We start from the raw sequence: 57,671 nt of genomic DNA on the forward strand, positions 1-57,671 counted from the left end.
CGGGAAAGAGCATTAAGTATTTCGATCCGGAACTGAACGAATCGTATACTCCGTACGTAATCGAAACGTCGATCGGTGTTGACCGTATGTTCCTCAGTATTATGTCGGCTGCTTATTGCGAAGAGCAACTGGAAAATGGTGAAAGCCGCGTTGTATTGAAATTGCCTGCTGCATTGGCACCGGTGAAACTGGCTGTAATGCCGTTGGTAAAGAAAGACGGACTGCCTGAAAAGGCTCGTGAGATCATTGACAATCTTAAGTTCCACTTCCATTGCCAGTATGATGAAAAAGACAGTATCGGTAAACGTTACCGTCGTCAGGACGCCATCGGTACTCCGTACTGTGTGACTGTTGACCATCAGACATTGGAAGACAACTGTGTGACACTACGTAACCGCGACACTATGGAGCAGGAACGTGTGGCAATCTCTGAATTGAATAATATCATTGCCGACCGGGTAAGTATTACCTCGTTGTTGAAAACAATCCAATAACCCTTTAGCGAATGAACAAAAAAATCTATTTATTGCCGTTGCTGTTACTAGCTCTTATCTTTGTTTCCTGTGAGGAGACGAAAGAAGCTACGAAGTTTGATAACTGGCGGGCACGTAACGAAGGATATATCGATTCTTTGAAGACGGTATTTGATGAAAAAACCGATCCGGAACTGAAAGCTTTTGAGCCGGAGATAAATCCGAAGTTACGGATTTATTATAAAAAGAAGATCTCGAATGATACAGGTGCTATTCCCCTTTATACAGATTCTGTGAATGTGTTTTATCGTGGAAGTTTTATTTTTGGCGAAACATTTGACCAGAACTTTACGGGAGCTGATCCGGGGCCTTTTGATTCACCTACTAAATTTGTTATCCAAACATTTATTACGGTTGGTGGTGTCTCCGGTTGGGCTGAGATATTGCAACGTATGCGTGTCGGAGAAAGATGGCTTGTTTATATTCCGTGGGAGTTGGCTTACGGAGCAAGTGGAACTGACGATATTCCAGGCTATTCAACGCTGATCTTTGATATGCAATTGGAAGAAATATTGGATGAATAAGAATATGTAATAGAATCTCCCTGATTATTAATGCAATGGAAGAATAATCAGGGAGGATTTTGTATGTTAAGGTTTAGTATGCAGTGGTTTTACTTTACTAAATAGTTGATTTTATCGGGGTTGCCACTCCACTAATGGATAACTCCATCCATTAAACATTTTGGTACTTGGTATTCCAACTACTTCATGGATGATATAACCTTCTATATTTATAGAGTGTGATTTAGAATCCATATTTTGAACATCTATCCGGATTTCTTGGTTATACTTTACTTTTGCTAAATTGCGTTTACACACATTTAAATCTATTGAGATATTTCTTTCTTCTTTTTCTGCAACTTTCCATTTCTTTTTACCTTTCCATTCTAATTTTAAAACTAAAAATAAATTACTCCATGATTTATATGGTGGGAGGTTCTCTTTAATAATAACGGATTTAAGTTCATGTACATATTTGTATTTGGATTTACCTTCTGGAATCTTGAATTCATATTGATATGATGTTCCAATCTTTCCATATTTTGTTTCATATACAGTTCTTGTTGTTACTTCTGATTCCTCTTGGTTAACTCCTACTTGCCCATATAGAACAGGAACGGGTAGAATTTTCTCCTTAATTGATTTTACGTACATATTTCCTTTTTCAAATGCAATTACGGTATCATTTATTTGCATTTCCATTTTATGGTTGAATAGTGCTTGAAATGCTCTAGGCATTTCTGTCATGATTTCATCTTCGCAAAATTCAAGGTCTTTATATAGCGGATATTTAATACCCGAGGCACGAATCCATTCTGTTTGTTCTTCATAAGTCATGTAAGATAGTGTATCAAGGGTGTTATAAAACTCTTTTGCACTATTGAATACAATTCTGGAATCTTCTTCTTTTTGCGGATTTACTTGATTAGTCACCGTTTGATCCAATTCTGTTTCATCACATGATGAAAGTAGAATTATTGACAATAGCAAAAATAATTTAGATATGGTTTTCATATATAAAAAGATTTATGCTCTTTGAGAGAAAGAGCTTGTTATTATTTAAAAATAAAATCTCAGATTTCATTTGTTGTAAATTCTCCGGTATATGCTTTGCCATCCAGTATTAATTCAATATTATAGTTTGATTCACTTTGATTGTTGCCTAAATCGATAGAGATACTACAATCGTTTGTTGAAACATTGTAATGAATGGCTTCTCCCGTATCTAAATTCATAATTGTGACAACTGCAGTTTTATTTGTTTCTCTGAAAATAAGATCAACCGTATTTCCGCAGATAAAAGCTTCTGCGGGACAAGGTGGGGGCAGAGAACGTTGATGGTGCTGAGTTTCTACTTTCATTTTAATTTTCTTTCTTGAGGCCATTGTTTCTGCATTTATATAGCCAACACTAATGAATAAGAATAGGGTAATTAGACAGGTTAACTTTTTCATGATAAATAAATTTATGTTTCTGCAAAGATAGTCCAATACCCAAGTGATGATACTGATGTGAGATAACAATTGAAGGATTTATGATTGCTGATAATCAGTTGTTTATGAATTTTGATATAACAAGGAGGAGGAGCCGTGTGATAAAAGTTCATAAAACTCCTTCTGAAGGAGAGCTTTCATTAAAGATTATAGAAAAGGTTTGGGGACTGATTTGTTTTTTTATGCGATACTTTCTTTGGGTGAGTGCCTGGTTACTTTCAACTCTCATACAAAATTTGATTGTAGAGGTAGATAGACGCAAATATTGTAGAATGCAATAGAAGAGGTCTTCTTGTGTTAGTTTTGGATATTGTTCTCGTAACTCCTGAATTGCTTCGATGAAAACTTCGTTTATCTCTTTCTGTATGGAATTAATTTCTTTCTGTTTTTCTTCTCTTTCTTTTTTAAATTTGGCTGTTTCTATTGCATGTAATTTTTTATATGATGTGGAAGTATGAAATAGTCGTGTACATATTTGAAGTGTTCTTTTCCATAATTCAACTTGTTGCTGCTTTAGTTCTTCTTTTTTTAATTCTTTATTCCTTTCCGCAATATATGTATTACTATCAATTAGCGTTTTGATTTTCTCTTTTAATTCATCTTTTTCTATTTGGTTATTTCTTAATTCACATTGTATTTTAATGTATACTTTTTTTCTTTTATTATCTTTATAAAGAAAGATAAATGTGATACACGCAATGAGTAATAATGTAGTTACAATAAGAAAAGCTGTATGCTTTTGCCGTTTTATAACTTCGGCCTGTTGTAATGTCTCTGTCGCATGTTGCTTTAGTATGTGACTGATTTCCGCACTATGGTTTAAATCTTGTATAGAATCATATAGAATGAGAGACGTGTCATTGTATAGAATTGCATCATTTAATTCTCCTTGTTCTTTTTTTATTTCATATAGAGCTTGGTATGCCGATGCCTGTGTATTTAAGTCTGAACTTTTTTTAGCTAAATTGATATAATAAAAAGCAGAATCCAATTGATTCAGATTGTGTAATATTTCTCCTTTCCAAAAATACATAGCAGATAGATCGCTACTGCGTGGAGCATATTGAATAGAGCGTACTATATAACTATATGCCGCTTCATAGAGGTTTTTATTGTCATAAATCCGGGAAATATCACAAAATAAGATAGACTGCCATGTAGAGTCATTGGTACTTGATGCAATGGTGAGAGCTGTTTGGTAATATTTAAGAGCTTTCTCAAACTGTTCTTGAATAGCATATATGCTTGCCATTCCTCGAAGTGGGTATAGGATATTCTTGCTATTGTATTGTTTATAAATGTAGTATGCGTCTTTATATACTTCTAAGGCTTTGTCATAAAAATCTTGGTTTTTATAGCATGTACCCAAATTATCGTATATCAAAGTTAATAATGTGTCATGATCTGATGTTGCTTTTTCTGCAATGAGATAAGAGTTAATGGCTTTTGCATAATCATTATTGTTTTGATAAAATCGTCCTAAATAAAAGTATGCTTTTGCTTTATTGTTATCTTTTGATAAGTGATCATAATGATTTATAGCAATCAAAATTAATGAATCGTTGATTAATTGATGGCCGGCTTTATCCTGTGCTTGTGCTAATAATAATGCGTATTTTGCGTTTTCTGAAACAGATAAATCTGTTTGATTTATTGTTTTTAATAATTTAAACGCACTATCGGGTTGATATTCCATAATGGAATCTGCTAGAAAGATGGTTCTGTTTATTTGCTGATGCCGTGAACAAGAATAAATGATAGTGAATCCTAAAAATAACAGTATTATATTTAGTAAATATTGTCTCATCTTTATATTTTTGCTTATTCGGAAGGTAAAGGTAACAAATTTTGTAAAAATAATAATTGATATTACTTTTAAAATTTTGATAGAATGGAATATATCAACGATTTAATCCGACGGAAAGACCGCCTTTTATCGGAAGACGAAGCAATGAGTTTACTTGAAAATGGAGAATACGGAGTGTTATCTATTTCTTCAACTGAAGAAGGTGTTTATGGCATTCCCATTAATTATGTATGGGATAAACAACAGTCTATCTATTTTCATTGTGCTCCCGAAGGGCATAAGCTTTGTATACTTCAAAACTGTAATCAGGCATCGTTTTGCGTGGTAGGACGCACGCGCGTTGTTTCCAATCAATTTAGTACCGAGTATGAAAGTATTGTGATTAACGGGACTATGATTTGTCAGTTAGAAGAAACTGAGAAGCGAAAGGCATTGGAACTTCTGCTTGATAAATATTCTCCAGAAGATAAAAAGGTGGGGTTGAAGTATATAGAAAAGTCTTTTCATCGTACCCACGTCTTGAAACTTGTTATTAAAGTAATATCCGGTAAGTGTAAGAAAATAAATCAGCACTGTCAGGATTATTAAGAAGCCCCTACCTTATCTCTCCTTTATTTATCTTTTGTTTTTTAGCATGGGTTGTTTTTCTTTCGCAAATGTAATCTGGATTACATTCTTTTTAAATGGAAATCCCTTTCTTTGCATAAATACATAGCATAATACATACTATGAAGGTAAAAGAATATATCCAATGGTTACTCCCTTCGCGTAAGTGGAGAGTACTTGCGATCATTATAACAGGTGTGATTGTAGGTGGAGGGGCTCTGACCCTTTATATGCTTCGGGCACATACCTATCTGACCGATGATCCGGCTGCCTGTGTCAACTGTCATATCATGGGACCTTATTATGCAACCTGGTTCCATAGTTCGCATAGCAGGAATGCTACGTGCAATGACTGTCATGTTCCCTACGAAAATCCTGTGAAGAAATGGGTGTTCAAGGGAATGGATGGCATGCGTCACGTTGCTGTATTTCTGACACGGGGCGAGAAGGATGTGCTTCGTGCCAATAAAGAGAGTGCGGAGGTGATTATGAACAATTGCATTCAAAAGCGAGTTTAATGGCAATGAAGCGGTAGATGTGCTTGAACAGCGCCCTGAGATGGTGGTGCTATGGGGCGGTTGGCTATTTCGAAAGTACTGGCTCAGCACGGCTACACGGCTGACGTTCCGATGCCTGATATTTCGACAAAGGAAAAAGCACAGGAATACATCGGTCTGGATATGGAGAAAGAGCGTAAGGCGAAAGACAAAATAGTACCTGAGTGGTTGGAGAAAGCGAAGGGCAACGGTCGTCTGGCTAAACTGTAGACTATGTGGCAGAAACCTTGGGGATATAAAGAGGGGTTTGCTATCTGTGGCGGGCTCTTTCTTACAGGCACTTTCCTGCAAATAACGATAGGAAAATGTGAGCTTTCCATTCTTTCATACGATTTTATATATGTATTTTTTTCCTTATATTTTGTGTTTTATTGAGGTAAAATGCAAAATGTAAGGATTCTTTTTTATAAAGTATATATTAATTATGGAATATATCAATGATCTAATCAGGCGGAAAGATCGCCTTTTACCGGGAAGCTATGATGTTGCTTGAGAATGGGGAATGCGGGGTACTTTCCATGGTCTCACCCGAAGAAGATGTTTCATAACTCACCACAGAATTACACAGATTTGCACAAAACGATTTTTAATCTGCTGACAACCAATAATATTTATCTGTGTAAATCCCGTGTAATATGTGGTGAATACAAGTATTGACACATCCCCCTTTGATTTTCCGGATTGCCTGTTCTTTCCATAAAAGTCCGGTATTTAGCCTCTTGTGGCGTGGTATACAGATGCTTGCTCAATTCTTCATGTATCAATTAAGGTATTGGGAATTGTAGCGTTAGGTTGGTGGAAGGAAGAGGAAGTGCTTTAAACCGATGGAAGGGAGTATAATGACCCTTTCATCGTTTTTTTGTGAACGTTCTTGTTCCGTTCAACTGTCAGGCGGTGGGATCATCTACGATATCATCGTCCCCTTCTCCGACAGCGGCATCTTTGCCACCTTATTCTACCCAGAAGATATTGTCACTGAAGAGGGTGCAGGGCATTGTGGCGCTGCCTTCTTTGCGATGGGTTTCGGAGATAAAATGCACACGTACGCTATTCCTCCTAAATCACTATTTCCCAAAAGAGATCTGTTAAATCCGACATAATCAGGGTCCTGATAGACGATACCATGCGGGGAAAGATATGCTGGAAAGTCAACTTCGAATAAGCCAAAGCCTTTTTCTGCCAGTTCTTTTTCTTTTGCGTAAACAGTATGAAACCTTCTGATAAAACATAAAATATGAAAAGTATTTCATAAATACAATCTTTACAATTGGGATTCAATCTTTTTCTTAAACATCTCTCTATTCCCACTTTGATCAGATCGCCAATCAACCTCACTGAACATCCAGATATCATTAATCTCTGCCAAGTGGATCAGTTCATCCAGAATTTTTCTACGTTTTTCTACCGTACCGTATTTCAGCCGTAACTGTACGTACATCAATGGCATCCGGTCCTTTTGTACCCGGGCCAATAACAGTGAGTCATGCGCTACACTCTGTTCAGCCAGATCGAACAATTTATTATATTGATTGATACAAACTTCTGAAAGATAACCATTCCGATGGGCTTCAGGCTCTCCATCCATAGAAAGTCGGAGTTTCGACTTCTTCAGTTCACTTTCCATCAACGAAATATATTGTTTGATATACTTCCCTGAAATACCATAATATCCCTGTAAAAAATCATCCATCACCTTTTCTACGTCACAATCCGGATTCCAAAGTAATTTACTGAGCAAATAGCCTCTAAGTTCCGCAAATTCTCCTCCTTTTTCTCGGTTCCCTTGGCAAAATATACCTGTAGCATGGTTTTTTGTATAAAACTGGATGTTGCTTTGCATCACATCAAAGTTAGGAAAAGGAGACACTAAGTTCTGAAACTGAATCACATAATCCCAGACAATAATATCCTTGCATATTTTTCCCCACGACTCCATATCTTTTCTGAAAGAGATATGAAGGGGAGAAGTACCGATAGGTTCGTTTATCCCGTCACGAGCCGTTTCTATAGCACACAGCTGTATGGCCACGTTGGATGCAGGCTTCGTATATTTCGGTGCTTTACGCGAATAAATATAAGCCAACGTCGCGATCTTTTTATCGGGGAATTGTGCAGCCACTTTATTTACATAATTCAGAATAGACCCACTGGGACTACCGTCATATTTGTCTAAAGCCATACAATGACTGCATGTGCAATTTCCATTTCCATCCATTTGGCTCACGCTCCAATAGTAAGCCAATGAATCGGCCCACAATGGCAATCCGGTCATAGGTTTTACCATATCTTTTTTTAATTGTTCTACGGACAACGACAGCACATCTGGATTTGTCAGGCAAAGTTGTGTTCCCCCTTCCGGACCTGCAGGTGGAATTCTCTTTCCATTTATTTCCGAGAAATATTCGGGATGTGATTTATATAAAGACGGAGGAACCATCGTGTAAAGTGAGTGACACCAGTATCCCCATCCGGCATTAGCTCCTCCTTTGACTGCAAAACGATTGGGTTGCACCTGCCCCTGCTTTAGCGCATTACCATTTAACTTCAACACCCCTGCCAAATACGAATCAAACAAATCATAATAATATACTTCCCTCCATTTGACGGGCGGCGTATAAGCCAGTTTACCGTTCTGAAGGGTAACCGATCCTTTGAAAGGGATGTAAAAAGCATCAGAAGCGTACCATCTGCAATTCAGATATTCTTCTAAAAAAGAATAAACGCCATACAAGACACCACGCGCATTTCCTCCTGAAATAGAGAACAAGTTGTCTTTTATTTCAATAATGTAACCATCCTCTCCGGGGTGCTCTCCGGAAGAGAACGAATCAGGTAGGATAGCCGACGTTTTTGTACCAAAAATCAATTGATTGGCCTTGCATACATCGTTTCTTTTGAATACACACATTGCTCCGGTCGTCCGATGCAAGTAATCCTCTAGCTCTTTAGCAGCATAGTCTACCACCCGAGAAGTATTAAGTGACGTATAAATTATATAGGTGTTTTTTTTCTGAATAGTCACTTTCGAAAAGCAACAGTAAAAGCCGTTGAAGGTCATTAAAATCATCAATAAGATATGTCTCATAATCATGCGTTTAATTATTTTAGAAGGTGTGACTGTGGAAACCTTTACCAAGACACACCTTTCTTTGTTAGTACAATGTAGAGCTTCCATAGTCCCGCATTGCATCGCGTATCCCTACTTAATCATTTTACATATAACTGTCCATTCTTTTTGAGTCTTTCCGTCCGCTGCTGTCACGACGTATTTACATTCGTTCGAGAAGTTTCCGAATTTCCCCAGTATCGGTGCATTGCCAATCGGACTTATAGTAGCAGCAGTCGAAATTGTGGCCATTCCTACTATGTTGTCCAAGCTCACCTGAGCACGTATGCTTTCAGTAAACATACTCGGATTACCTGCTTCGGGAACTGTGATGGTACAATAGATGACATCGCCTTCTATTTTACAATCTGTGGCCAAACTCACCACTCCTAATTGAGTGTTATTAGGATTCGTCTCATTCAACGGGCGCTCCCAACGATATTCAAATTGAAAATTTTTAAGATCGGTATCGTCAAAAGATTCTAATTCATCCAATCCGCCGGTCAAACAAGAGGAGTTTAAAACAATCATCAGCAATACGCTTATGATTTGTGCCATTTGTCTAATATATGTTTTCATATTATTTACCATTGTGGATTTTGATTAATATTGGGGTTAGATATTGTTTCAGATTCCGGAATCGGGAAGTACATGCGTTTGGGCCAAGAAAAAATCTTATCACTACCAGTGCTACTTCCGTGTCTGTCGTCTGTTACTTCAAAGGTTCCGTCTTCGCCATCAATAATAATCGCAGAAGTACGTTTGTTAAATTCAGGAACCTTAGTTGCATTCTCCGCTTTCGCCCAACGAATGACGCTGAAATAGCGGTCACCTTCTAAAACAAGTTCTACACGACGTTCCACTTTATAATTCTTCCAGAATACGTCTGCCGTGACATCCTCTGGCAACGCGGGCAATCCTCCGTGTTGAACACGTGTCTGATTCATGAACTGTACCGCTTCCTTTATCTGCCCTTTCCGTCCCAAAGCCTCAGCGTAATTCAAGCTGGCTTCACCCAGACGCAGCAAAATGTATCTGAAATTATACAAAATTTGATATCCGGGGAGAGTATTGTCCAATTCATAAATGTATTTGCGCCACATGTATCCGCTCTGTGTCATAAAACCGTGATTCTGTGTATTCTCCCAAAAACAGTTCCCCAGCGTATTCATCTCAATAGGTGAAGTGAAATACAACGTACTGTCACGACAGATTGTAGCATCCATACGTTTATCCCTATTACTGTACATAATGGAAGCACGCTTTACGGGTGCATTTATCCAACGGGCCGTTTCCGTATAAGGCTTTGCCGTACCGTCTCCATCCACATCAATGGCTAAATAGGCCTCAGATAGGTCATGTGAGGGCCAATTGCTACACCATGCATCTATCTTTTCATTAAAATTCGAACCTTTCGTGTTACGCCCCGGTGCCATAGTCCCGGCGACGTACATAGGGAGCAAATTATCACAATATTGCTTTTTATCGCCTAATGTGAAATAAAATTGAATTTCTTTTGATTCCACAGGATAAGTATAGCTTCCAAACATCTTTCGATATTCAGGATCGATAGTCCAATTTGCAGCCTCTTCGCCCTCAAACAACTGTTTCCCGGCAGCAATCACTTCATCATATAATCCTCCGTCCAAAGCCACTCTGGTCAGCAAAGTGAGAGCCGCTCCTTTTGTAAAACGTTCCTTATTCGCCTTAGTAGGTAAATCCGGGATTGCCTTTTTCAGCTCTTCTACCATAAAACGGTAAGTTTCTTCTTCAGATGTACGAGGTAACTTCATTTCGTCATTCGGAGTCATTAGCTTGTCTACCAACATGACTCCTCCCCATCTGCGTGCCATCCAACTATACACCATTACGCGCAAACAACGTGCTTCCGCAATATATTGCTTACAGTATTTCTCTTCGATATTCGAATTATCCGTTAGATTCTCGATAATCAAAGATGCCTTTCTGATGTAGCTATAGCGGTTATAGTTCCCAACAACGTCATTTATGTTGGTAGGAGAAATACCTTCGGAAGCCACTGTATTATTATCTTTTGTCCAGATATTATCCGTCCAAGCTTCTGTACGCAAGCACTCTGTATTGTTATCACCTGAACAATATAAGTCTTTTAAAACACTCCAATATGTTTCTTTTAGGACATTTTCAGCCAACCCCCGATCTTTCCAGACCACAAGTTCATTATAAGTGTCCAACGGTTCCGTGTCAAGTACATCACACGATGCAAACAGGCTGGTAAAAGCAATAATGAAATAAATATATTTTTTCATAACGCATTAGAAAGTTAAGTTAATACCAAATTGAATGATTTTCTGTACCGGATATCCTACTTGTCCCATAGCATCATCATCTCTACCATCTTCCGGATCAATATGATATTTCTTGGTCGGTGAGAAAGTCAATAAGTTATTTCCACTGACGTAGATTTCAAATTGTGAAAGAAAATCCAGCTTTTTCAATAGACTATATTTTAAGTCATAGCCTATTTTCAAGTTCTTCAAACGAAAATAAGAAGCATCGAGCAACCAATAAGTCGAGTTCAGATTATTGTTGCCTCCATTTTCTTGTGCATTGTCTGTATAACGCGGATAGAGTATTTCCCCGTTATTGCCCGGATACCAAAATTGATTACTCCCCACCAAACCGATCTGATTGGAATTAAACTTCCGGTTGAAGGATTCCAGCAACATATCTCGTGCTCCTGTACCTTGGAACAATACATCCAATGAAAATCCTTTATAGCTCGCTCCTAACGAAATGCCATAAGTAGTATGCGGAAAACGCGGAGATCCCTCTCTAACCTGATCGTTACTGTCGATTTTACCATCACCATTCATGTCTTTATAAGCGATATCACCAGCTCTGAGCTGACTGGAAGCTGTTGGACGCGGATTATTCAGAATTTCATCCATGTTTTGATACAATCCGTTCGATACGTAGAGCAAGTCAAAATAAGACTTTTGGTGAGTCAAACGGCGCAATGGGTTCTTCAAGTCGGCTTCTATCTCATCATACTTCTTTTCCCAAAGTTCATCATACTGGGAAAGGTTAAATCCTACGTTGTAGGAGAAGTCACGCCCAATCTTGTCACTCCAGTTCATGTTCAACTCATAACCGGCTCGACGATGTGCCGAATTTGTCTTAATTTTAGGAAGCCCGGTACCCAAAGGAGTCGTGTATTGATCTTGAGGACTGGCCAGATAACCTGTCGTACGATAATAAAAATAATCAAATCCCAAGGTCAGCCGGCGTTTGAAAAACTCAGCATCTACACCAATGTTGATCGTATTACGAGTATACCACGTTAAGTCCTGGCTCACTAATCCACCTTCATAGAGCGTAGAGTTCCACAAATTTCCCTCATAGAAGTCATGTCCCTTTTTATATACGGCCAAATATGCGAAGTCATCAACATTGTCCAATCCTATCTTACCCCAAGAGAAGCGTAATTTAAATCCATCTAACCAACCTTGTTCCAGAATAGGAGTCATGAACGGTTCTTTATCCACATTCCATCCGGCTTCAATGGATGGGAAAAATCCCCAACGTTTGTTTTTAGGAAACTTGTCTGATCCATCATAACGGAAACTGAATCCCAACAAATAACGCATCTTATAATCATATTTTACGCGTCCTACCAATCCCATACGACCATGTTCATTGGCAGTACCGGAGTTTTCGGCAGTAGAACTGGGACCACCATTGATTTGCTCGATAACGCCTGTCTCATATTCCTTACGAGATGCCCCCAAGTTATTACTGTCATACTGCCATGAATTAAATACGGCTGTTGCTCCTATGGTATGTGCTTCGGCAAAAGTGCGGTTATAATCAATCCTGAATTCCGTTGTGATTTCATTCGACCGGTCAACCTTTTCACTTAAACGCGGTTTTCCCAAATCGATGGGGTCATTATTCCAGTCCCATACTGGTCCTACACCGGATTCGTTTGCGTACCAATCCTTACCATAGTTGTCGTACAAATTATAGCGTACCAATGCGCCTACCGATAATCCTTTCACTTTAGGCACATCCCATGTAACTGCCAAATTATAATTGCTATAGCGGGTGTCAGTCTTTCTATAGCCGGCACTCGGATCTATCTCTACATAAGGGTTTTCCTGTCCGCCGGTAGGGTTGCCATCAACATTAAAACAACGGCCTAAAGCATTTAACCGCGCCACATGTGTCCAGATGGTATACAACCCATGAGGAGGATATTTCACCTTATTTTGGCTAAATGAAACATCTCCATCCAGTCTCAAACCTATACCTTCAAAATAATGGTCAACGTGCATTCTCACGTTTAAACGATCGTTTTTAGAAATATTCGTATTATAAATACCTCCCAACGTATAGTAACGGGCCGACATATAATAATGAGTAGTTTTGTTACCGCCATTGATTGAAACATTATGCGTTTGTGAAGGAGCAAATTTACGAAAGAGCAATTCATTCCAATCTGTATTACCGGTGGTAGTATTAAAAATCCCGTTTTTTATAGAGTCTAAACGCCCCACGGGCCAATACAAACTTCCATCATTGTCCAACTTCATGTACGAAGGTTTATTCCCCCTGTATATGGCAGCCCTATCCCAAGCCTCAGCTACTTCCCAGTTCTCCAGAAAATCAATGGACTCTGTAGGGCTACTCATGGCATACGATCCGTTATAAGTGATCTTGACTTTACCGTCCGATCCTTTCTTTGTAGTCACCATAACGATACCGTTACCGGCTCGGGCACCGTATACAGCAGAAGCTGCTGCATCTTTCAAAATAGAAAAAGACTCAATATCACTGGGAGACAATACACTAAACTCGGCTTTTGAGCTAGGAATCCCGTCAATGACATACAAAGGATCGCCGCCACCACGGATAGAGATAGTAGGCAATGCACCGGGCTCTCCACCGGCACTTTGGATAAATACTCCGGAAGCACGTCCTTCCAACGAACTGATAAGGTTCGTATTAGGTAAATTGGTTAATTTATCGCCTTTAACGGTAGAAATGGCACTCGTCAATCTTTTCACTGAACTTTTTCCATATCCAACCACAACGACTTCATCAATCTGTTCCGCAGCTTCATTTAAAATTACTTTGATTGTATTCCGGCTTCCTACCTTAACAGTCTCCGTCACATATCCCAAATAGGAAATCTCCAATACTGGAGCATTTCCATTGAGATCTATGGTAAATCTTCCTTCTAAGTTTGTGATAACTCCGTTACTAGTGCCCTTTTGCAAAATAGTTGCACCTACGAGTGGCTGATTATTTGTGTCTAATACCACACCAGATACCTTGCGCGATTGCTGTGTTGTTTGCAAATCGGCCACCTCGTTCTTTATCTCATTTTTTGCTTCAAGGTCTGCCATAGGCAATGACAAGACCGCTGTGCACAAAAATCCTCTAAAAATATATTTAGAAAAGGATTTAAATAGTAGATTACAATAAATTTTTAACATTTTGCTTCATAATATTAGGTTATTATTTTTCAATTAAAAATCACTTAAAAATGCATCTTTTCTTCCATAGGCTAACTTTTTGAAATTAATAATTAAGTGTTATATCACAATAGGAAGTGTAGCTTAGCTTATCCAAATCCTAGTTCTGACGATTCAAACTATTATCCGACATGCCATTATTTGAATATCAGTTGCAAACTTAGATTAAATATCATGTTTGAATATCATGTATTTCAATCATCTATTCCATGTTTTTTAATCAAAAACAGTCTTTTTATGGAATTAAAGTCACATTTCACCGATTTTTTAAGTATAGTTTTAAATATATTAAGTATCAGAAAAGAAAGAGTTACGTAAACTGTCCTATTCCTAAATTTTCATCCCTATTTTAGGAGAGGAGAATAAAAAAAGTATCAAAAATAAAGTGTCAATCATTAAAATTTCTAACTTTGCTAATACCTAAATAAGTTATACCTTAATATAGAAGTACGATATATATACTATATGATAATGAAAGTCATCAAAACACAATTACCACTTATACTCATTTTCATAATAGCCAATAATTTATTTGCTATTAATCCTATTAACACTAATTTCCATACGTTAACAACATCAGACGGGCTGGCAGACAATACGATATACTGCATCTATAAAGATAAAAAAGGCTTCATGTGGTTTGGCACCAACAACGGCCTAAGCAAGTATGATAATTATCAATTCAAGAACTATACCATTGGAAACAAGTTTTCTATTCCGGTCACTAAAATAGAAAAATCACAAGCAGAAGATTTGTATCTGTTAACAAACGATTGGTTGACCTATTTTAATTGCCGGAATGAAAGTTTTGTCCAATTCCATCCTTCTATTAAAGATCAACATTGCCAGATTACGGATTTCACATTATCAACCGATTCATCTCTTTGGGCTTGCGACAAACGCTCCTTACTTAAATTAAAGACGATCTTAAAAAGAGAAAAAAAAGATATACAAATACAATACATCCACACTTTTCCACTCGAGGACTCTGAAAGATTCATGAAGCTATGTCTGTCTGAGAATAGAAAAGCCCTTTATCTCGTCACCAATCACGGTCGTATTTTTCAATTCGACACCAATTCAAAAAAAATTGTGAACTACGCGCAGCTTCCTATCTTAAAGGCCGAATTCGGCGCATCCTCTATGTCTTACCAAAACGGAAAAGTTTGGATAAGCTCCATGGTATACGGGATTTTCATTTGCGATCCATCCTTACAACAAATAGACAATTTAGTAAATCAGCCAAACGCGAAGATATTGTCACACAATGACGTTTATAATATTACCGCCATTTCCCACGATCTGTATCTGGCAGTCACTTGGTATGGATATACGACCATACATACAAGCTCTAAGAATCCTAAAACTTGGACTACGGACATATATACCCACATGCCTGCATGGGATACTCAGGATATAGAAACACGGATGATATCCTCTTATTTCGATCCTAACGGAATATTATGGATAGGGACACATGGCGGTGGTATCATTATCTCCGACAGAAGATGGGACATCATAAAGAGATACCAACAGAATTGTGATAACGAAACCAATAGTATTATCACAGATTCATCTGATAGAATTTATTTGGCGACCTATCATAAGGGCATCATGCGCAGCACAAAATCATTCTGTCCGTCAGATTCTACACTCCAATTCGTCACTATACCTATTCCTCAATTAGAACCAACTTATTTTTGTGCCGTAAGAGACAAAAACGGCTTGCTATGGTTCGGCAATAAAAATGGTAGATTACTTTGTTATAATACCTCTAACGATACATATACTATTCACCCTTTAAAGACACATACACCTATCTATAGTTTACTATTTGATTCACAAGGCCGATTCTGGGTCGGCACAGGTGAAGGGCTACTATTATTTAATCAGGATACCTATGCTACAGAATTAGTTCCGCTGAACCAAACCATCAATCAGATACTCGATATAGACGAAGACAAGGACGGGAATATTTGGGTTGCAACTAGTCTTGGAGTCGTAAAAATCCGCAAAAAAGAAACTAAATGGGATATACAAAAATATGAATTTATCACTGCTACCAATACGGCACAAGCTATACTGGTAGCCACAGATGGGCAAATATATGTAGGATTTAAGAATGGGTTAGGGATCATTCAACCAAATCAACACGCATCAAACCAGTTTCTTACGACAAACGAAGGATTGAGCAGTAACTGGATCAATTGTTTTGTCGAAGACCAATATGGGAATATTTGGATCGGAAGTAATTCGGGAATTACACGTTATGATCCGTTTCAACAACTTTATTATAATTATGACATCTCGAAAAGTAATAAATCTGTTTCACTATTTAAAGACTTTATCTTCTGGGGAGGAAGTAAGCATCTGGTATATTTTTCTCCCCAACAAGCGATAGCCACACTGGATGCATTCTGTAAAAGTCCCGTTTTCATTACCAATATAGAAGTAGATAACCAGCCTGTCAAAATAGGAAAAGCCATCAATGGGCAAGTAATTTTAAAAGAGGCAATAACGTATACCGACCAAATAACCTTGTCACATACCAACCGAAATTTTTCTTTATCTTTCACCAATTTGGCTTACTCCAACAACAGACTAGAATACAATTATCGTCTCTACCCTTATCAGACCCAATGGATAGCATGTAGTGACAAGGAAAGAATTTCGTATGCCAATTTATCGTCGGGAATTTATACGTTTCAGGTAAAAAGCATAAACGAAAAGAGCTCCGATAAAATAACGGCTCTACAAATAGTAATACTTCCACACTGGTCTGAAACATGGATATTCCGCTCTTCTATCCTTCTTTTCTGTATTGCCATAGCTTATTACTTTATTCGGAAATTCAAGAAACAACAGCAAAGGAAAGAACATATGATTCACTTACAACATGAACTGTTTGTTGCCAATATGATGCGAGAACAAGAACAAAAAAGTAAAATAGAAAAAGAGACTTTTTTTACCCAGGTCGCTCATGAATTAAGAACGCCACTGACTCTGATTCTTGCTCCTTTAACCGAAGTCATACAGAATATAAAGCCAGCAGAAGCTATTTATGCAAAATTGGTACTTATCTACAAAAGCGCACAATCATTGCATACATTGGTAAGCCATCTGCTTCAAGTCCAAAAAATAGGTGCACAAATGGTTAAGCTTAAATTGGCAGAGGTAAATATCCTAGAGTTAATAAAAAGAACCGCTACTCCATTTCAAGAATTGGCTCAAACGCAAAATATTCACTTTAGCTTAAATTTATGTTATGAACAGACCACACTATACATCGATGAAAACAAAATAGAATCTGCCATCCGAAATTTGCTGTCAAATGCATTTAAGTATACTCCGGAACAAGGAACAATTATGTTATCGGTTTATCATGAAGAAAAAGACGAAAAGGCATATTGCGCCATACAAGTGTCTGACAACGGTGCTGGTATTTCTCTACAGGATCAAGAACATATATTTGAGCCATTCACCACTGGAAATAATAAGCCGAACTTATCTACAGCAGTTGGGATCGGACTCTATATTGTCAAACATACGATATCCCTCCACCATGGAATGGTGTGTCTGGACAGTAAAGAAAATGAAGGTAGCAAATTTATTTTATACATCCCAGAAGGTAACACACATTTTATAAATGATGAATCTGAAACAGATACTCGTCCGAGCGTTCCTACCACGTACAAGACAATAATACCACCGACACCTAAGAAAAGTGTTTCAATGACTACTTTGTCCGTACTTGTTGTTGAAGACAATGAAGATATAAACAATTATATTACTAGCTTATTGGATGACAAATACCGTATTTACCAAGCTTCAAATGGAGAAGAAGGCATAAAAATAGCTAAAGAAATTCTACCGAGTCTCATCATCTCAGACATTATGATGCCTATCAAAGACGGATTTGAATTTAGTCAGGAAATACGATCCAACTTAAGTACCGCCCATATCCCTATCATTTTCTTAACAGCCAAAGCAGAAGATATCGACATCATTCATGCAACCCACATCGGCATAGACGATTACCTAACAAAACCGTTCAATTCTGAAATTCTCAAAGCCAAAGTCGACAATTTAATATCACAGAGAAAACAATTAAAAAAGATATACTCCAAACTATTGACATTAAAAGTTCCTTTAGCTGAAGAAGAACAGGATCCCCATAACCAATTCATGCAACAAGTTATCAACATTATAGAGGCTAACCTGACAAATGAATCATTTAACGTGAAGTACCTTGCCAGTTCTTTGAATATGAGTCAACCCACTCTATATAGAAGAATCAAAGAGAACAGCCAACAGTCTATTATAGAGTTGATACGAAACGTACGTATCAGTAAAGCCGCCTCACTTCTATTATTAAAAAAATACTCGGTACAAGAGATCGCCGAAATGGTGGGATACAATGACTATGATACGTTCAGAAAATGTTTTATCAAGCAGTTTAACATTTCTCCATCAAAGTATATCAAAGAGTCACAAAACAATATCCAGTAGTAAAATCATTTTCATAATCGACAAAGAACATAAGCTCCCGATAAAACACCTATATTTATTCGAATTACTATAGTCTTTTATAGTTGTGCTATAGTGATTCTGTTTTTATAGTATACTGTTCGTTAGAGTTCTGTGGATCATAATTGAGAAGGCTAAAATAAGCATGTTACCTAAACGGACACCACATCCCATTTTGTCATGAACAACTCCGCATGAAGAGTTCATCCTTTTACAAATATCCATCTTCGGACAAAGGAGATATGCGTCACATCATTCGGGGGAAAAACATGATGAGTACAGATTGGGTTATGCTCTCAAAAAGTGACTGGTAATCTATACCAGCCAGATGATCTTCGATGTTACGGTAATGTACCCGCAATGCAATGATAAATTTGGTAGAGTGCCAATCATCAAACTCTGATTTTATCACCTCCTGTGCCTTGTTATAGCCACAACGCTTATAGGCGATACCAGATTGTTCCTTCTGTCCCTTCAGATAAGCGACACAAGACACTTCATCTGGGAATTGTTGCATGGAATTCAAGATATTCATAATGGCTCAATTTGAATTTGTAGTGTAAATATATTAAAAACCAGAAGAATGCAGAGGTGTATGGACGTAAAATTTCATCTGCGTAATGTTAAATTTTTAACGGACAGAATACGGATAATCATTTATTATAATAAAGAGAGAGACGAAGGTTATTAGTCTATGGACTCAGCTTGGATTAAGTGAACAAAAGTAATTTAAGAGTTTCTTTTTTACCTATTTAATATGTTGTTTTCTTTGGCAAATGTAATCTGGATTACATCTTTTATAAATGAAAATCCTTTTCTTTGCATAAAACATAGCGTGTATACTATGAAAATAAGAGAATATATCCAGTGGTTACTTCCTTCCCATAAATGGAAAGTACTTGCAATCATATTTTTAGGGATGGTTGTAGGTGGAGGAGCTTTTTTTCTTTATATGCTTCGGGCACATACCTATCTGACCGATGATCCTTCGGCCTGTGTCAACTGTCACATCATGGGACCTTATTATGCAACCTGGTTCCATAGTTCGCATAGCAGGAATGCTACGTGCAATGACTGTCATGTTCCCCACGAAAATCCTGTGAAAAAATGGGTGTTCAAGGGAATGGATGGCATGCGTCACGTTGCTGTATTTCTGACACGGGGCGAGAAGGATGTGCTTCGGGCCAATAAAGAGAGTGCGGAGGTGATTATGAACAATTGCATTCGTTGCCATACACAACTGAATACGGAATTTGTAAATACGGGACGAATAGATTATATGATGTCTCAGGTAGGTGAAGGGAAAGCTTGTTGGGACTGTCATCGGGACGTACCGCATGGCGGAAGCAACAGTGCTGCCTCCACTCCTGACGCATTAGTACCTTATCCGGATTCTCCCACACCGGAGTGGTTGAGAAAGATGATAGAATAAATAAAAAATCAAGACAACAAATTATGGAAAAGAAACTGAAATCATGGCAGGGATGGCTGTTGTTCTGCGGAGCGATGGCAGTCGTTTTTGTACTCGGGCTTGTAGTCTCTTCACTGATGGAGCGCAGGGCGGAAACGGTAAGTGTTTTCAATAACAAACGGGTGGAGATTACCGGAATAGAAGCCCGGAACGAAGTGTTTGGAGAAAATTATCCCCGGCAGTACGAGACGTGGAAAGAAACGGCAAAAACCGATTTCAAAAGCGAGTTTAATGGCAATGAAGCGGTAGATGTGCTTGAACAGCGCCCTGAGATGGTGGTGCTATGGGCCGGATATGCATTTTCAAAGGATTACTCGACTCCACGGGGGCACATGCATGCCATTGAGGACATTACTCATTCACTTCGTACCGGTGCGCCGATGGATGATAAAAGTGGTCCGCAGCCTTCTACCTGCTGGACTTGTAAGAGTCCGGATGTGCCTCGCATGATGGAGGCGATTGGAGTGGACTCGTTTTATAACAACAAGTGGGGAGCTTTCGGCAGTGAGATTGTCAATCCGATAGGTTGTGCAGACTGTCATGAACCGACAAATATGAAATTGCATATCAGCCGTCCGGCTTTACGGGAGGCTTTTGCCCGCCAGGGAAAAGATATAGACAAAGCGACTCCACAGGAGATGCGTTCGCTGGTATGTGCGCAATGTCATGTAGAGTACTATTTTAAGGGGGATGGTAAATATCTGACTTTCCCTTGGGATAAGGGATTCTCGGTAGAAGATATGGAAGCCTACTATGATGAGGCCGACTTCGCTGATTATACACATGCGTTGAGCAAAGCCCGTATACTGAAAGCGCAGCATCCGGATTATGAAATTTCTCAGATGGGGATTCATGCCCAACGCGGAGTATCGTGTGCCGATTGTCATATGCCCTACAAAAGTGAGGGAGGCATGAAGTTCAGCGATCACCATATTCAAAGTCCGTTGGCTATGATCGACCGGACTTGCCAGGTGTGTCATAGGGAGAGTGAAGAGACTTTAAGAAATAATGTATATGATCGCCAGCGTAAAGCGAACGAAATTCGCGGCCGTTTGGAGCAGGAATTGGCTAAGGCACATATTGAGGCTAAATTTGCATGGGACAAGGGTGCGACAGATGTCCAAATGGCAGAGGCGTTAAAGTTGATTCGCCAGGCTCAGTGGAGATGGGATTTCGGAGTAGCTTCGCATGGAGGCGCATTCCATGCTCCGCAAGAGATACAACGTATTCTGGGGCATGGGCTTGACAAGGCTTTGCAGGCCCGGTTGGCTATTTCGAAAGTACTGGCTCAGCACGGCTACACGGCTGACGTTCCGATGCCTGATATTTCGACAAAGGAAAAAGCACAGGAATACATCGGTCTGGATATGGAGAAGGAGCGTAAGGCGAAAGACAAATTCCTGAAAACAATAGTACCTGAGTGGTTGGAGAAAGCGAGGGCCAACGGTCGTCTGGCTAAACTGTAGACTATGTGGCAGAAACCTTGGGGATATAAAGAGGGGTTCGCTATCTGTGGCGGGCTCTTTCTTACAGGCACTTTCCTGCAAATAACGATAGGAAAATGTGAGCTTTCCATTCTTTCATACCCTATGAATGTGTGCGTGGGAGTATTGTATCTTGTTATCTTGTTACTGATCTACGCCTTTTCGCAAAAGAGTTATTTCATCCGGTGGATGGGAAGCTGCCAGGCTGCCGTTTCATCTATGGTATCAGTCGCGATGCTGACTGTAGTGATGGGGCTGATTCGCCAAGTGAAGTCCGATGTACCTCTGTTAGGTGCTGAGAGCTGGCTGGGGTTTTCGCAGATGTTGTCGGCATGTTCGTTTGTGCTGTTGTTCCTTTGGATGATCACTTTGTTGGGACTGACCACAATTCGGAGGATACACCATTTCCGCTGGTGTGATTTTCCTTTTGTATTGAATCACTTGGGACTGTTCCTTGCACTGACCGGTGCTATCTTGGGCAATGCCGATATGGAGCGTTTGCGGATGACTACAAAAACAGGACAGGCAGAATGGCGCGCGTTGGACGAGAACCAGAAAATGCGGGAGTTACCTCTGGCAATAGAACTCCAGGACTTTACGATTGATGAATACCCCCCGAAGTTGATGCTGATAAATAATGAAACAGGTGAGGCATTACCGTCAAAGAAACCGGAAAACCTGTTGATTGAAGATAATTTTCATACCGGACGATTGCTTGATTGGGAAATTGGTATCGAGAAGAAAATACCTCTGGCTGCCAGTGTAGTGACTCAGGATACGTTGAATTTTGTAGAATTTCATTCAATGGGGGCTACTTATGCTGTTTATCTGAAAGCTGTGAATAATAAGACAGGACAGCAGCGTGAAGGATGGGTGAGTTGCGGGAGTTTTATGTTTCCTTATAAAGCTATCCGGCTTGACGATCAGACCAGTCTGGTGATGCCGGAACGTGAACCCCGTCGTTTTGCATCCGAAGTCAAGGTTTATACGGAATCGGGACGCCGTGATTCGGCTACGATTGAGGTGAATAAACCTTTTGAGTTGGAAGGGTGGAAAATATATCAATTGAGTTATGACGAGTCGAAAGGGCGTTGGAGTGATATCAGCGTATTCGAACTGGTTCGTGATCCATGGTTGCCGGTCGTTTATACCGGTATCTGGATGATGATAGCGGGAGCTGTCTGCCTGTTTGCCTTGTCACAGAAAAGAAAGGAGGACAACACATGAGTTGGGATCAATTTGTGATTTTTGCCATTGTAGCACTTTTATGCTGGGTAATCGGTGCGGTTGCCGCCTGGAGAGGAAAGCGGCAATGGATGGTCTATACGGCTACATTAGCGGGATTGGCTGTCTTTTTTGCCTTCATTCTCGGGATGTGGATCTCTCTGGAACGGCCTCCGATGCGTACGATGGGTGAAACCCGTTTGTGGTACTCTTTCTTTTTACCTTTGGCAGGTATCATAACGTATAGCCGCTGGCGATATAAATGGATTTTGAGTTTCAGTTTTATTCTTTCGCTGGTGTTCGTCTGTATCAATCTGTTTAAGCCTGAGATACACAATAAAACTTTAATGCCTGCTCTGCAGAGTCCTTGGTTTGCACCGCATGTTATTGTTTATATGTTTGCTTACGCTATGTTGGGAGCGGCGGCTGTCATGGCTGTTTATCTGCTTTGGATCAAAAAGAAAACTCCGGAAGAACGTGAGATGGAACTGTGTGACAATCTGGTCAATGTGGGACTGGCATTTATGACGCTGGGAATGTTGTTTGGTGCATTGTGGGCAAAAGAAGCTTGGGGACACTATTGGAGTTGGGATCCCAAAGAAACGTGGGCAGCTGCTACGTGGCTCGGTTACCTTTGCTATATACATTTTCGGATGAACCGGAGGCAAAAAGTGCGTACGGCGCTTGTCGGACTTCTCATTTGCTTCGTATTACTACAGATGTGCTGGTATGGCATTAATTATCTGCCATCGGCACAGGGGACCAGCGTACATACGTATAATCTGAATTGATAAATCGTTAACTACTAATTTAGAACCGAGTTATGAGAATCACAAATCTATTTTGGACAGTTGTGCTTTTAGCCCCACTGTCTGTCTTTGCACAGCAACAGAAAGAGAATCTGTTTACAATTGATGCACAGATACGTACCCGTGGTGAATACCGTAATGGAGTATTGAATCCTCGTCCGGAAGGAGAAGGCCCCACTTTCTTTGTTAACGAGCGTGCCCGGCTTTCTTTGGGGTATCAGCGTGACAGGTTACAGATGAGACTTTCTGCACAGCACGTAGGAGTGTGGGGGCAGGATCCTCAGATTGATAAGAATGGAAGGTTTATTTTGCATGAAGCGTGGGCTCGCCTTGACTTCTCAAAAGGATTATTTGCGCAGTTGGGAAGGCAACCGTTGTCGTATGATGATGAGCGTCTGCTTGGCGGACTGGACTGGAATGTGGCCGGGCGATTTCACGATGCATTAAAATTGGGATATGAAAGTAAATTGCATAAGTTGCATTTGATATTGGCTTTCAATCAGAATGATGAAAACCGTTCATACGGAGGCACTTATTATGCTTCCGGAGCGCAACCTTATAAAACGATGCAAACGGTTTGGTATAACGGTCATTGGGCTAAAGATTTCACTGTTTCGCTGCTTTTTATGAATACCGGATTTGAAACGGGTACGGAGGGAAATGGTAAAACAGCCAATATGCAGACAATGGGCACTTATTTGGTATACACGCCCGGAGCGTGGCTGTTCAATGGCAGCGCTTATTATCAGTTCGGAAAGAATAAGGCTGACAAGAAAGTATCTGCTTATATGTTTAGCCTGAAAGCCGGTTATAAAATTGATCCGAAGTGGAGCGTAAGCCTAGGTACGGACTATCTTAGCGGCGATCCCGATAGTAAAAAAGTGAGTACTTTTGACCCGTTATATGGAACGCATCATAAATTTTACGGAGGTATGGACTATTTCTATGCATCGGCTTACAATAAGGGGTTATGGGATAAGATTTTGAGCGTAGACTTTAAACCGACTAAGAAATTGAGTTTCTCGTTGAATTATCATCACTTCTCTACTACATATGACGTTATGGCCACAGATGGTAAGGAAGGACGCTGCCTGGGGTCGGAATTGGATATGCAGGTAGATTATACTTTGATGAAAGACGTAAAACTGACTGCCGGTTATTCTACTATGCTTGGAACTAAGTATATGGATATAGTAAAGGGAGGCAACCATAAAAGTTGGCAAGACTGGGGCTGGTTGACACTGAATATCAATCCACGCATTTTATTTACTAAGTGGTAAGATTGGTACGGGAGAAAATGCTATCTTTGCTCAAAAGACAAGCATCGTGGTAAAAGTAGAGTTTACAGACGAATATCAAAAGATTTTGTGGCAGATATCTTTGTTTAAGGATATGGATAACAGTTTGCAACGTCGGCTGCCACAAGAGCTGGAACTTTCGGTGTACGAGGTTGCCAGAAAAGAGATCGTATTGAAGCAGGATACCTATTGCAATCATTTATATGTGCTACTGAAAGGGGAACTGGAGGTTAATATTGTCGATGTGGCGGGAAACCTGGTAAAAGTAGAAGATATTCGTGCTCCCCGTGCTTTTGCCACTCCTCATTTGTTTGGTGATAAGAATCTTTTACCTGCTACGTTTACTGCCAGTGAAGATTCTGTATTGTTGATGGCTACCCGTACTTCCGTTTTTAAATTGATTAGTTCTGTACCCGATTTGTTGCATCGCTTCTTGTGTGTGACGGGTAATTGCAACAAATGTACGGTTACCCGTCTGCGCATCCTGTCTTATAAGATGCTGCGCAGCCGTTTGGTCTATTATTTTATGGAGCATAAGATTTCTCCGGATACAGCCTTGCTGGAGCACAATCAGGTTCAATTGGCAGAATATCTGGGAGTGACGCGTCCGGCACTCTCGAAGGAGATAAATAAGATGATGAAAGAGGGGCTGATTTCGATCAATAAGAAAGTAGTGACGTTGGAAGATATGGCGGCACTCAAAGAATATATCTGAAACGGTATCTGCTACAGATACCGTTTCAGTGCTTTACTCCAGATTCTATACCCCTCTTCTGTCAGGTGTAATCCGTCCGTAGTCAGTTCTTTTCGCATCACGTTGCTGTTTTTCTCCGTAAATAATGGAAAGAGGTGGATAAAAGGTATTTTCTTTTCTTTGGCAAGTGCTTCAAGTTTGCGGTTAATTTCGGGTATCAGGTCAGTTTTCCCGGTCATCGTTTTATATCGTCCGAACGATTCGTTGATAGGCAGAAGACTCTGTATATAGAGTTTGGTGCGTGGTGATTCGGTTTGGATTTTCTCAATGACTTTGGTTATCAAACTGACTACACTATCGGTGCTCAGGTCGTGTGACACATCGTTGATTCCGGCCATTAGGAAAAGTTTTTGAGGAGTCCCCGGTAAGATCTGAAAAAGACGTTGACAGATTCCCAATGCTTCGTCACCGATGATCCCCCGATTTCTTATGTTTTTTTTATTTAGGCGCTTGCTCCAATTCCCACCGTTTTCCGTGAGACTGTTGCCCACCATCACAATATCTTTGGGGCTGATGGGTGTTTCTGTTTCAAATTGCAGGAAGCGTTTGTAATAATGATCTGTATATACCTGTGCGGGAGGACAGATAGAGGCGGCTACTGCATTGGCTACCAACGAACGGAGACGGACTATGCTATGCCGGTCTTCCGGATGAACAGCGTTAACCAGCAGAATGACGGCCGTGTCGTTGTCCGGATCGATGATGATGGAAGTTCCTGTATATCCTGTATGGCCAAAGGTATTCGGACTGAAAAGATCACCCTTGTTTGAGGCATAAGGAGAGAAAATATCCCACCCCGGAGTACGGCCAAATGCGGTTAGCTCACGGGGAACTGTACACATGGTTTTTACTCCCAGCGGGCTGAGGATGCGGCGACCATTGTATTCGCCTCCGTTGAGAAGAGCGGCTGCGAGGATGCCAATGTCATTTGCATTAGAGAAGATACCTGCATTGCCGGAGATCCCTCCGTTCAGGATACGTGCCAATGGATCGTGTACTTGCCCGCAGAGTACGCTTCCGTCTTTTTGTTTTTCGGTAGGTGCAATCCGGTCCATCCAGGGACAGGCCACCGTATTGATCCACTTTCCGTCCTGCTGTTGTATGGTAGGCAGATAATCCGTGTATTGCATTCCCAGTATATCGAAGATATTTTCTTTTGCAAAGTCTCGCAAGCTTTGCCCGGTAATGGTTTCGATGATATGTTGCAAAGTGATGTAATTAAGGCAACTATACTGAAATTTCGTCTGAGGTTTAAATTCACGTTTGCAAGTGGAAATATACTCCATCAGTCCTTTGGGGTTGGGAGAACCATATTTTTCCTGCAGTTCGGATACCGGTGCATAAGGAGGGAGACCTGAAGTATGTGTCATAAGGTCTATGATACGAATATCCTTCTTCTCCCCGTTTTCTCCCCGCCATTCCTGGAAGTCGGGGAGGTAAAAGCTGACACGATCGAGCAAACGAAGTTGTCCTCGTTCAACCAGAATCATAACCGAAACAGCTGTTGACATAGATTTACTGCAGGAAGCCATGTCGAAAACAGTGTTTATTTCCATCGGCTCTACATTGGGATAGATTCGTTTGTTGCCATAAGCCTTGAGATAAGCCATTTTGCCATGACGGATGACAGCGAGTACGGCTCCCGGTATTTCTTTGTGATCGATTGCCCGGTGAATAGCTTCATCGGCATGTAACAGGCGATGAGAGTCCATGCCCACTTGTTCGGGAGCTACACGTGGCAGAGATTGTGCCACAGCTTGCAGGCTACAAAGCAATATTGAAAAGGTAGTGAGTAAAAACCTCACACCTTTCCCCTCTCTTGTTGAGGGAGGAGAAAAGTTGATTTTGTTTTCCATGCTCAATGGTATTGTGGGTTAGAGTGATTCGGTTATCCGGCTTTATAAGCATCTATTGCTTTTTTCACGGAACCGTGCATCAGCAACAAGGCTTTTGCTTTATCATATTCAAGTCCGAGTTCTTCAATAATCATACGAGTACCACGGTCTACGAGCTTCCGGTTGCTGAGCTGCATGTTGACCATTTTGTTACCTTTCACGCGTCCTAATTGAATCATTACCGAGGTTGTGATCATATTCAGGATCATCTTTTGTCCCGTTCCCGATTTCATACGTGAACTACCCGTTACATATTCGGGACCCACGATCATTTCGATGGGGATATCGGCCTCTGCTGCCATTGGAGAGTTCGGGTTACTGGTGATGCAGCCGGTCAGGATACCATGCTCGCGGGCTGCATGCATAGCTCCGATTACGTAAGGGGTGGTGCCTGAGGCTGCAATACCGATAACCGTATCTTTGTCATTGATGTTATGTTCTGTCAGTTCTTCCCAGCCCCGGATCGTATTATCTTCGGCGTTTTCTACCGGATTGCGTAAAGCAGTATCACCGCCTGCTATCAGGCCAATAATTAATGTGGGGGGCATACCGAAGGTAGGTGGGATTTCTGAAGCGTCGAGTACTCCGAGGCGTCCGCTGGTGCCGGCTCCCATATAGAAAATGCGTCCCCCCTGTTTCATTCGGGGAACTATTTGTGTGACTAGTTTCTCTATTTGAGGAATTGCTTTCTGTACGGCAATAGCTACTTTCTGGTCTTCCTTATTGATGTCTTCCAGTATTTCGCGGACCGACTTCTTTTCAAGATCGTCGTAAAGTGAGGGCTGCTCAGAGATTTTGATGAAGGAGGGTTTATCTGATTTTTCTATATTACTATTCATGTTTTTGTTCTTTATTCATATTTTTACTCGTGAAACTTAATCAATCCTTCCATCGGACTTTGGATAATGGTTCCTAAGTGTACTCCCATTATTTTACATGCTTCGGAAAGTAACTCTCTGTAATAGAATGCTACAGAACCGATGAAATGAACCGGGGCGTGCTGGTAATCGTACTGCATCACGTTGCGCTTCAGGAATTTCTTGAAGCTGTTAAGGACCAATTCACGTATGACCGGTTCGTCAAGGTGTTGAACCAAAAATGGGGAGAAACTTGCAAGGAAACGGTTAGGGAATGGTTTACGATACACCCGGTCGATGATTTCGGCGGGGGTCAGATTGAACTGTTCCAGAAATTTTTCTTTAAGTCCCGGAGTCATCTGGTTTTTAAGGATGTCGCCTACCAGCAGTTTGCCCAATACCGCACCACTGCCTTCATCGCCCAGTATAAATCCTAGAGGAGATACATTGGTGACAATGTTTTTACCATCGTAATAACATGAATTCGATCCTGTACCCATGATACAGGCAATACCCGGTTGATGACCGCACAAACTTCTGGCAGCAGCGAGCATATCCGTACTAACCTCGATTTCTCCACTAACTTGCAGATGCGAGGCTATGGCTTTGCGCATTGTCTCTATTTTGTCGGGGAAAGCACAACCGGCTCCGTAAAAATGAACAGCCTCGAACTTGTTTGTCTTTAACTGAGGAATCAGTGCAGTTGCTATTTCATTACTGATTTCTTCTTCAGACTGAAAGAAAGGATTGGTACCTTTCGTAAAAATCTGTTGGATCAACTGTCCATGTTCTACCACACACCAATCGGTCTTGGTAGAACCACTGTCTGCTATTAATATCATATTTTTATATATATTTTTTTCTTATACAGAATATATCCGATACACCAGTTCAGCCCTACGAACAAGATTGCGAATGCCAGAGAACCGGGATAGTCTCCAAGCACGGGTTGAAGAATTGCGTTGTACACGAATCCGTGTAGGCTGATGCTACCTCCGTCATAAGGTATCAGTATGCTGCCCAGGAGAATGGAGAGAACGGCTCCCATCACATAAATAAATAAGGGGTTGACACCGAATGATTCGAAGAAACGGCTCCAGCGTGTATAGCCTCTCACATCGATGATCCATACAAGTAATGCCAGGAAACTGGATGCCAACCCACAGGTGACGATAGCGAAAGTAGGTGACCATATCTTCTTGCTGATGGGACAACCGTAGCTAAGCAGGAATCCGGCGAAAGTGAGAATAGTGCCAATGAGGAACAGACGCTCTATCTTTTCATGGATATCTTTTACTTCCATCAGGAGTTTACCCACACAGAAACCTATCAGTACGTGTGCGATAGAAGGGATGGTACTTAACAGACCTTCCGGATCAATGCCATTATCCTTGTACATATGTGCTTCACCCAATACGGTATGGTCTACTATTGATAGGATGTTACTGCTGTTGTATTCGAATCCGTTTCCGTTGATCAGGATGATGAAATAGCCGATCAACAGGATGGCAATCAGATAGGGGATATATTTGTGCTTCATAATTAGAGCGATGATGGCTGTTGCACCGTAGCAAAGCGCCAATCGCTGCATGACACCCAGAATGCGGATGTGGCCGAAAGTCCAGACCGACTCATACAGACGGGAGAAGAATGAAATATCTTCACCGGAGAGTGAATTCCAGGTACGGCAAAACATGGAGAACCATGCGATTCCTAAACCAATGGCAAAGATTACGATGGTTCTTTTAAGGATTTTCAAAGCGGCCGAGTGGCTGAACTCAAAGTTATACTTTCTTAATGAGATGTAGGTAGAGATACCCATGATAAACATAAAGAAAGGAAATACCAGATCGGTTGGGGTTAAGCCGATCCATGCCGCATGCCCAAGGGGAGCATATACATAACTCCAGCTGCCGGGGTTGTTGACCATAATCATACCTGCGATAGTGATGCCTCGCAATACATCAAGAGCGAGTAGGCGTTTGTTGACTGTTTGATTCATTGTGTTTTTTATTTAAGTGTTAAGTTATTTTCTTGTTTTATAGGCCGGGTACACTGATCGACCAGATATGCAATCGATACATAGGGGATACCGGTATTGGTGGCGAGGCCGATTTCACAGGTACGACTATTTGAGTAACCGATACCGATACCGGCTTTCGTCAATTGCGGACGCAGCTTGCGTAAAGCATAAGTGTTGAGTTCCGGCTGCGTGAATCCTTTGTCTCCGGCAAAACCACAACAACCGACCTCTTCCGGAATGAATACTTGGGTTGAGCAAAGCTTTGCGAGTGAGATTAGTATATTCGCCAATCCCATTTTGCGCATGGAACATGTGATGTGTATGGCAATCGGTCGGTCGGTTGGGGTAAATTCCAGTTTGTCTCGCAAGAAAGTATAAATGAATTCTGCCGGTTCATATAACTTTATCTTTTGGATAGTGGCACGCATGCGGTGTAAGCAAGGACTTTGGTCACAAAGCACCGGATAACGTCCCTGTTCGCTGGCTTCCCATAAAGAGGCTTCCAGTTCGGTCGATTTACTGTCGGCGATATCCAGCATACCTTTGCTTTCCCAAATGGTTCCGCAACAGAGTTTTTCCTTTTTAGGAGGGAAGATGACCTCGTATCCGGCTTTTTGAAGCAGGGAGAGCATTTGTTTTACCAAAGGTTGATCTACAGGAGAATCTTTTGCCAGCCCCATCGTTTGATTGATGCAACTGGGAAAGTAGACTACCTTGTTATTCATTGCCGGAGTCTGATCGTTTTTCCGTATTTTATAGCTTTTGGGCATGGCCGGTGTCCATTGTGGGAGTCCCCACGCACTGTGCATTTTCCGGGTAATGGAGGTCATTGTTGATGTACCCAGTAAACTATGTGCCGCATTGGCAAGTGATAATACTGGGCGCAAAGTACTTTTGATTCCTGCAAAATGATTGGCAGCAAACTTACCGGCTCTGTAACCGGTACTTCCGGGAGGAAACTCAGCCTGACGCAGGATGTGGGTCAGGTCACCGGTATTGATGCCCATCGGACAAGACATAGCACATAAACCGTCGCCGGCACAAGTCCGGTTACCAGAATACCGGTATAGCTCAGATAACGTTTCCAGTAATTGGGGATTCTCACCGCTTTTCTTCAAGCGTGAGATCTCTCTTTGAATAACGATACGCTGCCGTGAGGAGAGTGTAAATCCGCATGACAGGCAGTTTACTTCACAGAACCCACATTCGATGCACCGGTCTATCTGTCGGGTTACTTGGGTATCTTGTCCTATTGTCAATGGAGAGAGGGGTTTGAAGTGCTTGATATGGCATTGAGGATCATCATTGAAGATAACTCCTGGATTAAATAATCCTTTGGGGTCGAAGAGTTGTTTTACTTCTTTCATTATTGCGTAGGCCTCTTCTCCCCATTCGTATTCTACAAATGGAGCCATATTTCTTCCTGTGCCGTGTTCGGCTTTTAGTGAACCATCATATTTGCCTACTACCAAATCTATTACATCATTCATCAGGGCTTCGTACCGTTTTACCTCAGCCTCACTGCTGAATGACTGATTGATGATAAAATGGTAATTGCCTTCCAGGGCATGACCGTAAATGCAGGCATCATCGTATCCGTGGCGGGCGATGAGCTGTTGCAGTTCGGCGGTTGCTTCAGGAAGATCCTCGATATGAAAAGCAACGTCCTCGATCAGGCAAGTCGTTCCTGAAGGGCGTGTTCCACCTACAGATGGAAAAATACCTGCCCGAATTGCCCAGTATTTTGAATATTCTTCGGGTTGATCCGTAAAATGGACCGGAATATATGTATCGAATGCTTTTAATGCCTCCTCGATGATGGCGATATTCTGATTGAGTTCTTCCTGTGTACATGCTTTGGTCTCGGTCAGGACAGCGGTCAACCCTTCTCCTGTCGGATCATTGACTGAAGCCAAGGATTTCCAGTCGAGTAATTCCGCACCTTTTACAATCCATTCTCCATTTGCGTTGACGAGTCTTTTCATAGCTACCACTGCACGGCATGCCTCTTTGATATCGCTGAAGTAGAGCATGGCACTGGCTTTATACGGATAGTCATACTCTGTTTTCATGGTTACACCGGCAAGGAAAGCCAGTGTACCTTCTGAACCTACCATCAGGTGAGCGATAATGTCGAAAGGATCGTCGTATACGAGGAACGGGAGAATATTCAGGCCTGTTACGTTCTTGATTGAATATTTGTGGCGGATGCGTGCGCTAAGCTTCTCGTTACTGCGTATCTGGTCACGGAGTTCGCAGATGCGCTGGAGGAATTCGGGATAATCTTCTTTAAAATTCTCACGTGACTCCTGACTATCTGTATTGAGATAATATCCGTCAGGAAATATGATATGTACAGATAGCAACATTTTATCACTGTTGGCATGTGTTCCACAGTTCATACCCGAAGCATTGTTCATCACGATTCCACCTACCATGGCACTTTTTATAGAAGCCGGGTCCGGGGCAAATTTACGTCCGTAAGGTGCTAAAATCTCGTTTACTCGCTGTCCGACAATGCCGGGCTCCAGATAGATTTTTTCGTGGTCGGGTGAAAGCTCGTAGTTTTCCCAACCTTTTCCGGCTATAATCAGAACAGAGTCACTAATGGCTTGACCCGAAAGACTGGTTCCTGCTGCACGGAAAGTAACCGGTATATTGTACCGGTCGGCTAGATAGATGATTTCTATTACTTCGTCATCATTGATTGAATGAATTACGATTTGAGGAATCAGTCGATAGAAACCGGCATCTGTCCCCCACGCCAAACGATGGAGTTCGTCAGTAAATAATCTGTCTCGCGGGATAAATCGTCCGATATCTTGCAAGAACGCACTGTAGTTTCTTTCCATTTTCATTGTTTCTCTGTTTGTTCGGCACTCAGCCCAGTTTTTTATTTATATAAATAGTACTTTTGCGATAGCCGTCGAAAGTCGTCGACATCTTTGTACCAGTAATCGCGGACATCTTCCCAACGGTTGCGTTGACTGAAGCGCTCGCGTATCTCTTTAGAGCCACTGACGAGATCGAACATATGGAAGCGCTCTTTATCGGCATGGTCGAATACGGCACGATCCGGATAGAGGGCGGTTACTTCCTGCATCACGTAAAACTGTATCTCGCTTAGTGAGGCTTTGTTAAAATCTACAATATGCACTTGTACTCCTTGCAGATGCTCTTCTTTACCTACTGAGTAGAAAGGCTTGAGATGCATCGGCCGGAATATTACTCCCGGCAGGTGCAGGCGATTGAGGTTATCTGCCAGTTTCTCTGCTTCCACCCAAGGGGCAGCAAACATCTGGAACGGAATGGTGTATCCTACACCAATTGACATATAACCTAGTTCACCGAGTATCCCGGATACCGGATAAAAGAAAGCGGAATGCGGATGCGGGATATGGGGAGACGAAGGAATCCATTGCAGCCCTGTCTGAACGTAGTCCATCTTGCGCTTCCAGCCTTTCATTTTCACAACGTGCAAGTTGCATGGTTTACTCAACATCTGTTCGCCATTGAGCATCAGAGCCAACTCGCCACAAGTAAGCCCGTAAAGGTACGGAATTTTAAATTGGCTGACAAAAGATATATATCCATCTTCTACCACATTTCCTTCAATTTTTAATCCGTCTATGGGATTGGGACGATCGAGAACGATAAATTCTTTGTTATTTTCGGCGGCAGCTTCCATCGCTACTCCCATCGTACTGATATAGGTGAATGAACGGCAACCGATATCTTGTATGTCGTATACCAGCACATCGATGTCTTTTAGCATTTCGGGAGTCGGCTTGCGTGTCTTGCCGTAAAGTGAATAAACAGGCAATCCGGTACTGGAATCGTTGGCGTTATCTACTTTATCACCGGCGTGTACATCACCCCGTACACCATGTTCGGGGCCATAAAGGGCTACCAAGTTGACATTGGGTGCTTCGTGCAGAATGTCAATGGTGGATATTAAATGATTGTCAACGCCGGTCGGATTGGTAATTAATCCTACGCGCTTTCCTTCAAGGCATTTGAAGTTTTGCTCTTTCAGGACCTCAATTCCGGTTTTTATACGGATTCTCGGAGGTCTTGCTCTCGGTTCGGCCCCTTGTGAGAGGAGAGTGGAGGTCATAAAGACGAAAAAAGTGAGTAATAACTTTAATATACTTCTTCTATATGTCATATTCTCAGTATGTTTTAAATATCCGGTAAATAGAAATGGGTTTATTTTGTTTTTTGGGGAATACCCTCTGCTTTCTTGCCATAGTTGGGATCTATCTTAATAAAGGCGCATACGGCTATTGTCGCGGTACAACAAACCATTACCCAGATAAAGAAGTTTTCGTATCCGATCAGTTCCTGCAACCAACCGGCAGCCATACCCGGCAGCATCATACCCAATGCCATAAAAGCGGTGCAGATCGCGTAGTGTGCTGTCTTATGTTCACCATCGGAGTAGTAAATGAGGTAAAGCATGTAGGCTGTGAACCCGAAGCCATAACCGAACTGCTCGATAAATACACATAGGTTGATTATCACAAAATTTTGTGGTTGGAAGTAGCCTAGATATACAAAGGTGAGACAAGTCAATGAAAGGCTCCATGCCATTGGCCAAAGCCACTTTTGAAGTCCTCCTTTTGCTGCACAGATACCTCCGATAATGCCTCCCAAGGTCAGCCCGATGATACCGATAGTACCGTAAACCAATCCGACTTCAGCTGTTGTCAACCCCAGTCCGCCTTTGTCAATGGGATCAAGTAGGAATGGGTTGATTAGTTTCACTAATTGTGCTTCCGGAAAACGGTAGAATAGCATGAAAAGGATAGCAACTCCTGCTTGTTTTTTGCGGAAGAAGGAAGCGAAGGTTTCTATGAATCCACTGAAAATAGCACTGGCACTATTTTCACCTACTACTGCTTTATCGCTGTCGGGCTTTGGCAATATACATTTATGATAGAAACAGAAAGCGAGGAAGAGTCCTGCCAGAATAAAGAACGTGATACTCCATCCATACTTAATGCTGCCTGTCCATATTTCAAGTCCACCTGCGAGCATCACCAGCAAGCCTTGGCCGGCAATTGTGGCAATGCGGTAGAAAGTGCTGCGGATACCTACATAAAGTGCCTGGTCCTGTACGTTGAGTGCCAACATGTAGAATCCGTCTGCAGCAATATCATGTGTAGCCGAGCTGAATGCCACTAGCCAAAAAATGGCAAGGGTCGTTTGGAAGAAGTTTGACATAGGTATGGTGAAAGCGATTCCTGCCAGTCCGGCACCTACCAATAGCTGCATGCTGACTATCCACCAACGTTTGGTTTTTAATAAGTCGACAAATGGACTCCAGAAAGGTTTGATAACCCATGGTAAATAGAGCCAAGAGGTATAAAGAGCGATATCTGTGTTGGAGATACCCAGATTTTTGTACATAATTACCGAGATAGTCATTACGGCTACATAAGGTAATCCTTGTGCAAAGTAAAGAGTCGGAATCCATGCCCACGGTGATATATTTTTGTTTTTCATGATAATGGTGTGTGTTTAATAAAGTTTATCTATCGTTGCCCCGATGTAATAATGCAGCAAGATGGTGTCGTATGTATAACCTTGCTCGCCCATGACGGCTGCTCCTATCTGACAGAGTCCTACTCCGTGTCCCCATCCGGCCCCGGTAAGGATAAAGCGATCCGGTATTCCGTTTGTGACGTCTACTTTATCAATGATGAAAGCAGAACTATAGAGGTGTGATGGGGAGAGGGTACGACGTATTTCCAGTTCTTTGCCAATGATCATGGTCCGTTTAGTACCTATTATTTTGAGTCTGACAAGTCGTCCGGAAGTTCCCCGTTCCACTGGTACCAAGTCGAGAATTTGTCCGTAGTCAATTCCTGAGCGTTTCAGAATCAGTTTGGACAGTTCTTCCTGTTCATATTCTACTTTCCAACGATAAAAGTCGGTAGTTTCCTGATCATAGTTATTCAGTACCTGAGACAGTACTTTCTTGTCTTTTGTATTACAGAAGGCTTCGGGAGAAGTACGTATCCATCGCTCGGCTTCGGCTTCTTTACACAGATCGGGTAGATCGGTTGCTTTTTTGCTATCTCTTTGTTTGGATAGGTATGGATGTCTGATATTTTCCCAACAATACTGAAACTCTTCAAAAGCCCCACCGCAACATTTGGAGAAGCGCGCATCACAAATAGTTCCTTCCGACATAAGTACCTCTCCTCGGGTGGCAGAGATGGCTTGCCTCACCATGTCGGTTGAGGCACGGGTAATACCTTGGTAACGTTGGCAATGATCGTCGGCACAGACATCGAAGTGAGTATGTGCGTCACGTTCATACCAGCGGATTAGAATTTTATTTTCGGCCTCTTGTGCAAGGGGTGGAAAAGAAGATGTAGAGTAGGGCACTTTCTCGGGAGTGGTATTACTTTTTTCTCTATCTTTGGAATAGGGTAGGGAAAGCCCCGCTAATAACCAGCTTCTTGAAATCACAGCATGTGCTTTCAGTAATTCCAGACTTGCCGTTGCACTCATTTCAGAAGAGATCACACTGGTCAGGTAATCTTCCACATGAATTACGTTGATTCCCGTTAACTTTTTATTTTCTACAATAATTTTCAGTGCTCCGATAAAACGCTGGTTTTCCTTTCGTTCCCAATGAAAATTGATACCGATGGTGACATCCTGCAGTTCAAAAGCATCGCTTTTTTCGTGTAGGGGCTCAAACAGCAGTTCGTCATATGAATGCCCTTGCCAGAGGATGTGTCCGTTATCATAGGTCACAACCTGTTTGCCGCTGACCTCTTCCCCGTTGATATGATAGGGGGTCAGCAGTATGAATTTGATTTGAGGTTCGAATAAAATGCCGACCTGTACTTTGGGTTCTTTCATAATTGTTGTTTTATGCGTTCTATCAATATGCGGAAGGCTGCCGGTCTCAGGCATACTTCACCGAGAATGTCGGCAATATCATTTGCTGTAATTTTTTCAAAATCCTTTTCTTGTGGAGTGATGAACACTCCCCCCATGTCTACTGATGCAGGGCTGATCAGGATATTGGTATCCCCTTCGGCTGTGTAGCAGGAGGGACGGTGTTTGTTGCGGGGAAAGATGCAGACAATCCAATTTTTCTGTTCTTTCCATACCAATACATTCATCATAGGCTCATCTTCACCCGATGTTGAGGGCATGGCCTGGTATACGGTATTGAACAACATGATAGCTGTTTCTTTACTTCTCGCCTCAATTACCAGAGTTGCACGGGGGTAATCGTTTAGTGCCCAAAGAGTAGCATCTTTACAGGTGATTACTTTCTCTCCTCTTTTCTCTTTCCACTCTTGTTCGATAGGTAGAAAACCTTTATTACCTGCTTGAAAATGCAGATGGTCGGGAGCCGATGCACCACATTGGGGACCATTGTAGAAGATTATATAATCTTCGGCATAAGTAGCCAGGTCGAGCATATCACTAAAGCGATGTAAGATACGCTGTTCAACATGTTGTAGCTCGGGAACTGTCAAGTGCTTGGGAAAGATAGGAAATGGGTTGACCAATATCTGGTAGTGTTCTCCGAAAGGAATGCCTTTTTGCATCGGTGGAAGATTGGCCGGACACAAGAAGCATTTACGCTCTTGAATCGATTTACTATCTACTTTGGCAGCAGAAGAAACAATACGTGCCGGGTTGAACTGTATTCTGTACAGGCAACCGTTCACTTTCACATCTTTTATTCGTACCCGTTTCAGGGCAGCGTAATTGTTTTGTGCCGTCTCCCAAGAGGAGAGCTGTTCGCTCAGTAGAGTTTCTATTTCTTTGTTCATCTTTGTTTCTTATTTAATGCAATTCGTGCCTGTAATTCCCAAGTGCGTATGCGGTCCTTGTAAAGGTTGTGAGCATTCATCTTTACGATGTCGAGAGAGGCATCCGAGTTATCATCCCAACGGCGGCATAGATAAACGACTTCGTATACGCGTCCGATCTGATACTGGCGTGAGAAATTCAGTCCTAATGCGTAATCTTCGCCATAGCTGGTATTGGGTACCTTCAATTCACGGAGTATTGGTGTGTAGAATGCACGAGGAGCACCTAACCCGTTGATGCGTAGTGCATTGTTACGCCCGTTTTCTGGTGTCCATTCTTTGTGATCAATAATGCCCGGAGCGATCATGTTCATATCAAAATCTGTCATCATATAGGTGCCTACTACCATAGCACAGTTTTGTTCGTAAAATGCATTGACCATGACCTGCAAAGTACCGTCGTGGGCATATACGTCGTCACTGTCAAGTTGGACAGCAAATTTACCGCAAAGAGGATGGTGAACTCCCAGATTCCAGCAACCGCCTATACCCAAATCATTACGTTCGGGAATCAAGTGGATCAGGCGTTCATCGTCTTTAAATTCATCAATGGCTTCGGTGGTACCGTCGGTAGAGTGATTGTCGATAATGATCAGGTTGAATTTGAAATCTGCTTTCTGGCTGAGTACAGAACGGATGGCATCGCGTATGGTACGAATACGGTTGCGTACCGGAATAATCACAGAAGCTTCGTATGGGAAGTTGCCGGTGTTGAATTCTATTTTCTGGAATTCAGGCTTCAGATAACCGCCTATCTCTTGCAGATGTTCGGTACATGCCTCTTCCATCTCAATCTGTCGGTCACGATTTTTAGGATCTACATAGTCGAATATTTTTTCACCACTTTTTCGGGTGTCGTTTTCTACTTCCGAATAAAGGTATTCATTGATATGTACTAATGGATATTTCTGTGAAAGTTTAAGGCGCAGATCGTAGAATCCGGCAAAGTCATAGTCGGATTTCATTCGTTTGGCGGCTTCTTTCAAGGCTGAGGCTTTGAAAAGGAGGACAGAACCGAAGTTGAAATCGTCACGGAGACTTCCGAACTGGTAATCGATGACCGGGGCATTACTCTGTTTACCTTCTGTCACTTGATAATGGTCGGCGTATACCATGCCGGCAGCCGAATCTTCGGCAATGTGAATCATCCGTTCAAGGGCAAATAGTCCCAGTTCAAGTGATGTATATTTGGTATAAAGTAATGTGTAGCTTGCATCCGAATAGGTAGCAATGGCGTACATGGAGGCGCTGTTGGTAAGCTTGTCTACATAAAGTAGTTCGCATCCTGGTAGTGGATCGAAGCTGGGTGAGGTGACAAGAAGGTAGATTTTTTTCACCAAACCTGTTGCTTGTAATCCTTGAACTGTTCTTTCTGCTTGTACTGCTCCCGCGTAAGGGATGAAGCAATTGATTGTTGATTTCATATATGCTTATGTTTTGATTTGTTTTATTCTTTCCACTCAAGTAAGCCTGTTTCACCACTGGTGGCTGTAAACAGTACTTGATGGCGGCTGATGGGGAGTACGGTGTTAATCAGTGAATTGCCGATCTTATGTTTCCACAATACTTGTCCGGTACTTGCATCCAATGCAAAGATAAGTCCTTCTTTGGTACTACTGAATACTATACCGTCTTTTTCCATCTGCATGGATGGAGCATGTTCGTAGCCAAAGCCTACATTAGATGCCCAGATCTCTTTCGGAGTGTCGCTGATGGTGGAATAGCATACGACACTGTCATTCATCGTTTTGCTATAAATCTGATTTTTGTTTGCGGATAGACCGATTGTTTCTCGAACCATTGACTGGAAGGTACGCCAAACTGTTTTTCCTGTTTTTAGGCTGATAGCGGTCATGGCACGTTGTGGGTCGGTGATGAATACTTTTCCATGTGCTGCTACAGGCCATACGGCAGCAGGGGAGAAGTGCATACGGGTCAGTCCGCCGGTCCACTTCCAGAGTTCCTTGCCGTTGGATTTATTGAGAGCATAGAGAGTATTGTCCCATGCACCGAATATGACCTTGTCACCTTCTACCAGAGGTTTTGTTTCGATGTAACCTTTGATACCGGTATAAGTCCATACTACTTTACCATTTTTGATACGAATGGCGCGAAAAGTGGAATCACTGCCACCTATGTAAGCGATACCTTTTTCAATAGTTACCGCTCCCAATACCGGTTGGGCAACCGTAACCCTCCAGCGTTCTTTACCGGTTACAGCATCCAATCCGTAGATGTTGTGGTCAGCGGAGCCAAAAACCACAATCCCGTCGGTTGCGGCAGGTGTGCCCACAATGCGTTTCCCTGATTGGAAACTCCATAATTTACGTCCTTCCTTCAGGGTGTAGCAAGTTAGGAAACCCAAGTCATCGCCTACATAAACTCTGCCTTTCCAGAGGGCAGGTGAACAATAGATGCCGACACCGGTCTGCACCTGCCAGCCTATTTTTACTTGTGGATACTCTTTATTCACCGAAAAACTGGGATATTTCACTGCCTTTCCGGTACGGTTATAATAAGATTTGGTGAGTGATAGGGCAGTCCAGCGTTTCATTGGTTCATCTATGCGTTGCTCGTAAGTAATGATAGAGTCCGGAGTGATATCAAAAATGCTATAGCCGCTTGAACCGTTTTTGTCACGTAGGTTTGAGCGGGTAAGAATACCTGGTATACCGTCGTATGAGAGGAAGCGATTACGATGATAGTGTCCTCCGATAAAAGTGCGGATATTGTATGGACGTACGGCATCGGTAACATCATACCAATTGTCCACATCCCCATCCTGCATAGGATAATGGGTGACCAGGATTACAGGCTTATCTTTTCCAACTTTATCCATTTCTTGTTTCATCCATGTGATGTCTTGCGGTACTACATGCCCGTAGGCCATACGCATCAGTGGTCCTGAATTAAACCCTAAAAACAAGAATCCTTTGTGTTCGAATTTAAAGCGTTCTCCCCCGAATATTTCGCTGAAAGCAGTGCAACCTGAATCACTCCACTTTGTTTCGTGGTTGCCCGGTATAACGTAATATTTCACTTTCAGTCGGTCCAGGATAGATTTTACAACTAACATGGTCGTGCGATCACCCTCTTCGGTAAGGTCTCCGGTGACTAATACAAAGTCTACTCCCGGTGTGGCGTTAATTTGTTCGACGGAACGTTTCAAGTCTTCTGTCGGCTTCGGATTGTTGGGATTGAGATGTATGTCTGTCAACTGTGCGAAGCGGAAAGAACCTGTTACCTGTGCCCGTGCGGCAACAGGTAACAGGAAAAACAAAATGATTACGAATATAGAAAGTCTTCTATTCATAGATGATGATTTTATTTGTTATAACTTTACTGTTTATATAACTTTAGATCCTGTGGGTAACCTCCTTATAAAAAGGAGGTTAAGAATCTTCTGTTTTAGTGTTCGAAGAAAGTCAGTATGGCTTTCATCAATAGTTCTCTTTCTGTGACTGTACGTATCGCTTCGAATGGGAATCCCAGTACGCAGGTTTTATAATTCCCTTTATAAGCTATGCCGGCACTCAGATTGTTTTCCGAATATCGCAGTATAGTGAATGCACCTTGTGCAGCCGGTTCAAGAGCATCTGGCGACTCTACGACATATGATTCCGGGTTTAGATCTTGATAATAAGTGTAGCTTCCTGTGATTTCCGGGAATGGAGAGGCTACACTTTTCACTTTTCCGTTGCGGGCAGCCTGTCCTACACGCCATTTGTATTTCAATACCTCCATAGCAAACTTTTTGTCTTCTTCATTGGCTTTCACCAGACGATTATCCCATAGGTCCGATGCCACATAGGCGCCTGATACGAAGAAATTACCTCCTGCCTGGCAGTAGTTTGTGATGGCATTCTGCATCTCTTTACTAAATGTTTTAAATTCCAATGGGCGGATTCCACCACGTCCCATTTTTGTCTGGCATTGTTTCCCTAATATAAGATCTACGTATTTATAGTCATTCATACAGATTTGTGTTTCTCTCTCTTTAGGAGAAGAGTCTGGATGGACGATACTTTCGTCACTGCAAGATGTAAACGAGTAGCCTGCTTTCAAAATCGCTTCCCCGTGTATAGCAGGGTAGTCAAATGTATTACCGGCAATTACCATTGTTTCGTGTGTACCGTAACTATCACCAAATCCGGAGGCGTCGTCATCCATCCATGGTATCTGTCGGCGAAACTCTTTCATCGGACCGATGTAACTTATGTCGGTTTTGTAGGGTACTCCGTGGTCTAGCTCGTCTAAGAATCCGGCTAAAGTATCTGCGTCTGCCGTAAAATCTGCGGGAGCACAGACCCGGTCAAATCCGTTTATGATCAATACGGTTCCTTTGTCGTTAAAAGTTTTTCCGATAGAAAGGATTTCTGATGGAAAGCTTTCTCCTCCTTTGTTTAAGGCGGTCACTTTGAAACTGCAAACCACCCCTGAAGGGATAACCGTTTGATAGGTTGGAGAATTTACAATCACACCATTATCGAAGTCGCTGTCCCCGATACGCGTATACACAATATACTGGTCGGCTTTTGCGGTGGTTTCCAACGGATCGTCTACCGGTTGCCAGGAAAGTTTGATTCGGTTGCCTTCTTCAAAGCGGAGACTCATGTGATCGACGGGTAAAGGTTGTACTACGTACTCCATTTTATATTGGGAGCAGATGAATTGTAGAATTCCTTTGTAAATGGCACGACTGACAGTGAAGCGGAAACGAGGATCAAGTCCGTAACGCATGTCGGCAAAGTTTTGGTGTGACAATAATTCTAATAACATCGTTGGTACTCGCGGTACACGCGCTTCGTAATAAGATTGATTCCACATTCCCCGGCGTGTCCATTCGGGTTCATACAAGGTACGGACATCTTTCACGATATTTGATTGTACCAGATCGCATAAATCACGTGAGGCATATCGTGAGGCACCGTTTGCATATGCACCATTATAAGCCGAAGTATGAAAGATACCGAGTGTGCCGATAATTGTGTCACCATAAGTGGTACCGGCATCCGAATGGAAAGCAAAAGCCATGTCCACCGGGATGTTTAGTCCTTTTTCTGTAGGGTTGGCAGCAGAACCTCCTGCGAGGTAATTCACCCAAATTCCACGTGACTTGTAATCGTCTGTATAGTCGTTCTTACCATGACTGTCTGAATAAACACTGTCTGGTATGCCGGCCCATTGCATCCAGTATCGGGCTGCTTCGCAGAAACGAGGATAGCCACTAATCTCGTATGGATAGTTCACCTGAACTTTCGGATGATAGGTATCGGTTATCATTGTGTCCGAACTTTTTGTATTTACCGTAGCTCCTTCTTCGGAGATACTTCGGGCAATATTGCCGTAACCGCCGCCTATCTTTACTGCATCAGCTGTTACCAAGCGTCCTTCTTTGGCCGATTGGTTACTAAGGACGATTTTACAATCTGTTTTACCGATACCGAAGCTAAAGTTTCCCAAGTAAATCCAAGTCCCTCCACCCATCTGTTGATTTACCTTGAATTGTGATTTACCGCCTTGGTGATAGACAGTATAAAGGGCATCTTCCGTGCTGTTATTTACTGTTTTATAAGAAATATATACGGCATACCGTCCTGCCCGAGGAATTTCAGGTATCCATTCGGCAACGCTTACAGTTCCTTTTTTGGTGGTTTCTACTTGACGGTAGGTACCTTCACGAAAAGGATTTTCGAAGTCTTTATACGTTCTCTTTAAGTGGGCGAATCCTGCTTCTTCCCCGTTTTTCCACATTTTACTTCCGTTTAATTCTGAATAAACCGAATGTCCGTCTCTGCATCTATCGTTGTCGACAATGATTTCAACAGTTTGTGGGTCTCTTTCTCGAGGAAGAAGTACTGTTGCACCGGCATTTTCGAGCATTGGAACAAGAAATGGAAGTACATAACTCTGAGTATAAAGGTCCTCTACAGTCTGAAAGATTCGTGCACGTTGCCATTCCCAGCGAGCCAATTTGGATTCGTAATAAAAGCCGTGACTTTGCCATAGAGCAATGTGACGGTTTTGCAATCCGTTTGTGGGGGTATAAGGAACAGATAATCGGGTAATCAGAGGTGTATCTGCTTTGTAACTAAATGTCGGAATTTTTCTCCCTCTTGTATTGCGAAGTGCCAGAGGAATTAGCTCTTCGATGGCATGGTGGTCTGTCCGGATCTGTAACTTGCGTTTTGCTAGCTCTGGAGGGAGTAATGCTTTGATGCCTTGGTAAATTTTAGTAATATTGTCTGTGCGGAAGGGAATATACGAACAGTTTATGTTAGCGAAAAGTATCAAGTCATTTCCTTCTGTATTAACAGAATCGATATGGATTTTGCCTACAGAGATTTCTTTCCGGGCAGTTTCATTCAGAAAGTCTCCTATCTGCGAACGAAGTTCCTTAGATAGCTCTTGGGTTGCTGCGGCTTGTGGGAATAAGCCGGCTGTAAGCAGCAGAATCAGGGAGGTAAGGATTGGTTTCATTATTATGTTAAGTTAATTGTTTTTTAATCAAAAAGCACAGACCTATAAAAGTAAACAAGGCATTGAATATCAATAGCTCATAACTGAATTGATAGCCGTGAAACCAAGTCTCCGAATTTTTTTGTAAGATGAAGCAGAGGATGGGTGAAAGGATAGATACTAATGGGATGTATCGATCGCGTACTTGTCTTTTTGTGAGAATGCCAAAAGCAAACAATCCCAGGATGGGGCCATAGGTATAACTGGCAAGGATATAAACAGCATCGATGACACTGGTGTTATTCAGTAAGTTGAATATGAAAATGACAATTCCCATGACTATGGCCATGCCGACATGTACCTTCTTACGTGTTTTTCGTATAGTGTCTTCCGTCTTTCCTTTGATTCCCAAGATATCTACAGTGAACGAGGTTGTCAGTGCTGTTAAGGCCGATCCGGCCGCAGAATAAGCGGATGAAATCAGTCCAATAATGAACAAGATGCCTACGATGATAGGAAAATATCCTCCTGTAGCGATCATGGGGAAAAGTTCGTCGCTCTTTGCCGGATTTGTGATACCTTGGTGTGATGTGAATGTATAGAGCAGTACCCCCAGCATTAGAAATAAAAGAATGATAAAAAATTGGGAAATGCCACTGGTAATCATATTCTTTTGTGAGTCTTTAAAGTTTTTGCAACTCAGATTACGCTGCATCATGTCTTGGTCGAGTCCTGTCATAGCTATCATTGTAAACACACCGGCCAAAAACTGCTTGAAGAAGTAACGTTTGTCATTCACGTTATCGAAAAAGAACATGTGTGACAAAGCACTATCTGAAACAGTGGAAAACATTTCTGTGAAACTGAGCTTAAGATCAGTGGCAATGTAGTAAATGCATAATACAACAGATACTATCAGACAGAATGTTTTCAGTGAATCGGTCCAGATCAACGATTTAACTCCTCCGCGGAATGTGTAGAGCCAAACCAATGCCACAGTGAGAATTACATTCATGATGAAAGGCATGTGGAAAGGTTCAAAAACCAGAAGTTGCAATGTGAGACATACGAGGTATAAACGTACGGCTGCTCCCAATATTTTGGAAATGAAGAAGAACCATGCGCCTGTTTTATAGGAAGAGGTACCGAAACGGTTTTCTAAGTATTCATAAATAGATACAAGGTTCATCCGGTAGAATAAGGGTATCAGAACAAAGGCGATAATAATTTGTCCGGTTACAAATCCCAATACCATCTGTAGATATGAAAAATTACTGATGCCTACCATACCCGGAACTGATACAAAAGTAACTCCTGATATGCTGGAGCCGATCATGGCGAAAGCCACTACATACCAAGCTGATTTGCGGTTACCCACAAAGAAGCCTTCGTTATCAGCCTTTCTTCCTGCAATGTACGAAATGGTAAACAGGATCAGGAAGTAGGAGGCAATAGTGATTAATACCGCTACAGGTGTCATGCTTTTCAGATTAATGAATGAAATATTTTATTAGGGCTAGTCAGTTGTCTTGATAGAGTAGATAAGGCTTTCGTTGTATCTTGAACCTTTCGACATCTCTTTTCCATCTTGCTTTTATTTCATCAGCACTTTTACCTCCTTCTATCATTTTACGTACATAGTCAGTACCGACCAGTAATTCAAAAAAAGGTCTGAAAAAACGATCTCCCATATTCAGATTATGATAGGCGTCAATTAAGTAGTCTAAGTTTATTCCTTGTTTCCAAATTTCTTCGTCACTAAGATTACTCAAGTTTACTCCGTGGCATAATTTGTTAAGTTGCGGCGGATTTTTTGCTCCTGGAATACTACGGGGAGTGAAATTGTAATTGTATCCAGTCATATTAGGATGGCCGTATACTTGAAAAGGTAGAGTGGTGCCACGTCCCAAGCTTACTGGAGTCCCTTCGAAAAGACAGATGGAAGGGTATAGATAAATCGCTTTCATGTTCGGTAAGTTAGGTGAAGGAGGAATGGGCAGGCGATACATTGTCTGGTGTGTATAGTTCTTACAAGGAATGACGGTCACGTCGCAAATTCGTGAAGAAGGTAGCCATCGTTCGCCATTGACCATCAAGGCAAGTTCGCCTAGTGTCATTCCGTGTACAATGGGGATAGGTAATCCGCCTACTCCCGATTTATATTTCATATCCAATATTGGTCCGTCAACATAGTGGCCATTTGGATTTGGTCGGTCCAGAATCAGTATTTTGCGGTCATATTCTGCGCAGGCATCCATCAAACGCACCATAGATATATAATAAGTGTAGAAGCGTAACCCCACATCTTGTATGTCTACAATCAATATATCGAACTTTTTCATGGAGGCTTCACTCGGTTTCTTCGACTTTCCGTTGTAAAGAGAAAGAATGGGTACTCCTGTTTTTGAATCGATTGTACTGGATACATGTTCGCCGGCATCAGCATTTCCACGGAAACCATGTTCTGGTGAAAAAATTGCAACTACATTAAAGTTGTTTTCCAATAATATATCCAGCAAGTGCTTATTTCCCACCATTCCGGTGTGATTGGAAAATATAGCAATTCGTTTATTTTTTAGAATTGGAAAATATGCTTTAGTCTGCTCAGCACCTATAATTACATCGCTCTTTTGTGCTTGAGCAAAGAGAGTACTACATAATAAGACGACTATGAGTAGGATCTTTTTCATAAAAATAGTATTAGGAGGAAGTTCTTGTTGTAGCAAAGATACTTTTTATTTTAATATCAAAAACAATTATTTAGAAATATTTTATATTATAATTGATAATTTACAGATTGGTTGTTACAGAGTAAAACTTTTTAGCTAAAGGTGTAAAATTCTTCCTAATTCCATAGTTATCAAGACTATGGAAACAGGAAGAATCTCTGTATTTACCAGGTATGGTTGATTACCAACCCGGATTATTGGGGGCTAATTGTGGATTTAAAGCTATTTGTCCTGTTGGAATCGGATATAAATAATGTTTTTTATCGTATATACGACTACCATCTTTACTTCCGTCAATATATTTACCAACTTTATTGGCCTCACAACCATCCATGTCATTGGCTACGTTAGCACCTAAGATGATATCGGGGTATTTGGTTGTATCCAATTTATCGAGTTGATGCCAACGTATTAAATCCCAATATCGGTTATCATTATCGAACATCAGTTCACAACGGCGTTCACGACGAATCTCCCAGATTAAATCGCTAACCCCATGGTTATTTGCAGGATCACTGAAACCGACGATAGGGTTTAGATGTGGTAATCCAGCACGGTCTTTTAGTAAGTTGATAGATTTATCCAAGTCATCTTGAGTGATATTACCTAATTCAGCGCAGGCTTCCGCATAATTTAAATAAATTACTGACAACCAAAATAAAGGAGCATGAGTATAATTCTTTCCTGATTGACTTCTAAAACCTTCCGGGATAGCTTCATTATCGTATTTAGCCACTCCATAACCTGTCGAAGAAGTTGATTCCATGCCGGTGTTAAATCGTGTAAATCCTCTGCCATTATACAGGAGTACTGTATCAATTGTTTGGGCCAGTCGTTTATCCCGGACAGCGAGAATGTCTTTTAAAGATAAATGTCCGTATTGGAAAGGTGCTTCGTCACTTTTATTCAAAGAAGTCAATGCCATGGGCTTACCATCTTTAAATAGGTAGGATTCGAACGCATTTTTACTCATACCGCTGATTTGAGTGGATGAGCATGTGTAGTCGATAGTGGAGTGCATGAGTAATCCTTCTTTGTATGCTTTGTATAAAATCATTTCCGGATTACTGCTTAAATCTGTCGAGTTATAATTCTCTTGATAGGAGGTGTTTAATTTATAACCTTTGCTCATAACGGCCAGACATGCTTCTTTGCAGGCTGTGAGGTACCTGGCAGCACCTGTTGCATCGGGGGCTTGCTGTCCATCTTCATTTTTGCGATATTTACGAAAAGTGCCTTCGTAGAGGCATACCTCAGCTTTCATTGCGTTGGCTAATGAACGGCTCCAAGTCGTTTTACTGGAAATATCTTTGATATTGGTTACCGCAAAGTCCAGATCTTCCAGCACTTTGTCCATCACCATATCCCGATCCTCGCGGTTGCCATATATTTCTCCTTCATCATTGATGTTAAGTGCTTTGTCTATCCAAGGTAGATTACCATACATACGTACTAAGTGATAGTATTGCCAAGCTCTCATTAAGCGGGCTACTCCGAGCCAATGATTTTTGGTTGCTTCGTCCAATGAAGCAACTGTCGGTACATTCTCGAGCATAATGTTAGCGCGGCGAACCTCAATCCAGCCATTTTTCCAGGTAGCACTTGTTGAGGGTGCATTGTCCGGATAAGTCCATTTGGCAAAGCTCATTCCGGCTTGATCGTCAGATAATGTCTTGAAATAGAAATCACCGTAACCATTGCCGTTACCATATCCTAAGAATTGTTCGTAGAATGCATTTGCATATCCTGATATATTTCCTTCACCGGTCCAAAAGTTATCATTGGTAAAAGAGTCCAGAGGACCTTTGTCTAAGATACTGTCACAACCGGATACCACAGCCAATGACAGCAGACATGCTATATATTTAATTTTTTTCATATAATTCGCTATTAATTGTTTATGGTATATTAGAAAGTAACTTGTAAACCGAACGATACGGTACGATACATCGGGTCTACTCGTCCCCAAGTTCCATTGCCGTAATCACTGCTTCCACCATTGGCTATAGCTTCAGAAGTATTTACTTCCGGGTCTACAGGAGCATTACTCTTATTTATAAGTTCGCAAATATTATTAGCACTGAAATAAACGCGTACTTTATCCATGTAAACTTTACGTGTCCAATCTTTTGGTAAGGTATATCCTATAGTCAAATTTTTGAAACGTAGATAGGCCATGTTTACCAGGTATTTACTTTGCGGATAGAAGTTATGATTACCTAAATCAAGTACGCTGACTGTACCTTTTCCTGCATTACCCGGCCACATGCGTGGGAAATCAGCATTAGGGTCCGGATTTTCATCTGTCCAATAATTAGCTTGATTTGCATAAATCGCATCGGCACCACGCATCATTGGCATTACGAAAGCTGATTGTGTCCATGCATCACATTTGCCTACACCTTGAAAGAACATATCAATATCTATTCCTTTCCATTCGCCACCCAGACGAAAGCCGTACTGGTAACGGGGAGTGGTATTACCAATCACCTTTAAGTCTCCGTGATCTTTTACCGTACCTTCACCTCCATTAATTTCTTTGTCGTTATTCAGATCTTTAAATTTAATATCCCCCGGACCGTAAACAAATCCGTCTTGTTCTAATTTTTTCTGAGAAGCAATCCCTTCTTTATAAGAACCGTCAGCGTTAAAATCGTCTTTTGTAAAATATCGATCGGTCTCAAATCCCCATATATCTCCATATACTTTACCGCTATAGTTTTCATTCAAGAGTTGGCTGTCGTTATCCCATTTGGTGATGACAGTCTTGAAATCACCTATACTGGCATTGGCATATACGTTTACTTCATTGAAATGATGACGCCAATCAATACTTAATTCCCAACCACGTGTGCGTAAGGTACCTGCATTGATTTTCGGTGCACCTGCACCTAGCACGTCCGGCATTGTCTGACCCGGTGCTAACATATCTTTGGTTGTGCGTTGGTACCAGTCAAAAGATATGTTCAATTCGTTATTGAAGAAACCAAAATCACCACCGATATCCAGTGTTTGAATACGTTCCCATTTTAAGGTCGGAGAGACCAAAGAAGGAAGATCGTAAGCTACCACTTTGTTACTGCCGTTCAACCAGTGTGTATTGCCGTCTGTTCGTTTTGAGACAGTTGAAATGTACATGTTGCTACCTACTGCCTGGTTACCGATTTCACCATATGAGGCACGTATTTTGGTGTTGCTGACTACTTTTTTGATGGGCCCGAAGAATTTTTCCTCACTGATACGATAGCCTACAGAGCCGGAAGGGAAGAATGCCCAGCGATCACTTGATGGGAATTTGGATGAACCGTCGTATCGTCCGTTCAATTCCAACAACCAGATACCGTTATAATCATAGTTGATGCGTCCGAACCATCCGGCAGTACCCCATTCGTTATGCGTTCCACCTACAGTTTGATCTCCTGTTGCCAGGTTGAATTCAGGTAGTTTATCATCCAATAGCCCTTTACGTTGTGACCAATGATTCTGATATTCACCTTCTTCAGCATTGGCACCGATCATAAAGTTGAAATGGTGGTCTTTTGCAACTGTTAGTTCGTAATTAGCGAATACATTTAATGCGTAAGAATTGTCGCGGACTGAATTCTGATATACCCATGTATCTCCATTAGCTCCTGCTGCGGTAGTAGGAGTATTTAGTTTACCTCCCCAAGAGTTCCAACATATTACGGGTAATCCTACTGATTTGGTCGTTTTATTGTTGATATTAAATGTATAATCGGCATTCAGGGTTAACCCTTTGATAATAGTTGCTTTTAAGAAGGTACCTATACGAGTATAAGAGTCATTAGTCTTGTCGTCTCCTGCTTGTTTAAGGTATGCGATATCATTTTTCATATCGATTCCCTGATAAGTACCATAAGGACCGAAGAAACTTCCCCAGCGCCACATATACGTATAAGTATTACGGCGGGTATTAGGGGTGGTGTATGCCTTGTCACTATAACTGAAGCGGCCACCGATTTGTAACCAATTTGTTATGTCGGAAGTGACATTCATATTAGCGTTGTATTTATTCAACTTATCCGGGTTGAATGTCATCACTCCTTCCTCGTGATTATAGCCAACGGACAAAAAATAGGATGTTTTCCCACTGGTTCCCTGTATTGATATATTGTGACTTTGTGCGGGTTTCCAGTCTCGAAACATAATTCCAACCACGTCCCAATCTGCATAATATAGTGCGCTACCATCTTCTCCCAAATCAAAATCATCACCCGGAATCATTTCGCGATATCCGGCTTTTTTACCTCCGTGTCTTTGTTTCCAAGCTTCAGCTTTTGCTATGAAATTGTCATCCATGTACATACCGAACAATTCATTCTCGAGATTGGCACGAGTGTTGGCCGCACGCAAAGCTCTGGCCTGTGTAGCTACATCCGGATAGTTCGGAAGTATGGTTGGTGTATCCCAGGAGAAATTATTGGTATAATTGATTGTGACTTTATCTGTTTTCTTTGCAGATTTTGTTGTTACTAATATAACACCAAATGCTGCTCTTGTACCATAGATAGAAGTGGAGGCTGCATCTTTCAAAACAGATATATTATCGATATCCTGTGTATTTAAATATGAGATATCGTCCATTGGCACACCATCTACGACAATAAGCGGGTTACTGGTTGCACTGTTACTCAGTGTTCCGGTACCACGGATAGTCATGGTTGGTTTGCTGTTTAGTTTTCCACTGGTATTAGTGATGGTCAATCCCGGTACTACACCTTGCAGAGCTTTGGACACATCGGATTGTGGACGGGCTTCCAAAGTCTTGCTGACATCTACAGTGGATACTGCTCCGGTAAGGTTTGCCTTTTTCTGGGTTCCATAACCTACCACTACCACTTCATCTAGTAATTCGTTGTCCTCTTTCAGGACAACTTTCATGCTTTTAGTTGCTTTCACATCTTGCGGTTGGTATCCTACAAATGTGATTTGCAGAGTGGTACCTACTTTTACATTTAGTGAAAATTTGCCATCCATGTCGGTTACAATCCCATTGGTTGTCCCTTTCTCTACGACACTGGCACCAATAATCGGTTCGCCGTTTGCATCTACTACTACACCCGTCACGGTTTGTATTTGCATTTGTTCAGTCACCTTGTAACTACTGCCGGAAGCAGTTTGATTAGCCATTGCATTGCTGCTACCTATAATTAAGGTAGTAATAGCCATGGCTATAAGGAGGTTGCTGTTCGCTAATCCTCGTTTCTTGCGATCTTCATTCATAAAAGATAGATGATTTAATTGTTTTGTTTTTCATTTGATTTCTCAGGAAAATGCAGGTAAAGGTAAAATAGGAGGGTAGGCTAAGCTATCCTTGGTTTGGATAATTATTTATCATAGGCATTTCATTTAAAGGTTTTAATTTTTATGTTATCTCTATTTGTTTTTAATAAGTCCTGTTAATCTTTGTTTTTGGCCAGTTTAATTAATATCAATTGGCTTTGTTGATTCTTTTAAGAGATAAATTGTTTATTATTAACAAAGGTTTAGAAACTCTTTGGAGTTCTACTATGGCAAAGATATATTTTATTTTAATATCAAGAACAAATATTTTATATAATTTAGATTTATATTTGTATATTCACATTATGACGCTTCTCTATTTTATAAAAATGATCTGTGAATACATTTATAAGCGATGGTTATTAAGGTTTAGAAACATTCTTTAGATATTGTGCGCGCTTTTAGGACTCTTCGATGTTCATGGAGTGAAACTCGATTAAACCATTCATAGGTGTTTCTTCTATAACATCTATCTCTACTCCGAATTCCTGTGCTACTTCTTGTAAAATATCTGGATACGCATAAGCTAGTGAGCCTACAAAGCGGATGGGATAGTTTATATAATCGTATTGGCATATGTTGCGGTTAAAGAAACTACGGAGATTGTTAGTTAATAGGTTATATACATATTCATTATCCATATAATCTCCTAAGAAATACGCAATGGTTCCTAAAAAACGATTAGGGAAAGGAAGATTATATACAGATTCCATGACATCATTGACCGAGATACGAAACTTTTCATGAAATTCATTTGCCAATTCTTTGGGAGCTAGTCCTTTAAGAAGGTCAGCTAAAAAAAGTTTTCCAAGAACGGCTCCACTGCCTTCATCTCCTAAAATATATCCGGCAGCTTTCACATTTTTGACTATAATTTTACCATCGTAAAAACAGGAATTTGATCCGGTACCCAAGATACAGGCAATTCCGGCTTCACATTTAAATAAACCACGAGCTGCTGCCAGCAAATCGCTTTCAACCTGAATGGGAGTTTTGAATTGTGCCACTAAAGAGGCACCTAAGATATTTTTCTTTTCATATGAACTGCATCCGGCACCATAGTAATATACTTGATCCAGTTTTTTTTTGAAGAATGATTCCGGTAGTCCCAACCTGACGCTTCTGCTAATTTCTCTTCTAGTCTGGAAGAAAGGGTTTAGCCCTTCGGTAAACACACGTTGTACGAGATGATTGTCTTCAACCAATGCCCATTCCGTTCTTGTAGAACCACTTTCCGCAATAAGTTTCATTTCGCAGCCTTTTTGATTTGGATACAAATATATAATATTTTTTGTAATTTGATTTGTTTTGATCGGAAAGTTTTTTCATATCAAATAAATGCATTCGGAAATGTAGTTCCCTCTTTGAATGCTTGTGCGGAACAATCTTTTGTTTTTATCCTTGTGTCGGACCTGATCAAATCATTCTTATTTAATAGATTGTATGAAGTTTATAAAAAGAAAATCTCAGCCGGATTGACTACCTGGCTGAGATGAATTGAAATATTAAATCTTATAATGGTTATCTGCGGTTAAATCCGGATTTTAATTTATCCGATATTTCCTTCTTTAATCAGATATTCGGCAATCTGGACAGCATTCAGTGCGGCTCCTTTTTTGATTTGATCACCTACAATCCAGAAGGTTAATCCACAGTCATTGGTCAGGTCTTTACGGATACGACCTACATAAACGGGATCTTTGCCTGCCAGGAACAAGGGCATCGGATATTCTTTCTCGGCAGGATTGTCTTGCAATACCAATCCTTCACCTTTGGCAAAAGCTTCACGAGCTTCTTCTATCGAAATAGGACGTTCTGTTTCCACCCAAATACTTTCAGAGTGAGCACGAAGTGCCGGAACACGTACACAAGTAGCACTTACTTTCACGTCAGAGTGCATGATTTTGCGTGTTTCGTTATACATTTTCATTTCCTCTTTCGTATATCCGTTTTCTGTGAATACATCAATTTGAGGAATCAGGTTGAAGGCCAGCTGATACGCAAACTTTTCAACAGTGACAGGTTCATTGGCTAAAACCTGATGATACTGTTCGTAGAGTTCGTCCATAGCTGCTGCACCGGCACCGCTCGCTGCCTGGTAAGTAGATACATGCACAGTTTTTATATGAGAAAGCTCTTCGATGGCTTTCAGTGCGACAACCATCTGAATGGTTGTGCAATTCGGGTTGGCAATCACACCACGTGGACGATCTTTAGCATCAGCTGCATTTACTTCGGGCACTACCAAGGGTACATCGGCATCCATACGGAAAGCGCTGGAGTTATCGATCATTACCGCACCATACTGGGTAATAGTCTTCTCAAACTCTTTAGACGTGCCTGCACCGGCTGAAGTGAAAGCAATGTCCACCCCTTTAAAGTCATCGTTGTGTTGCAGAAGTTTGACCTCGATCTGTTTACCGCGGAAAGTATATTTAGTTCCGGCACTACGTTTAGAACCGAACAAAACTAACTCGTCCAACGGGAAATTTCTCTCATCGAGCACACGTAGAAACTCTTGTCCTACGGCTCCGCTTACGCCAACAATAGCTACTTTCATCTTTTTCTTTTGTTTTTATGTGAATACTCTCCTTACAATTCAAGCCAATCGTAAGGATTTGGCTGCAAAATTATAACATTTTGCAATATAATCAGCATTTTAGAGAGAAGATTTCTCTTTGAAAATCTCTTTCCTTATGAATTGGCGGTGTGATAACTTTTTTGTTATTTTGCAGATAAATACAAAAATACTGATATATGCATTGGTTTGACCTCAGTTTACAACTCCCGATAACAGACCCCACGTGGGTGTTTTTCTTGGTTTTGATCATTATTCTTTTCGCACCGATGATATTAGGACGTCTGCATATACCTCATATTATCGGCATGATTTTGGCCGGAGTGGTTATCGGTGAATATGGCTTTAATGTTCTCGAGCGGGACAGTAGTTTCGAATTGTTCGGAAAAGTAGGCCTCTATTATATCATGTTTCTGGCCGGGCTGGAAATGGATATGGAGGATTTTAAGAAGAACCGGACAAAAGGATTGGTTTTCGGATGGTTTACATTTATCATTCCGATGGCATTGGGGGTATGGAGTAGTATGGAATTGCTGGGATATGGATTTACTACAGCGGTATTACTCGCCAGTATGTATGCTTCCCATACACTGATTGCCTATCCCATTATCAGCCGTTATGGATTGTCCAGACTCAGGAGTGTAAATATAACCATCGGCGGTACGGCGGTAACGGTTACGTTGGCTTTGATTATTCTTGCCGTCATTGGTGGTATGTACAAAGGAGCTGTCGACGGTATGTTTTGGGTGCTGTTAGTGGTGAAAGTTGCATTTCTGAGTTTTCTGATCGTTTTCTTCTTCCCGCGTATCGGTCGATGGTTTTTCCGTAAGTACGATGATAGCGTAATGCAATTTGTCTTTGTACTTGCGATGGTCTTTTTAGGTAGTGGTTTGATGGAGTTTGTCGGTATGGAGGGTATTTTGGGAGCTTTTCTTGCCGGACTTGTATTGAATCGCTTGATTCCGCATGTTTCTCCTCTGATGAATCGGTTGGAGTTTGTCGGAAATGCCTTGTTTATTCCATATTTCCTGATTGGTGTGGGGATGATAATCGATGTCCGTACCCTGTTTACCGGTGGTGAAGCTCTAAAGGTTGCCGTAGTGATGACCGTATTCGCTACTCTAAGTAAATGGTTGGCAGCTTGGATCACACAGAAGATTTATCATATGCAGCCCAATGAACGAAGCATGATGTTCGGTTTGAGCAATGCGCAGGCTGCTGCTACGCTGGCAGCAGTATTGATAGGGCATGAAATCATTATGGAAAATGGAGAGCGGTTGCTGAATGACGATGTGCTCAATGGCACGGTAGTCATGATTCTCTTTACGTGCGTCATCAGTTCGCTTGTAACCGAACGTTCGGCAAGGCGTTTTGCTCTGCACGAAGAGATGCAGTTTGAAGATAATAAAGAGAAGACAGAACAGGAGCAGATTCTGATTCCGGTAGCAAATCCGGATACCATTGAAGATCTGATTAATCTTGCCTTGGTCATCAGAGATACTAAACAGAAAAGAGAATTGATTGCGCTCAATGTAATCAATGATAATAACAATTCGGAAAATAAGGAGTTACAGGGTAAGCGGAATCTGGAAAAGGCGGCAATGATTGCTGCTTCTGCCGATGTTTCGGTCAATATGGTGAGTCGTTATGATCTTAATATTGCTTCGGGCATTATTCATACCATTAAGGAGTACGATGCTACAGATGTAGTGATCGGTTTGCACCGTAAGGCAAATATTGTCGATTCATTTTTTGGTAATCTGGCCGAAAGCTTGCTGAAAGGTACCCATCGGGAAGTGATCATCGCCAAATTCTTAATGCCCGTCAATACACTTCGGCGCATTATTATTGCTGTGCCGCCAAAGGCTGAATATGAAACCGGATTTTCCAAATGGGTAGAGCACTTCTGCCGCATGGGAAGTCTTTTAGGATGTCGGGTACATTTCTTTGCCAACGAGCAAACCCTGATGCGGCTGCAGCAGTTGGTAAAGAAGAAGCATGGTAGTACACCCACTGAATTTTCCAGGTTGGACGAGTGGGACGATCTGCTTCTGCTGACCGGGCAGGTAAATTTTGACCATCTGTTGGTGGTTATTAGTGCACGGCGCGGATCTATCTCATACGACCCTTCATTCGAACGTCTACCCAATCAGCTCGGAAAATATTTCTCAAACAACAGTCTGATTATATTGTATCCCGATCAGTTTGGTGAACCACAGGAAATTGTTTCATTCTCTGATCCGCGTGGCTACAACGAGTCTCAACATTACGATAAGGTAGGTAAATGG

The 57,671-nt window shown here is 41.4% G+C and carries 37 protein-coding genes and 3 pseudogenes (2 of these 40 only partly in view); 14 read left to right on the top strand and 26 right to left on the bottom strand.

Going from position 1 to position 57,671, the window contains the following annotated elements:
- Together BSHG_RS15550 and BSHG_RS15545 are read left to right on the top strand one after the other, a co-directional pair.
- Positions 1-494, top strand: the 3' end of a protein-coding gene (locus tag BSHG_RS15550) for a glycine--tRNA ligase (protein WP_005784203.1). The gene continues 1,048 nt to the left of window position 1, outside the view; only the last 494 of its 1,542 coding nucleotides appear in the window; its start codon lies beyond the left edge, outside the window; the stop codon is at positions 492-494.
- 11 nt (positions 495-505) lie between these two features.
- Complete coding sequence (locus BSHG_RS15545) at positions 506-1,057, top strand: FKBP-type peptidyl-prolyl cis-trans isomerase (RefSeq protein WP_005796621.1); 552 nt, start codon at positions 506-508, stop codon at positions 1,055-1,057.
- A gap of 111 nt (positions 1,058-1,168) precedes the next feature.
- Here BSHG_RS15545 and BSHG_RS15540 read toward each other — a convergent pair whose 3' ends face one another.
- The 3 genes from BSHG_RS15540 to BSHG_RS22960 form a co-directional block, all read right to left on the bottom strand.
- Complete coding sequence (locus BSHG_RS15540; protein ID WP_008658162.1) at positions 1,169-2,050, bottom strand: hypothetical protein; 882 nt, start codon at positions 2,048-2,050, stop codon at positions 1,169-1,171.
- Between the two features lie 59 nt (positions 2,051-2,109).
- A complete protein-coding gene (locus BSHG_RS15535) occupies positions 2,110-2,490 on the bottom strand; it encodes a DUF3244 domain-containing protein (RefSeq protein WP_008658164.1) in 381 nt (126 codons plus the stop codon).
- Positions 2,491-2,638: 148 nt separating this feature from the next.
- Positions 2,639-4,336 (bottom strand): tetratricopeptide repeat protein, encoded by a 1,698-nt coding sequence (locus BSHG_RS22960; RefSeq protein ID WP_005796618.1) that lies wholly within the window; start codon positions 4,334-4,336, stop codon positions 2,639-2,641.
- Between the two features lie 84 nt (positions 4,337-4,420).
- On the opposite strand from BSHG_RS22960, the gene BSHG_RS15525 reads away from it, so the two are divergent.
- From BSHG_RS15525 to BSHG_RS22970, 4 genes and pseudogenes are all read left to right on the top strand, one after another.
- Positions 4,421-4,924, top strand: coding sequence for a pyridoxamine 5'-phosphate oxidase family protein (locus BSHG_RS15525; RefSeq protein ID WP_008658167.1), 504 nt, complete (start codon positions 4,421-4,423; stop codon positions 4,922-4,924).
- A gap of 140 nt (positions 4,925-5,064) precedes the next feature.
- Positions 5,065-5,448: pseudogene (gene nrfH / locus BSHG_RS15520) on the top strand (cytochrome c nitrite reductase small subunit); the annotation flags it as partial.
- Between the two features lie 66 nt (positions 5,449-5,514).
- A pseudogene (locus tag BSHG_RS15515) lies at positions 5,515-5,709 on the top strand (ammonia-forming cytochrome c nitrite reductase subunit c552); the annotation flags it as partial.
- Between the two features lie 614 nt (positions 5,710-6,323).
- On the top strand, positions 6,324-6,599 hold the full coding sequence (locus BSHG_RS22970; protein ID WP_014298193.1) for a hypothetical protein: 276 nt from the start codon (positions 6,324-6,326) through the stop codon (positions 6,597-6,599).
- A 161-nt stretch (positions 6,600-6,760) separates the two neighbouring features.
- Here the strand turns inward: BSHG_RS22970 and BSHG_RS15510 are convergent, their stop codons facing one another.
- From BSHG_RS15510 to BSHG_RS15495, 4 genes are all read right to left on the bottom strand, one after another.
- The gene (locus tag BSHG_RS15510; protein WP_158306826.1) at positions 6,761-8,584 is read right to left on the bottom strand and encodes a DUF4838 domain-containing protein; all 1,824 of its coding nucleotides are present in this window, start codon (positions 8,582-8,584) and stop codon (positions 6,761-6,763) included.
- Positions 8,585-8,698: 114 nt separating this feature from the next.
- Positions 8,699-9,184, bottom strand: a complete 486-nt coding sequence (locus BSHG_RS15505; RefSeq protein ID WP_014298195.1) for a DUF5018-related domain-containing protein — start codon at positions 9,182-9,184, stop codon at positions 8,699-8,701.
- A gap of 5 nt (positions 9,185-9,189) precedes the next feature.
- Entirely contained in the window at positions 9,190-10,893 is a 1,704-nt protein-coding gene (locus BSHG_RS15500) for a RagB/SusD family nutrient uptake outer membrane protein (protein ID WP_008658178.1), read from the bottom strand.
- Positions 10,894-10,899: 6 nt separating this feature from the next.
- Positions 10,900-13,995 (bottom strand): SusC/RagA family TonB-linked outer membrane protein, encoded by a 3,096-nt coding sequence (locus tag BSHG_RS15495; RefSeq protein WP_224223331.1) that lies wholly within the window; start codon positions 13,993-13,995, stop codon positions 10,900-10,902.
- Positions 13,996-14,595: 600 nt separating this feature from the next.
- Between BSHG_RS15495 and BSHG_RS15490 the strand changes: the two genes are divergently transcribed.
- Positions 14,596-18,633: a two-component regulator propeller domain-containing protein gene (locus BSHG_RS15490; RefSeq protein ID WP_008658184.1), complete on the top strand. Its 4,038-nt coding sequence runs from the start codon at positions 14,596-14,598 to the stop codon at positions 18,631-18,633.
- A gap of 448 nt (positions 18,634-19,081) precedes the next feature.
- Here the strand turns inward: BSHG_RS15490 and BSHG_RS22975 are convergent.
- Positions 19,082-19,186: pseudogene (locus BSHG_RS22975) on the bottom strand (IS1595 family transposase); the annotation flags it as partial.
- A 309-nt stretch (positions 19,187-19,495) separates the two neighbouring features.
- Here BSHG_RS22975 and nrfH (BSHG_RS15480) point away from each other — a divergent pair.
- Genes nrfH (BSHG_RS15480) through BSHG_RS15455 form a run of 6 tightly spaced genes read left to right on the top strand, consistent with a single transcriptional unit; the run spans position 19,496 to position 25,652 of the window.
- Complete coding sequence (nrfH, locus tag BSHG_RS15480) at positions 19,496-20,083, top strand: cytochrome c nitrite reductase small subunit (RefSeq protein ID WP_008658188.1); 588 nt, start codon at positions 19,496-19,498, stop codon at positions 20,081-20,083.
- Between the two features lie 23 nt (positions 20,084-20,106).
- Positions 20,107-21,588, top strand: a complete 1,482-nt coding sequence (gene nrfA, locus BSHG_RS15475) for an ammonia-forming cytochrome c nitrite reductase (protein ID WP_005796615.1) — start codon at positions 20,107-20,109, stop codon at positions 21,586-21,588.
- A 3-nt stretch (positions 21,589-21,591) separates the two neighbouring features.
- Complete coding sequence (locus BSHG_RS15470) at positions 21,592-22,833, top strand: cytochrome c biogenesis protein ResB (protein ID WP_008658191.1); 1,242 nt, start codon at positions 21,592-21,594, stop codon at positions 22,831-22,833.
- Positions 22,830-23,621 carry a cytochrome c biogenesis protein gene (locus BSHG_RS15465; protein WP_005784220.1) on the top strand — a complete coding sequence of 264 codons (792 nt, stop codon included), beginning with the start codon at positions 22,830-22,832 and terminating at the stop codon, positions 23,619-23,621. The genes BSHG_RS15470 and BSHG_RS15465 overlap by 4 nt, the downstream gene beginning before the upstream one ends.
- Before the next feature lie 32 nt (positions 23,622-23,653).
- A complete protein-coding gene (locus BSHG_RS15460) occupies positions 23,654-24,919 on the top strand; it encodes an alginate export family protein (RefSeq protein WP_008658195.1) in 1,266 nt (421 codons plus the stop codon).
- A gap of 46 nt (positions 24,920-24,965) precedes the next feature.
- The gene (locus BSHG_RS15455) at positions 24,966-25,652 is read left to right on the top strand and encodes a Crp/Fnr family transcriptional regulator (RefSeq protein WP_008769271.1); all 687 of its coding nucleotides are present in this window, start codon (positions 24,966-24,968) and stop codon (positions 25,650-25,652) included.
- An 11-nt stretch (positions 25,653-25,663) separates the two neighbouring features.
- Here the strand turns inward: BSHG_RS15455 and BSHG_RS15450 are convergent, their stop codons facing one another.
- The 18 genes from BSHG_RS15450 to BSHG_RS15375 all read right to left on the bottom strand — a co-directional run bounded on the left by BSHG_RS15450 (position 25,664) and on the right by BSHG_RS15375 (position 55,365).
- Positions 25,664-27,547 carry a serine hydrolase gene (locus BSHG_RS15450; RefSeq protein ID WP_008658198.1) on the bottom strand — a complete coding sequence of 628 codons (1,884 nt, stop codon included), beginning with the start codon at positions 27,545-27,547 and terminating at the stop codon, positions 25,664-25,666.
- A 32-nt stretch (positions 27,548-27,579) separates the two neighbouring features.
- The gene (gene murQ / locus BSHG_RS15445; protein WP_005801650.1) at positions 27,580-28,425 is read right to left on the bottom strand and encodes an N-acetylmuramic acid 6-phosphate etherase; all 846 of its coding nucleotides are present in this window, start codon (positions 28,423-28,425) and stop codon (positions 27,580-27,582) included.
- A 23-nt stretch (positions 28,426-28,448) separates the two neighbouring features.
- The gene (locus BSHG_RS15440; RefSeq protein ID WP_005784230.1) at positions 28,449-29,285 is read right to left on the bottom strand and encodes a BadF/BadG/BcrA/BcrD ATPase family protein; all 837 of its coding nucleotides are present in this window, start codon (positions 29,283-29,285) and stop codon (positions 28,449-28,451) included.
- A complete protein-coding gene (locus BSHG_RS15435; RefSeq protein ID WP_008658204.1) occupies positions 29,282-30,445 on the bottom strand; it encodes an acyltransferase family protein in 1,164 nt (387 codons plus the stop codon). Before BSHG_RS15435 ends, BSHG_RS15440 begins: the two co-directional genes overlap by 4 nt.
- A gap of 8 nt (positions 30,446-30,453) precedes the next feature.
- Complete coding sequence (locus BSHG_RS15430; RefSeq protein WP_008658206.1) at positions 30,454-33,324, bottom strand: FAD-binding and (Fe-S)-binding domain-containing protein; 2,871 nt, start codon at positions 33,322-33,324, stop codon at positions 30,454-30,456.
- A 35-nt stretch (positions 33,325-33,359) separates the two neighbouring features.
- Positions 33,360-34,634, bottom strand: a complete 1,275-nt coding sequence (locus tag BSHG_RS15425) for an exo-beta-N-acetylmuramidase NamZ domain-containing protein (RefSeq protein ID WP_008658208.1) — start codon at positions 34,632-34,634, stop codon at positions 33,360-33,362.
- A 41-nt stretch (positions 34,635-34,675) separates the two neighbouring features.
- Positions 34,676-35,974, bottom strand: a complete 1,299-nt coding sequence (locus BSHG_RS15420) for an MFS transporter (RefSeq protein ID WP_008658210.1) — start codon at positions 35,972-35,974, stop codon at positions 34,676-34,678.
- Positions 35,975-35,989: 15 nt separating this feature from the next.
- The gene (locus BSHG_RS15415) at positions 35,990-37,345 is read right to left on the bottom strand and encodes a SpoIID/LytB domain-containing protein (RefSeq protein WP_008658211.1); all 1,356 of its coding nucleotides are present in this window, start codon (positions 37,343-37,345) and stop codon (positions 35,990-35,992) included.
- Positions 37,342-38,274, bottom strand: coding sequence for a DUF4922 domain-containing protein (locus tag BSHG_RS0220120; protein ID WP_014298196.1), 933 nt, complete (start codon positions 38,272-38,274; stop codon positions 37,342-37,344). Before BSHG_RS0220120 ends, BSHG_RS15415 begins: the two co-directional genes overlap by 4 nt.
- Positions 38,271-39,737 carry a glycosyltransferase family 2 protein gene (locus BSHG_RS0220125; protein WP_005784243.1) on the bottom strand — a complete coding sequence of 489 codons (1,467 nt, stop codon included), beginning with the start codon at positions 39,735-39,737 and terminating at the stop codon, positions 38,271-38,273. The genes BSHG_RS0220120 and BSHG_RS0220125 overlap by 4 nt, the downstream gene beginning before the upstream one ends.
- A gap of 23 nt (positions 39,738-39,760) precedes the next feature.
- Positions 39,761-41,626 carry a PQQ-binding-like beta-propeller repeat protein gene (locus BSHG_RS15410; protein ID WP_008658213.1) on the bottom strand — a complete coding sequence of 622 codons (1,866 nt, stop codon included), beginning with the start codon at positions 41,624-41,626 and terminating at the stop codon, positions 39,761-39,763.
- Positions 41,627-41,721: 95 nt separating this feature from the next.
- On the bottom strand, positions 41,722-44,793 hold the full coding sequence (locus BSHG_RS15405) for a xanthan lyase (protein WP_008658215.1): 3,072 nt from the start codon (positions 44,791-44,793) through the stop codon (positions 41,722-41,724).
- A gap of 7 nt (positions 44,794-44,800) precedes the next feature.
- On the bottom strand, positions 44,801-46,252 hold the full coding sequence (locus tag BSHG_RS15400; RefSeq protein ID WP_008658217.1) for a sodium:solute symporter: 1,452 nt from the start codon (positions 46,250-46,252) through the stop codon (positions 44,801-44,803).
- Positions 46,253-46,292: 40 nt separating this feature from the next.
- Entirely contained in the window at positions 46,293-47,462 is a 1,170-nt protein-coding gene (locus BSHG_RS15395) for an exo-beta-N-acetylmuramidase NamZ domain-containing protein (protein WP_014298197.1), read from the bottom strand.
- 220 nt (positions 47,463-47,682) lie between these two features.
- Positions 47,683-49,380, bottom strand: a complete 1,698-nt coding sequence (locus tag BSHG_RS15390) for a RagB/SusD family nutrient uptake outer membrane protein (protein ID WP_008658220.1) — start codon at positions 49,378-49,380, stop codon at positions 47,683-47,685.
- Between the two features lie 29 nt (positions 49,381-49,409).
- The gene (locus BSHG_RS15385; protein WP_008658222.1) at positions 49,410-52,745 is read right to left on the bottom strand and encodes a SusC/RagA family TonB-linked outer membrane protein; all 3,336 of its coding nucleotides are present in this window, start codon (positions 52,743-52,745) and stop codon (positions 49,410-49,412) included.
- A gap of 461 nt (positions 52,746-53,206) precedes the next feature.
- Entirely contained in the window at positions 53,207-54,055 is an 849-nt protein-coding gene (locus BSHG_RS15380; protein WP_008658224.1) for a hypothetical protein, read from the bottom strand.
- A 299-nt stretch (positions 54,056-54,354) separates the two neighbouring features.
- Positions 54,355-55,365 carry an aspartate-semialdehyde dehydrogenase gene (locus BSHG_RS15375; RefSeq protein ID WP_008658226.1) on the bottom strand — a complete coding sequence of 337 codons (1,011 nt, stop codon included), beginning with the start codon at positions 55,363-55,365 and terminating at the stop codon, positions 54,355-54,357.
- A gap of 197 nt (positions 55,366-55,562) precedes the next feature.
- Here BSHG_RS15375 and BSHG_RS15370 point away from each other — a divergent pair, with 197 nt between their 5' ends.
- A protein-coding gene (locus BSHG_RS15370) for a cation:proton antiporter (protein WP_008658228.1) crosses the window boundary here: on the top strand, positions 55,563-57,671 show its 5' portion. Its footprint extends 27 nt past the window's final position; the window shows 2,109 of its 2,136 coding nt (coding positions 1-2,109); it begins with the start codon at positions 55,563-55,565; the stop codon falls past the right edge of the window.

The sequence above is a fragment of the Bacteroides sp. 3_2_5 genome, assembly GCF_000159855.2.
GTDB lineage: Bacteria > Bacteroidota > Bacteroidia > Bacteroidales > Bacteroidaceae > Bacteroides > Bacteroides fragilis.

What these genes read in the sequence shown, in the direction of transcription:
- BSHG_RS15545 (WP_005796621.1), top strand. Translation starts at nt 506, where the DNA reads ATGAACAAAAAAATCTATTTATTGCCGTTGCTGTTACTAGCTCTTATC.
- BSHG_RS15540 (WP_008658162.1), bottom strand. Translation starts at nt 2,050, where the DNA reads ATGAAAACCATATCTAAATTATTTTTGCTATTGTCAATAATTCTACTT.
- BSHG_RS15535 (WP_008658164.1), bottom strand. Translation starts at nt 2,490, where the DNA reads ATGAAAAAGTTAACCTGTCTAATTACCCTATTCTTATTCATTAGTGTT.
- BSHG_RS22960 (WP_005796618.1), bottom strand. Translation starts at nt 4,336, where the DNA reads ATGAGACAATATTTACTAAATATAATACTGTTATTTTTAGGATTCACT.
- BSHG_RS15525 (WP_008658167.1), top strand. Translation starts at nt 4,421, where the DNA reads ATGGAATATATCAACGATTTAATCCGACGGAAAGACCGCCTTTTATCG.
- BSHG_RS22970 (WP_014298193.1), top strand. Translation starts at nt 6,324, where the DNA reads ATGGAAGGGAGTATAATGACCCTTTCATCGTTTTTTTGTGAACGTTCT.
- BSHG_RS15510 (WP_158306826.1), bottom strand. Translation starts at nt 8,584, where the DNA reads ATGAGACATATCTTATTGATGATTTTAATGACCTTCAACGGCTTTTAC.
- BSHG_RS15505 (WP_014298195.1), bottom strand. Translation starts at nt 9,184, where the DNA reads ATGAAAACATATATTAGACAAATGGCACAAATCATAAGCGTATTGCTG.
- BSHG_RS15500 (WP_008658178.1), bottom strand. Translation starts at nt 10,893, where the DNA reads ATGAAAAAATATATTTATTTCATTATTGCTTTTACCAGCCTGTTTGCA.
- BSHG_RS15495 (WP_224223331.1), bottom strand. Translation starts at nt 13,995, where the DNA reads ATGGCAGACCTTGAAGCAAAAAATGAGATAAAGAACGAGGTGGCCGAT.
- BSHG_RS15490 (WP_008658184.1), top strand. Translation starts at nt 14,596, where the DNA reads ATGAAAGTCATCAAAACACAATTACCACTTATACTCATTTTCATAATA.
- nrfH (WP_008658188.1), top strand. Translation starts at nt 19,496, where the DNA reads ATGAAAATAAGAGAATATATCCAGTGGTTACTTCCTTCCCATAAATGG.
- nrfA (WP_005796615.1), top strand. Translation starts at nt 20,107, where the DNA reads ATGGAAAAGAAACTGAAATCATGGCAGGGATGGCTGTTGTTCTGCGGA.
- BSHG_RS15470 (WP_008658191.1), top strand. Translation starts at nt 21,592, where the DNA reads ATGTGGCAGAAACCTTGGGGATATAAAGAGGGGTTCGCTATCTGTGGC.
- BSHG_RS15465 (WP_005784220.1), top strand. Translation starts at nt 22,830, where the DNA reads ATGAGTTGGGATCAATTTGTGATTTTTGCCATTGTAGCACTTTTATGC.
- BSHG_RS15460 (WP_008658195.1), top strand. Translation starts at nt 23,654, where the DNA reads ATGAGAATCACAAATCTATTTTGGACAGTTGTGCTTTTAGCCCCACTG.
- BSHG_RS15450 (WP_008658198.1), bottom strand. Translation starts at nt 27,547, where the DNA reads ATGGAAAACAAAATCAACTTTTCTCCTCCCTCAACAAGAGAGGGGAAA.
- murQ (WP_005801650.1), bottom strand. Translation starts at nt 28,425, where the DNA reads ATGAATAGTAATATAGAAAAATCAGATAAACCCTCCTTCATCAAAATC.
- BSHG_RS15440 (WP_005784230.1), bottom strand. Translation starts at nt 29,285, where the DNA reads ATGATATTAATAGCAGACAGTGGTTCTACCAAGACCGATTGGTGTGTG.
- BSHG_RS15435 (WP_008658204.1), bottom strand. Translation starts at nt 30,445, where the DNA reads ATGAATCAAACAGTCAACAAACGCCTACTCGCTCTTGATGTATTGCGA.
- BSHG_RS15430 (WP_008658206.1), bottom strand. Translation starts at nt 33,324, where the DNA reads ATGAAAATGGAAAGAAACTACAGTGCGTTCTTGCAAGATATCGGACGA.
- BSHG_RS15425 (WP_008658208.1), bottom strand. Translation starts at nt 34,634, where the DNA reads ATGACATATAGAAGAAGTATATTAAAGTTATTACTCACTTTTTTCGTC.
- BSHG_RS15420 (WP_008658210.1), bottom strand. Translation starts at nt 35,974, where the DNA reads ATGAAAAACAAAAATATATCACCGTGGGCATGGATTCCGACTCTTTAC.
- BSHG_RS15415 (WP_008658211.1), bottom strand. Translation starts at nt 37,345, where the DNA reads ATGAAAGAACCCAAAGTACAGGTCGGCATTTTATTCGAACCTCAAATC.
- BSHG_RS0220120 (WP_014298196.1), bottom strand. Translation starts at nt 38,274, where the DNA reads ATGAACAAAGAAATAGAAACTCTACTGAGCGAACAGCTCTCCTCTTGG.
- BSHG_RS0220125 (WP_005784243.1), bottom strand. Translation starts at nt 39,737, where the DNA reads ATGAAATCAACAATCAATTGCTTCATCCCTTACGCGGGAGCAGTACAA.
- BSHG_RS15410 (WP_008658213.1), bottom strand. Translation starts at nt 41,626, where the DNA reads ATGAATAGAAGACTTTCTATATTCGTAATCATTTTGTTTTTCCTGTTA.
- BSHG_RS15405 (WP_008658215.1), bottom strand. Translation starts at nt 44,793, where the DNA reads ATGAAACCAATCCTTACCTCCCTGATTCTGCTGCTTACAGCCGGCTTA.
- BSHG_RS15400 (WP_008658217.1), bottom strand. Translation starts at nt 46,252, where the DNA reads ATGACACCTGTAGCGGTATTAATCACTATTGCCTCCTACTTCCTGATC.
- BSHG_RS15395 (WP_014298197.1), bottom strand. Translation starts at nt 47,462, where the DNA reads ATGAAAAAGATCCTACTCATAGTCGTCTTATTATGTAGTACTCTCTTT.
- BSHG_RS15390 (WP_008658220.1), bottom strand. Translation starts at nt 49,380, where the DNA reads ATGAAAAAAATTAAATATATAGCATGTCTGCTGTCATTGGCTGTGGTA.
- BSHG_RS15385 (WP_008658222.1), bottom strand. Translation starts at nt 52,745, where the DNA reads ATGAATGAAGATCGCAAGAAACGAGGATTAGCGAACAGCAACCTCCTT.
- BSHG_RS15380 (WP_008658224.1), bottom strand. Translation starts at nt 54,055, where the DNA reads ATGAAACTTATTGCGGAAAGTGGTTCTACAAGAACGGAATGGGCATTG.
- BSHG_RS15375 (WP_008658226.1), bottom strand. Translation starts at nt 55,365, where the DNA reads ATGAAAGTAGCTATTGTTGGCGTAAGCGGAGCCGTAGGACAAGAGTTT.